This window comes from Xanthomonas sp. NCPPB 1132 (assembly GCF_056629235.1).
Genome location: NZ_CM152819.1, coordinates 1097874 through 1154489, shown reverse-complemented (window position 1 = coordinate 1154489; position 56616 = coordinate 1097874). Strand labels below are relative to the sequence as shown.

Annotated in this window: 45 protein-coding genes and 1 pseudogene (2 of these 46 running past the window's edge); 9 read left to right on the top strand and 37 right to left on the bottom strand. The window is 69.4% G+C overall.

What is annotated here, in order from left to right; translation table 11 throughout:
• From AC1G9L_RS04995 to AC1G9L_RS04955, 9 genes are all read right to left on the bottom strand, one after another.
• On the bottom strand, window positions 1–424 hold the 5' end (the start) of the coding sequence (locus AC1G9L_RS04995) for an SIS domain-containing protein (RefSeq protein ID WP_209246297.1). The gene continues 605 nt to the left of window position 1, outside the view; the window shows 424 of its 1029 coding nt (coding positions 1–424); it begins with the start codon at window positions 422–424; its stop codon lies beyond the left edge, outside the window.
• Between the two features lie 8 nt (window positions 425–432).
• A complete protein-coding gene (locus AC1G9L_RS04990; protein ID WP_010343153.1) occupies window positions 433–1500 on the bottom strand; it encodes a LacI family DNA-binding transcriptional regulator in 1068 nt (355 codons plus the stop codon).
• A 38-nt stretch (window positions 1501–1538) separates the two neighbouring features.
• A complete protein-coding gene (locus tag AC1G9L_RS04985; RefSeq protein WP_019802149.1) occupies window positions 1539–2804 on the bottom strand; it encodes a glucose/galactose MFS transporter in 1266 nt (421 codons plus the stop codon).
• A 36-nt stretch (window positions 2805–2840) separates the two neighbouring features.
• The gene (locus AC1G9L_RS04980; RefSeq protein ID WP_010343151.1) at window positions 2841–3596 is read right to left on the bottom strand and encodes a GntR family transcriptional regulator; all 756 of its coding nucleotides are present in this window, start codon (window positions 3594–3596) and stop codon (window positions 2841–2843) included.
• A 71-nt stretch (window positions 3597–3667) separates the two neighbouring features.
• The gene (locus AC1G9L_RS04975) at window positions 3668–4822 is read right to left on the bottom strand and encodes a heparan-alpha-glucosaminide N-acetyltransferase domain-containing protein (RefSeq protein WP_019802150.1); all 1155 of its coding nucleotides are present in this window, start codon (window positions 4820–4822) and stop codon (window positions 3668–3670) included.
• Window positions 4819–7176 carry an alpha-N-acetylglucosaminidase gene (locus AC1G9L_RS04970; protein WP_481070399.1) on the bottom strand — a complete coding sequence of 786 codons (2358 nt, stop codon included), beginning with the start codon at window positions 7174–7176 and terminating at the stop codon, window positions 4819–4821. Before AC1G9L_RS04970 ends, AC1G9L_RS04975 begins: the two co-directional genes overlap by 4 nt.
• A 4-nt stretch (window positions 7177–7180) precedes the next feature.
• Window positions 7181–10063 (bottom strand): beta-galactosidase GalA, encoded by a 2883-nt coding sequence (galA, locus tag AC1G9L_RS04965; protein ID WP_481070398.1) that lies wholly within the window; start codon window positions 10061–10063, stop codon window positions 7181–7183.
• An 85-nt stretch (window positions 10064–10148) separates the two neighbouring features.
• Window positions 10149–12848 (bottom strand): TonB-dependent receptor, encoded by a 2700-nt coding sequence (locus AC1G9L_RS04960; RefSeq protein ID WP_481070397.1) that lies wholly within the window; start codon window positions 12846–12848, stop codon window positions 10149–10151.
• 425 nt (window positions 12849–13273) lie between these two features.
• Complete coding sequence (locus tag AC1G9L_RS04955) at window positions 13274–13543, bottom strand: hypothetical protein (protein WP_481070396.1); 270 nt, start codon at window positions 13541–13543, stop codon at window positions 13274–13276.
• A 444-nt stretch (window positions 13544–13987) separates the two neighbouring features.
• Between AC1G9L_RS04955 and AC1G9L_RS04950 the strand changes: the two genes are divergently transcribed.
• Window positions 13988–16621 (top strand): TonB-dependent receptor, encoded by a 2634-nt coding sequence (locus tag AC1G9L_RS04950; RefSeq protein ID WP_481070395.1) that lies wholly within the window; start codon window positions 13988–13990, stop codon window positions 16619–16621.
• A gap of 106 nt (window positions 16622–16727) precedes the next feature.
• Here the strand turns inward: AC1G9L_RS04950 and AC1G9L_RS04945 are convergent.
• The 3 genes and pseudogenes from AC1G9L_RS04945 to AC1G9L_RS04935 all read right to left on the bottom strand — a co-directional run.
• Window positions 16728–17330: pseudogene (locus tag AC1G9L_RS04945) on the bottom strand (expansin EXLX1 family cellulose-binding protein); the annotation flags it as partial.
• A 268-nt stretch (window positions 17331–17598) separates the two neighbouring features.
• The gene (locus AC1G9L_RS04940) at window positions 17599–18000 is read right to left on the bottom strand and encodes a VanZ family protein (RefSeq protein WP_481070394.1); all 402 of its coding nucleotides are present in this window, start codon (window positions 17998–18000) and stop codon (window positions 17599–17601) included.
• On the bottom strand, window positions 18000–19184 hold the full coding sequence (locus tag AC1G9L_RS04935) for a class I SAM-dependent methyltransferase (protein WP_481070393.1): 1185 nt from the start codon (window positions 19182–19184) through the stop codon (window positions 18000–18002). The genes AC1G9L_RS04940 and AC1G9L_RS04935 overlap by 1 nt, the downstream gene beginning before the upstream one ends.
• A gap of 54 nt (window positions 19185–19238) precedes the next feature.
• On the opposite strand from AC1G9L_RS04935, the gene AC1G9L_RS04930 reads away from it, so the two are divergent.
• Window positions 19239–19973, top strand: a complete 735-nt coding sequence (locus tag AC1G9L_RS04930) for a pteridine reductase (protein ID WP_019800337.1) — start codon at window positions 19239–19241, stop codon at window positions 19971–19973.
• Window positions 19974–20141: 168 nt separating this feature from the next.
• Here AC1G9L_RS04930 and folK read toward each other — a convergent pair whose 3' ends face one another.
• Window positions 20142–20630, bottom strand: a complete 489-nt coding sequence (folK, locus tag AC1G9L_RS04925; protein ID WP_019800338.1) for a 2-amino-4-hydroxy-6-hydroxymethyldihydropteridine diphosphokinase — start codon at window positions 20628–20630, stop codon at window positions 20142–20144.
• 95 nt (window positions 20631–20725) lie between these two features.
• Between folK and AC1G9L_RS04920 the strand changes: the two genes are divergently transcribed.
• Entirely contained in the window at window positions 20726–21565 is an 840-nt protein-coding gene (locus tag AC1G9L_RS04920) for a proteasome-type protease (RefSeq protein WP_010343139.1), read from the top strand.
• A gap of 178 nt (window positions 21566–21743) precedes the next feature.
• Here AC1G9L_RS04920 and AC1G9L_RS04915 read toward each other — a convergent pair whose 3' ends face one another.
• The 5 genes from AC1G9L_RS04915 to AC1G9L_RS04895 form a co-directional block, all read right to left on the bottom strand.
• On the bottom strand, window positions 21744–23258 hold the full coding sequence (locus tag AC1G9L_RS04915; protein WP_481070392.1) for a response regulator: 1515 nt from the start codon (window positions 23256–23258) through the stop codon (window positions 21744–21746).
• Window positions 23259–23264: 6 nt separating this feature from the next.
• Window positions 23265–23705: a response regulator gene (locus AC1G9L_RS04910; protein ID WP_010343137.1), complete on the bottom strand. Its 441-nt coding sequence runs from the start codon at window positions 23703–23705 to the stop codon at window positions 23265–23267.
• Complete coding sequence (locus tag AC1G9L_RS04905) at window positions 23702–25513, bottom strand: ATP-binding protein (protein ID WP_019800340.1); 1812 nt, start codon at window positions 25511–25513, stop codon at window positions 23702–23704. Before AC1G9L_RS04905 ends, AC1G9L_RS04910 begins: the two co-directional genes overlap by 4 nt.
• 200 nt (window positions 25514–25713) lie before the next feature.
• Entirely contained in the window at window positions 25714–26082 is a 369-nt protein-coding gene (locus tag AC1G9L_RS04900) for a hypothetical protein (protein WP_209246250.1), read from the bottom strand.
• A 164-nt stretch (window positions 26083–26246) separates the two neighbouring features.
• Complete coding sequence (locus AC1G9L_RS04895; protein WP_019801294.1) at window positions 26247–26663, bottom strand: BON domain-containing protein; 417 nt, start codon at window positions 26661–26663, stop codon at window positions 26247–26249.
• Window positions 26664–26807: 144 nt separating this feature from the next.
• On the opposite strand from AC1G9L_RS04895, the gene AC1G9L_RS04890 reads away from it, so the two are divergent.
• On the top strand, window positions 26808–27848 hold the full coding sequence (locus AC1G9L_RS04890; protein ID WP_481070391.1) for an oxidoreductase: 1041 nt from the start codon (window positions 26808–26810) through the stop codon (window positions 27846–27848).
• A 10-nt stretch (window positions 27849–27858) separates the two neighbouring features.
• Here AC1G9L_RS04890 and gnd read toward each other — a convergent pair whose 3' ends face one another.
• Together gnd and AC1G9L_RS04880 are read right to left on the bottom strand one after the other, a co-directional pair.
• Complete coding sequence (gnd, locus tag AC1G9L_RS04885; RefSeq protein ID WP_019800530.1) at window positions 27859–28803, bottom strand: phosphogluconate dehydrogenase (NAD(+)-dependent, decarboxylating); 945 nt, start codon at window positions 28801–28803, stop codon at window positions 27859–27861.
• 70 nt (window positions 28804–28873) lie between these two features.
• Window positions 28874–30184: a hypothetical protein gene (locus AC1G9L_RS04880; protein ID WP_481070390.1), complete on the bottom strand. Its 1311-nt coding sequence runs from the start codon at window positions 30182–30184 to the stop codon at window positions 28874–28876.
• Window positions 30185–30367: 183 nt separating this feature from the next.
• Here AC1G9L_RS04880 and AC1G9L_RS04875 point away from each other — a divergent pair, with 183 nt between their 5' ends.
• Entirely contained in the window at window positions 30368–31258 is an 891-nt protein-coding gene (locus AC1G9L_RS04875; RefSeq protein WP_019801153.1) for a TIGR01777 family oxidoreductase, read from the top strand.
• Between the two features lie 145 nt (window positions 31259–31403).
• Here AC1G9L_RS04875 and AC1G9L_RS04870 read toward each other — a convergent pair whose 3' ends face one another.
• The 6 genes from AC1G9L_RS04870 to AC1G9L_RS04845 form a co-directional block, all read right to left on the bottom strand.
• Window positions 31404–31772, bottom strand: a complete 369-nt coding sequence (locus AC1G9L_RS04870; protein ID WP_048492391.1) for a glycine zipper 2TM domain-containing protein — start codon at window positions 31770–31772, stop codon at window positions 31404–31406.
• Window positions 31773–31903: 131 nt separating this feature from the next.
• On the bottom strand, window positions 31904–32644 hold the full coding sequence (locus tag AC1G9L_RS04865; protein ID WP_481070389.1) for a DUF2242 domain-containing protein: 741 nt from the start codon (window positions 32642–32644) through the stop codon (window positions 31904–31906).
• 124 nt (window positions 32645–32768) lie between these two features.
• Window positions 32769–33818, bottom strand: a complete 1050-nt coding sequence (locus tag AC1G9L_RS04860) for a DNA methyltransferase (protein WP_481070388.1) — start codon at window positions 33816–33818, stop codon at window positions 32769–32771.
• Window positions 33811–34917, bottom strand: coding sequence for a hypothetical protein (locus AC1G9L_RS04855; protein ID WP_481070387.1), 1107 nt, complete (start codon window positions 34915–34917; stop codon window positions 33811–33813). The genes AC1G9L_RS04860 and AC1G9L_RS04855 overlap by 8 nt, the downstream gene beginning before the upstream one ends.
• 9 nt (window positions 34918–34926) lie before the next feature.
• Window positions 34927–36351: a nicotinate phosphoribosyltransferase gene (locus tag AC1G9L_RS04850; RefSeq protein ID WP_019800461.1), complete on the bottom strand. Its 1425-nt coding sequence runs from the start codon at window positions 36349–36351 to the stop codon at window positions 34927–34929.
• A 61-nt stretch (window positions 36352–36412) separates the two neighbouring features.
• The gene (locus AC1G9L_RS04845) at window positions 36413–37468 is read right to left on the bottom strand and encodes a bifunctional nicotinamide-nucleotide adenylyltransferase/Nudix hydroxylase (RefSeq protein ID WP_481070386.1); all 1056 of its coding nucleotides are present in this window, start codon (window positions 37466–37468) and stop codon (window positions 36413–36415) included.
• A 283-nt stretch (window positions 37469–37751) separates the two neighbouring features.
• Between AC1G9L_RS04845 and AC1G9L_RS04840 the strand changes: the two genes are divergently transcribed.
• Both AC1G9L_RS04840 and AC1G9L_RS04835 read left to right on the top strand, forming a co-directional pair.
• Window positions 37752–38750 carry a glycosyl hydrolase 53 family protein gene (locus tag AC1G9L_RS04840; protein ID WP_019800459.1) on the top strand — a complete coding sequence of 333 codons (999 nt, stop codon included), beginning with the start codon at window positions 37752–37754 and terminating at the stop codon, window positions 38748–38750.
• Between the two features lie 86 nt (window positions 38751–38836).
• Window positions 38837–39712, top strand: a complete 876-nt coding sequence (locus tag AC1G9L_RS04835) for an endonuclease/exonuclease/phosphatase family protein (protein WP_019800458.1) — start codon at window positions 38837–38839, stop codon at window positions 39710–39712.
• A gap of 573 nt (window positions 39713–40285) precedes the next feature.
• Here the strand turns inward: AC1G9L_RS04835 and AC1G9L_RS04830 are convergent.
• The gene (locus AC1G9L_RS04830; RefSeq protein ID WP_481070385.1) at window positions 40286–41185 is read right to left on the bottom strand and encodes a LysR substrate-binding domain-containing protein; all 900 of its coding nucleotides are present in this window, start codon (window positions 41183–41185) and stop codon (window positions 40286–40288) included.
• A gap of 86 nt (window positions 41186–41271) precedes the next feature.
• Here AC1G9L_RS04830 and AC1G9L_RS04825 point away from each other — a divergent pair, with 86 nt between their 5' ends.
• Window positions 41272–42015: a sulfite exporter TauE/SafE family protein gene (locus tag AC1G9L_RS04825; protein WP_481071018.1), complete on the top strand. Its 744-nt coding sequence runs from the start codon at window positions 41272–41274 to the stop codon at window positions 42013–42015.
• Window positions 42016–42351: 336 nt separating this feature from the next.
• Here the strand turns inward: AC1G9L_RS04825 and AC1G9L_RS04820 are convergent, their stop codons facing one another.
• The 4 genes from AC1G9L_RS04820 to AC1G9L_RS04805 all read right to left on the bottom strand — a co-directional run bounded on the left by AC1G9L_RS04820 (window position 42352) and on the right by AC1G9L_RS04805 (window position 46768).
• Entirely contained in the window at window positions 42352–44529 is a 2178-nt protein-coding gene (locus AC1G9L_RS04820) for a carboxy terminal-processing peptidase (RefSeq protein WP_019800105.1), read from the bottom strand.
• A 232-nt stretch (window positions 44530–44761) separates the two neighbouring features.
• On the bottom strand, window positions 44762–45772 hold the full coding sequence (gene lipA, locus AC1G9L_RS04815; protein ID WP_010343118.1) for a lipoyl synthase: 1011 nt from the start codon (window positions 45770–45772) through the stop codon (window positions 44762–44764).
• Window positions 45773–45794: 22 nt separating this feature from the next.
• Window positions 45795–46502, bottom strand: coding sequence for a lipoyl(octanoyl) transferase LipB (gene lipB / locus AC1G9L_RS04810; protein WP_481070384.1), 708 nt, complete (start codon window positions 46500–46502; stop codon window positions 45795–45797).
• Complete coding sequence (locus AC1G9L_RS04805; RefSeq protein WP_019800102.1) at window positions 46490–46768, bottom strand: DUF493 family protein; 279 nt, start codon at window positions 46766–46768, stop codon at window positions 46490–46492. Before AC1G9L_RS04805 ends, lipB begins: the two co-directional genes overlap by 13 nt.
• A gap of 355 nt (window positions 46769–47123) precedes the next feature.
• Here AC1G9L_RS04805 and AC1G9L_RS04800 point away from each other — a divergent pair, with 355 nt between their 5' ends.
• Complete coding sequence (locus AC1G9L_RS04800; RefSeq protein ID WP_019800101.1) at window positions 47124–48179, top strand: lipid A-modifier LpxR family protein; 1056 nt, start codon at window positions 47124–47126, stop codon at window positions 48177–48179.
• 220 nt (window positions 48180–48399) lie between these two features.
• Here AC1G9L_RS04800 and AC1G9L_RS04795 read toward each other — a convergent pair whose 3' ends face one another.
• From AC1G9L_RS04795 to rodA, 6 genes are all read right to left on the bottom strand, one after another.
• Complete coding sequence (locus AC1G9L_RS04795) at window positions 48400–49611, bottom strand: D-alanyl-D-alanine carboxypeptidase family protein (RefSeq protein WP_010343114.1); 1212 nt, start codon at window positions 49609–49611, stop codon at window positions 48400–48402.
• A 149-nt stretch (window positions 49612–49760) separates the two neighbouring features.
• Complete coding sequence (locus AC1G9L_RS04790) at window positions 49761–51242, bottom strand: septal ring lytic transglycosylase RlpA family protein (RefSeq protein ID WP_481070383.1); 1482 nt, start codon at window positions 51240–51242, stop codon at window positions 49761–49763.
• The gene (gene mltB / locus AC1G9L_RS04785; protein WP_481070382.1) at window positions 51239–52375 is read right to left on the bottom strand and encodes a lytic murein transglycosylase B; all 1137 of its coding nucleotides are present in this window, start codon (window positions 52373–52375) and stop codon (window positions 51239–51241) included. The genes AC1G9L_RS04790 and mltB overlap by 4 nt, the downstream gene beginning before the upstream one ends.
• Before the next feature lie 348 nt (window positions 52376–52723).
• A complete protein-coding gene (locus AC1G9L_RS04780) occupies window positions 52724–54154 on the bottom strand; it encodes a glycoside hydrolase family 28 protein (protein WP_481070381.1) in 1431 nt (476 codons plus the stop codon).
• Window positions 54151–55491: a virulence factor family protein gene (locus AC1G9L_RS04775; RefSeq protein ID WP_481070380.1), complete on the bottom strand. Its 1341-nt coding sequence runs from the start codon at window positions 55489–55491 to the stop codon at window positions 54151–54153. Before AC1G9L_RS04775 ends, AC1G9L_RS04780 begins: the two co-directional genes overlap by 4 nt.
• Before the next feature lie 333 nt (window positions 55492–55824).
• Window positions 55825–56616, bottom strand: the 3' portion of a protein-coding gene (gene rodA, locus AC1G9L_RS04770) for a rod shape-determining protein RodA (RefSeq protein WP_010343696.1). The gene runs 315 nt beyond the window's last position; 792 of the gene's 1107 nt are visible here — the last part of the coding sequence; its start codon lies off the right edge, out of view; the stop codon is at window positions 55825–55827.

Sequence of the window (56616 nt, the reverse complement as noted above, 5' to 3'; positions counted from 1 at the left end):
TCACCGTGTCGGCCAGCTGCGCCAGCGGCGAATCCTCGACGTTGACCAGCGCCACCACGCGCGCGCCGGCGTCCTTGGCCGCCTGCGCGTTGCGCAGCAGGTCCGGGCTCTTGCCCGACTGCGAGATCACCAGGTACAGCGCCCCGCGCAACTGCAGCGGCGCTTCGTACACCGAGCCCACCGACGGCGAGGCCGAGGCGGTGACCACGCCGAGCTGGGTCTCGAACAGGTACTTGGCATAGGTGGCGGCGTGATCGGAACTGCCGCGCGCGCAGGTCACCACGAACGGCGGCGGCGCGGCGCGCAACGACGCGGCGAGCGCGCTCACGGTGGCGTGGTTGCGTTCGAACTGCGCGGCGATGACCGCGGCGGCTTCCGCGGCTTCGCGGAACATCAGGGTGTCGGTTTCGGAGGGCAGCGCCATGGGCAGGGTCATGTGGGGTCAGGGGAGGAGGAACGGCGGGAATGCGGCTGCATGGGCGCGGTCGAGCCACGCACCACCAGTTGCGGCACGAAGCCCTGGTTGTGCACCGGCGCCGGATGGTCTTCGTAGGCATCGCTGCGCAGCTGGCTGATCAGCAGCCGCGCGGCGTGGCGGGCGATGTCTTCGGTGGCCTGCTTGGCGGTGGTCAGCGGCGGCCACGACTGGCGCGAGAACGGGCTGTCCTCGAAGCCGGCGATGGACAGGTCGTAGGGCACGTTCATGCCTGCCGACTTGGCCGCGGCCAGCACGCCGGCGGCGATCTCGTCGTTGGAGCCGAAGATCGCGGTCGGCGGCTCGCGCAGCGCCAGCAGGCGCCGCGCGCCGCGGAAGCCATCGTCGAAGGTGTAGTCGCCGGGGATCACCAGGTGCTTGTCCAGGGTGATGCCGTAGTCCTTCAGCGCCGCCTCGTAACCGGCGTAGCGCTCGCCGCTGGACCGGTGCGAGGTGCCGCCCCACAGGAAGCCGATGCGCTGGTGGCCGAGCTGGATCAGGTGCTCGGTGATCTCGTAGGCGGCATCGCGGTCGTCGACGTAGACGCAGGGGCCGTCCTGCGGATCCTCGGTGGCGGCGATGATGCGCACGGTCTTGATCCCGCGCGCGGCCAGCGCCGCGACCAGGTCGGCGCGCTCGGACATCGGCGCGGTCAGCACCAGACCGGCCAGGCGCGAGCGCTGGGTCCACTCGGCCAGTTCCTCGGCCAGCATCGGCGCGGTGGAATCGCAGGGATGGATCTGCAGGCCGAAGCCGGTCTCGCGGCAGGCGGCGAGCACGCCGTTCTGCACGCCGATGATGTGGTACGGGTTGGGGTTGTCGTACACCAGCCCGATCACGAACGGCGTGCCGCTGCGCAGGTTGCGCGCCGACGGATCCGGCTCGTAGTCCAGCTCGGCGATGGCATGCAGCACGCGCGAGCGCGTGGCCTGCATCACCGACGGTTCGTTGTTGATGACCCGCGAGACGGTCTTCAGCGACACCCGCGCCCGTTCGGCGACGTCTTTGATGGTGGGTCTGCGCATTGGAATGAGTTTGCCGGGTTGGAGAAAAGCGCGTCAGCTCACCGCGCGCCCTGGCCGACGCGGTGACCGCGCAGCGCGAAGAACAAGATGTACAGGTAGCAGGCGATCATCAAGCCGGCGAAGACCACCTGGAAATCGAACGACTCCTTCAGATGGGCGAACAGCTGCGGCACCGCGGCGCCGCCCACGATGCCCATGATCAGCAGCGCCGCGCCCTTCTCGGTGAACTTTCCCAGCCCCTTGATGGCCAGCGGGAAGATGGCCGGCCACATGATGGCATTGGCGAATCCGAGCGCCGCCACGAACGCCACCGAGACATAACCGCCGGTCAACATCGCGCACAGCGAAAAGACGATGCCGAGGCATGCCGAAATGGACAGGTACTTCTCCTGCGAGATGTACTTCGGAATCAGCACCAGGCCGACCAGGTAGCCCGCCAGCATGCAGGCCAGCGTGCCGATGGTGAAATACTTCGCGTAGTCCAGCGAGAGACCGAGGCTGTTGCCGTAGATGCCGATCGCATCGCCCGCCATCACCTCGGCGCCGACGTACACGAAGATGCACAACGCGCCCAGCCACACGTGCGGGAACGCGAAGATGCTGTCGCGGCTGCGTTCGTCGGCGGCCGACGCGTTGGCCTTCTCGGCGCTGATCTCGGGCAGGGGCGAAAACAGGATGGCCACCGAAAGCACGGCAAGCACGCCGGCGATCGCCATGTAGGGGCCGTGGATGCGGCCGGCGAACTCCTGCAGCAGCAGTTCCTTCTGCGCCGGCATCACCTGTTCGATCTGGGTCGAAAAATCCTCCATGCCGTGCAGGACCACCTTCGCCAGTCCATACGTGGCCAGCGCGCCCGCCACCTTGTTGCAGATGCCCATGAGCGCGATGCGGCGCGCGGCGCCGTCGATCGGCCCGAGGATGCTGATGTACGGATTGACCGCGGTCTGCAGCAGGGCCAGGCCGCCGCCGATGATGAAGATGCCGCTCACCGCGCCCACGTACGAACGGGCATTGGTGAACTGGCCGAAGATGGCCGCGCCGATCGCCAGGATCAGCAGGCTCAGCGCCAGGCCCTTCTTCATCCCGGTCAGCTTCAGGATGAACGACGAAGGCAATGCCAGGCAGAAGTAGGAAATGTAGAACGCGCTCGGGATGAGGAACGCGAACGTGTCGCTGACATTGAAGGCGACCTTGGCGAACAGGATCAGCGGCCCGTTGATCCAGGTAAAGAAGCCCATGATGAAGAACAACAGGCCGACGATGGCGATGGAAGCGTAGGGACTGGCGGGCCGTGCGGTGGTCATGGGCGGCGTGCTCCGGGAGGGCGCGGGGATCGGCGATCAGCGTCGCAGTTCGGCGACGAAGTCGTAGTAGTCGTTGTGGCAATAGGTGTCGGTCAGTTCGATCGCGCTGCCGTCGCGGGTGTAGCCGACCCGCACCACGTGCAGGATCGCCTCGCCTTCCTTCATGCCGAGATGGCCGGCCAGCCGCGCCGGCAGGTTGATCGCGCGAAAGTACTGCAGCGCCCGCACCACCGGGGTGCCGCGCTCGTCCAGGTAGCTGTAGAGCGAATCGGCGATGGCGTGCGGATCGGGCACCACGTGCTGCGGCAGCACCGCCTTCTCGTAGGCCATCACCCGGCCGTCGGCGCTGCGCAGGCGGGTCAGCGCCGCGACCACCGTGTCCGGCGACAGGCCCAGGCGCAGGATCTCCTCGCCATGCGCCGGACGCGTGCGCCGCTCCAGCCAGCGCGTGCCCGGCTCCAGCCCCTTCATGCGCAGGGTTTCGCTGAAGCTGGCCAGGCCGCTGAGCTGGTGCTGGATGTGCGAGGTGACGAAGGTACCGGCGCCCTGGCGGCGCGACACCAGGCCCTGCTCGACCAGCGCGTCCACGGCCTGGCGCAGGGTCACCCGCGACACCTGCAGGTATTCGCACAGTTGCCGTTCGGCCGGCAGCGCCTCGCCCGGCTTCCACTGCCCGCCCTTGATCGCCTCCACCAGCTTGCTGGCCAGTTGCAGGTACAGCGGGGTCGGCGCGTCCGGATCCACGGCCAGCGCATGCAGGCGTGGATCGGCCTGCGGCTTGGGCTTGGTCATGGCGCGCTCTCCAGTCCGCATGAATTCGTTATGTCCAATATAGTACCAATTCGCGGTCCGTGCACGCCGGGTCACAGCCGCAGGTACAGCCTCCTGCGATCCATCCACCAGCCCACCAGCCAGCACAGCAACGTATAGGCCAACGCGCAGGCCAGGCTGCCCCAGGGGCCGGGCAGCAGCCGCTGGAACACATCCACGCCCAGCCACTGGTACAGGTCCATGCCGCTGGCGCCGGCCGGGACCAGCCGCAGGCAGACCACGAACAGTTCGGAGAACAGGTAGATCGCCAGCGGATTGCGCCCGAGCACGGTGAAGAAGCCGCTGCCGGCCTGCCAGCCGCGCACCTCGATCGCCCACAGCAGCGCGCCCAGCAGCCACAGGTCCAGGCCCACCGTCAGCAGCACGAACGAGCCGGTCCACAGTTTCTTGGCCAGCGGGAACCACGGCTGCCAGGCCAGCGCCAGCAGGACCAGCGCGCCGCCGGCCAGCCACAGCCAGCGCACCGTGCGCGCCTGCTTGCCGACGCGGCGCACGTACAACCCGGTCAGGTAGCCGGCGATGACGTTGACCGTGGCCGGCAAGGTGCCGAGCAGGCCCTCCGGATCGAACCCGCCGTCCTTGCGATACAGCTGCGCCGGATCCAGCAGCCACAGGTCCAGGCGCGTGCCGGCATTGCCGAGCTTGCTCAGCTCCGCGCCCGGCTGGCCCCACAGGTACAGCGCGCCCCAATAGCCGAGCAGCAGCGCGACGCACATACCCAGCAGGCCACGCGGCGACAGCCAGCGGCACAGCAGCGCCGCAAGCGCATAGCACAGCGCGATGCGCTGCAGCACGCCCGGCACCCGGGTCTGGTCGATCGCGGTGAGGCTCCAGTGGCCGTCCGCGCCCTGGTGCACGAACGGGAACCAGTACATCAGGAAGCCGAGCAGGAAGATCAGCGCGCTGCGCTTGCCGACCCGACGCAGGAACGCGCCGAGCGGCTGGCCGCGATCCAGCGCGAAGCTCATCGCGTTGCCGACCGCGAACAGGAACGACGGAAACACCAGGTCGGCGGCGGTGAAGCCGAACCACGGCGTATGCCGCAGTTGCACGAACGCATCGGCGCCGGCGCCCGGCGTGTTGACCAGGATCATCAGGAAGATGGTCAGGCCGCGGAACACGTCGAGCGACAGGAAGCGTTCGCGCGGCGGCGCCGCGGCGGGAAGGCGGACGGACGCGGCGCTCATGGCGCATCCACCTGGTGCAGCAGCGTGCGCACCGCCGCGACCGGATCGGCCGGCGCGTGCCGCACGTAGGCGGTGTCGCGCGCCACCCAGTCCCGTTCCCAGGCGCGCAGCCGTTGCTGCAGTTGCGCCTCGTCCACGCTGCCGCCGGCGACCGCCGCCTCGCGCAGCATCTGCAGCGCCAGCGTCCAGCGCGGCAGGTAATAGTCCGCATACATGCCCTGCCAGGCCTTGGACGCGTAATCGCCCAGATTGCCCTCGCCGCCCCACACGCTGACCTGCGCTTTGGCGTCGCGCCGGTAGTAGGCCGCGTCCTGCGGGGTCTTCGCATAGCCGGCGGCGGCGTCGAGCCAGCTCGACAGGGTGTCCTGCTGGCCGCCGACCAGGCTGTCGAGTTGCGTCACCGCCTCGCGCACGCGCGCGGTCGCCGCGTCGCCGGCTGCGACATCGCCGCGCCGGTAGGCGGCCACCGCCTGCTGCAACTGCACGTCCACGCGGCCGGTGGCGTAATGGCGGGCGAAATCGACCAGGTCGTAGCGATACAACGGCGCATCGGCGTACTCCGGCGCCAGCGCCAGCAGTTGCTGCAGCGCGCGGCGCAATCGCCGCGGATCGCCGGGCGCACCTTCGAACTCGCCGATGTCCAGCGTCGGCCGCTTGAACAACAGATAGGCGCCGGCGCGGCTGCGCCACCAGCGCGGCGTCCAGTAGCGGGTAGACAGCACCGACGCCTGCAGGTCGTCCCAGGCCGCGCGCAAGGCCGGCGAGGTGTGTCCGTAGCGGGCGCGGGTGTAGTCGTCGAGCCAGTCCTGCAACGGGCGCTGCTGCGCGCCCCAGGCCAACGCATACATGTATTCGTAGACCACCGAGGTGGTGTGCAGCCCTTCCGGGAAGGCGCCGAAGCCGACCAGTTGCTGCTTGTCCTTGTCGGCGAGCAGCGCACGCAGGTCCTCGTGGTAGAACGCCAGGTCGCCGTACACCGGATTGCTGCCACCGTAGTTGTGCACGTAGCCGTAGATCCACTGCTTGCCGTCGAACGCGTCGGACAGTTTCCAGGTGCCGGGGTAGCGGTCGTTGCCGATATCCAGCACCAGCAACTTGTCGTTGGGCACCTCGCGCAGGAACGCGGCGATCGCCTGCGGCGTCCAGAAATGGCGATCGGCGCCGAACAGCCAGCCCTGCATCACCCACACCGCATCCGGGTTGGCGCGGTGGATCGAGGCGTACAGCGCGCGGCCGTACGCGGCCAGGCGCTTGTCGCGCTGCGCCGGCGGCACCTCGGGCGGCTTGGTCCTGGCGGTGTTGGCGGTGCTGTCGCCGTAGCTGGCCAGGCGCGCGTCGCTGCCGTCGGCGGCGATCGGCGGCAACATCTCGTTGAACGCATCGGCCAGGTAGTAGGTGCCCTTGCCATAGGTGCGGTCGTAGAGCTGGATGAAGCGCTGCGCGATCTGCGCGAACAGCGGATCGGCCGGATCCAGCCAGTAGGTCTCGTGGAAGCCCTCCCAGGCGCGCATGCGGTAGATGCGCGCCTGCGGGTGCGCCTGCGCAAACGCCTTCGGCACGTAGCCGGCGAAGGCCGGCAGCACCGGCTTCATGCCCAGCGCGCGCATGCGCTGCAGGATGCGCAACTGCAGCGCATGCTTGTCCTCGATCCACTGCTGCGGCAGCGGCGCGTCGTAGCCTTCGATGTTGCCCATGCGCTGCCACGGCGCGAAGGCCGGGCCGGAGAAGTACTGCGCCAGTTCCGCATCGGCGACGCCAAACTCGCGCCACAGCGCCTGCCACACGTACTCCTGGCCCTCCATCGCCAGCGGCATGTCGATGCCGTGCAGCGCCATCCAGTCGATCTCGCGCTCCCAGCGCGCCCAGTCCCACCACGGCGTGGTGTAGCCGTAGGTGCAGACGTTGAGGTAGGCGCGGTGCGCGAACGGGGTGACCACACGCGGCCCCTGGACGTCCGCATAGGCTGGCGGCAGCGCCACGCGGCTGCCCTCCCAGCTCACCGACGCCGCACCGATCGACTGCAGGTAGCTGTACGCGCCATGCGCCAGCGCCACCTCCGAGGACCCGGACACGCGCAGCGTGCCGGCCTCGGCGGCGATCTGATACCAGTCGTTGCCGCGGCCGCGCGGCTGCCGTTGCAGGCGCAACTCGGCGGCGCGCGGGCCGAGCGTGCGCAGCAGCACCGCGCGTGCGGTGCCTCCCTGCATGTCCTGCGCGGGCGACGCGGACGCACCCGGCGCCAACAGCGCACAGGCCAGCAGCACCAGCACGGCATGCGCGCGCAGCGATATCGCCCGGACACGGCGCAGTCCGGCATGGCCGCGCGGGAAGATCTGGCGGAAAGCATGGTTCATTGGCTCAATACTCCACTGTCGCGACATCGTCGAAGCCGAATGGCGCTCCGGCCTTCACTTCCATCACCACCGCCAGCACCCGTTCGCCGGCCGCCGGCGACAGCCGCAGGGACACCGGCTGCCCCGCCGCCACACTGGCGACCCGCTGCCGGTCCAGATACACCTGCACCGCGCCGGTCGCGCGGCCGAGCCGCAAGCGGCCGCCGCGCTGCTGGATTCCGGCCCAGGGCGTGAACGCGGTCCGGTACAGCACGTAGCCGTCGCGCTCGGCGCGCATCTCCAGGTTGCCCGGCTGGCAGAAACTCCAGCTGTTGTTGTCGTTGGCCGCACGCGGCAGCGCCGGATCCGGCGGCGCGGCGAACGGCAGGGTGCGCCGCCAGCCGCCCACCACCATCGCCGTGGCGGCCGGCGGCAACGACAGCGGCGGCGGCGCCGCGTCCAGCGTGATATCTGCCTGCGCCGCACGCAGGCCAGGCGCGCTTGCCACGATGCGTAGCCGGCGGCGATCGCTGCCGGCCTCGACGATGGCCTGCGCCAGGCCGTTGAACAGCTGCACCTGCGGCACGTTGTCGGGCGCATGCCGGTTCGGGTCGCCGTTGCCGACGCCGAGCAGGCGCCCGCCTTCGACCTGCAGCGCGATCTGCGCATCGGCGAACGGCACATGGCGGCCCTGCGCATCCACCGCCTCCAGGGTGATCGGTTGCGCGTCGCGGCCGTCGCAGCGCATGCGCGTGCGGTCCGGGGTCAGCCGCAGCGCGACCGGCGCGCCGACCGTCTGCACCCGCTGCCGCGCGACCTCGCGCCCATCGCGGTAGGCCACCGCTTCCAGCACACCAGGCGCATACGCGACCTGCCAGGTGTTCATCGCGATCCGGTCCACCGCCTGCCGCCCCTGCGAGCGGCCGTTGAGCCACAGCTCCACCTGCTGCGCGTTGCAGAACGCCATCACCTTGATCGGGGTGCCCTCGCGGCCCGGCCAGTTCCAGTGCGGCAGCAACTGCAGCACCGGCGCGTCGTCGATCCACTGCGCCTGGCGCAGCCAGTAGGCGCCCTTGGGGAAGCCGCACAGGTCCATGATGCCGAAGAACGAGGACACCGATGGCCATTCGAACGGCGTCGGCTCGCCACGATAGTCGAAGCCGGTCCAGACGAAGCCGCCGGCCAGGTACGGCCGCTCGTCGATCAGCTTCCAGGACGCGCGATGGGTGTTGCCCCAGGGCGCGGCCACCGAATCGTCCTCGGCGATGACATGCGCGTCCATGTCGGTGAACCAGGCGCCGCGGGTCTGGAAGGCGCTGGTGTCCTCGCTGGACAGCAGCGGTGTGTGCGGCATCGCCGCATGCACGCGGTCGTAGTTGAACTGGCGGTAGTTGAAGCCGACCACGTCCACCGCATGGGACGCGTTGCGTTCGGTCAGCATGCCGTCGTTCATCGCCGCGGTCACCGGACGGCTGTCGTCGAGCGTGCGCACCAGCGCCACCGCGCGGCGCACCATTTCGTAGCCGGCGACGGTGCCCTGCATCGGCTCCTCGTTGAACACCGACCACAGGAACACGCAGGCGCGGTTGCGGTCGCGGCGCACCAGCCAGCGCAGTTGCGCGGCGTAGTCGGGCGCCGGATTGAACACGCGGTTCTCGGCCATCACCAGCATGCCCAGGCGATCGCAGACGTCGAGCAGCTCGCTCGCCACCGCGTGGTGCAGGCGGATCGCGTTGCAGCCCAGCGCCTTGAGCCGGCGGATGCGGAAGTCCAGCAAACTGTCCGGCACCGCCACGCCGACCCCGGCATGGTCCTGGTGCAGGCAGGCGCCCTTGATCTTGAGCGGCCGCTCGTTGAGGAAGAAGCCCTGTTGCGCATCGAAGCGCAACGTGCGGAAGCCGATCGCGCACTCGCGGCGGTCGCGCTCGCGCCCCGCGCTGCGCAGCACCGCCGCGAGTCGGTACAAATGCGGCGCGGCCACGTCCCAACGCTGCGGCTGGTGTACCTGCAACACGACCTGGGCCTGCACCTGCGCCAGCGCGCCGGCCTGCAGCGCGGCACTGCCCTGCGCCACCACCGTGCCCTGCGCGTCGTACAGCGTCGCCTCCAGCAGCGCCGCATCGGCCTGTTCGCCGACATTGGCCACGGTGACCGTCACCGGCAGCGTCCAGCGATCGTCGGCCTCGGCGCGCGGCACCGCGTGCACGCCGTCGCCGACGATGTGCAGCGCATCGCGCACCGCCAGCCAGGTATGCCGGTAGATCCCGGCGCCTTCGTACCACCAGCCGTCCATCGCTTCGGCGTCCACGCGCACTGCGATGGTGTTCAGATCCTGGCCATAGCGGGCGATCGCGGTCATGTCGATGGCGATGCCGTCGTAGCCGCTCCAACTGCGCGCCATCAGCAAGCCGTTGACCCAGACCGTGGCGCGGCTGGCGATGCCGTCCAGACGCAGTTCCAGCGCCTTGCCGCGCTGCGCCTCGTCCAGCCGCAGGCTGCGCCGGTACCAGGCGATGCCGCGGCGGCGATAGCCCTGCGCCACGTTGGCGCTGGCCTCGATCGGCTGCTCGATGGCGAAATCGTGCGGCAGCCGCAGTTGCCGCCACTGGCTGTCGTCGAAATCGCCGGCGGCCGCGCCCCAGGCCTTGCCGGCCTTGGCGTTGTCGTAGCTGGCGTCCTGCCCGGTGATCGGCGGAAACGGGATGTCGCCCTCGTGGAAACGCCACCCCTCGTCCAGGCAGAACAGGCCGGGATCGGCCGCCAGGGTCACCGCGGGCACGGCCGCCACCGCGGCCTCGCCCGCGCTGGCGAGGCCGGCGGATGCCGCCGTGCCGGCCCGGCTCCCGCGCGGCAGCGCCAGCAGCAGGCCGGCGCCGGCACTGCCGGCCAGGAAGGTTCTTCGTTGCATGCGCTTGTCCTCATCGGATCGACCGCCCGGCGCCACCACGGCGCCGGGTCGGGGTCGCGCTAGCCCGCAGGCGCCTGCGCCGCCCTCACAGGATGTCCCACTGCATCGACACGTAGAAGCTGCGACCGGTGACCCCGGTCATCTGCCAGCGGCTGCTGATGTCCTTGTACGCCTCTTCCTTCTTGTTGGTCAGGTTGAGCGCGCCGAGCTGGAAGCTGAGTTTGTCGGTGGCCTGGTAGCCGAGCACCGCATCGACCTGGGTGCGCGCCTTCATGGTGTGGCCTTCGCGGGCGAAGAAGCTGTCGCTGCTGTCCTGCTCGTACTCGCTGCGATGGTTCAGCGACAGGCGCGCGGAGAACATCGCGTTCTCCCAGTAGCCGGTGGCGTTCCAGGTCTTCTCCGACAGGTTGCGGATCTTGAAGTCGGTGTCGCGCTGCGGGATCACCCGGGTGAAGTTGGCGGTCAGGCCGAAGCCCTGGATCGGCAGCCAGGCATCGAAGGATTGGGTCCAGCCCAGTTCGTAGCCCTTGATCTTGACCTTGCTCGGATCGTTGCGTGTGGCGGTGATCTCGTAGATGTTGCCGCTGCCGTCCACGCAGTCGCCGGCGCCATTGGTGGACAGCGCCGTGCCGTTGAACGTGGCCGGGCAGACGATGCTGTTGAAGGTGCCGTTCTTGACGTTCTTCCAGAAGCCGGCCAGCGTCAGCCCGCCGCCCTGGCCGTAGTACCACTCCAGGCTGAGGTCGGCCTGGTCGGCGGTCAGCGCCTTCAGGTCGGTCTGTCCCAGCGCCACGTCGTAGGTGGTGGTGCCGCCGGTGTTGCTGCCGGAGGAGATGGTGGTGGCGATGGCGGTGTTGCTGTCCAGGATCGGCCGCACCAGCACCTTGCCGGCGGCGAAGCGCAGCAGCAGGTCCTCGCGCATGTCCAGCACCAGGTTCAGGCTCGGCAGCCAGTTGTGGTAGTCGTACGGGGCGCGCGCGGTGCCGATCACCTCGTTGGCGTCCTCGCTGTATTGCGAGGCGGTGGTCAGGTAGGTGTCGGTGGTGCGCTTGGTGCCCTCGTAGCGCACGCCGACGTTGCCGCGCAGGCGCATGCTGCCGACGTCGGTGTCGATCTTGGCCAGCGCGTAGGCGGAGAAGATGTCGTTGCGGATGTGGTAGCTGGCCTGCGGCGCGAACAGCACCGGCACGGTGATGCCGGAGGCCGCCAGGGCCCTGGCGTAGGCGTACACGTCCGGCGCCACCCAGTCGCTCTGCGAGGCCAGGTCGCCGTCCAGGAAGTTGCTGACGTTGGAACTGGCCGCCGACAATTCCGGGAACATGCCGTAGCCGGACACCGCGCCGGAGTTGATCAGGTACAGGAAGTCGCGGCGCCAGACGTTGCGGTCGAAGGTCTCGCGGCGGAACTTGGTGCCGACCTTGACCGCGTCCAGGAAGCCGTTGCCGACGTAGCGCTCGGCATCGAGCTGCAGCGACCATTCCTTGTTGCGCAGCGCGTTGATCGCACCGTTGGGGTATTCGTCGCGGACCAGGTTGGCCTTGTTCCAGGCGCTGGCGTCGGTGGCGTCGGCATCGGTGGTCAGCGAGATCGCGCCGGGATTGGACATGTCGAACAGGGTCGCGCTCGGCTTGCGGCCGAGGATCACCGCACGCTCGTCCTCGTCGGTCTTGCCTTCGGTGTAGTTGGCCACGCCGCTGAAGGTCCACGCGTCGCCCTTCCAGCGCGCGTCCCAGGTCAGCAGTTGCGAGCTCAGGTCGTGGCGCTCGAGCTGGCGGTTGTTCTCCAGCCAGTAGTTGGACGCCGACACCTTGGTCGCGGTCAGGCCTTCGGTCTGCAGCACGGTCAGGTAGTTGCGGTCGAAGGAGTAGACCAACTGATTCATGTCGTTGTCGGTCTTGTCCTGCGAATACAGCGCGGTCAGGTTCATCTCCAGGCGGTCGTTGGGTTTCCACTGCAGCCCGGCGGTGAACATCTTGCGGTCGGTCTCGCGCTCGATCGAGCGATAGCGCGGACGGCGCGGAATGTAGAGGGTGCCGTCGCCGGTGTCCTGGGTGTACCAGCGGTCGATCCACAGGTAGTCAGCACGGTCGCGGAGCTTCTGGTAGCCGGCGTTGACGAACACGCCCAGTTCGCCGCCGTCGGCCAGATGGAACTGGTCGATGTAGGTCAGCACGCCCTTGGGCGTCGGCGCGCCGCCGGCGAATTCGGCGTACTGCTCCTTCGCCGAGAAGATCAGCTTGCGCTCCTTGTAGTCCAGCGGCTTGGTGGTCTCGATGTTGACCGTGCCGGACAGGCCGCCGGCATCCATGTCCGCCGACGGCGACTTGATCACCTCGATCGCCGCAGCCACCTCCGGCTGGATGATGTCGTAGCGGAAGCCGTCGGTGAAATCGGCGCTCTTGATGGTCTGGCCGTTGATCGTGGTGGCCGAGTATTGCGGGCCCAGGCCGCGGATGCTGATGGTCGAGCCGCGGCCGTTGATGGTGGAGATCTGCACGCCGGGAATGCGCTGGATCGCCTCGGCGATGTTTTCGGCCGGGAACTTGCCGATGTCCTCCGACGAGATGCCGTCGGTCATGCGCGCATCCTCGCGCTTGTTGTCCAGCGCGGTGATCAGGCTCTTCTGGTAGGAACTGGTGACGGTCACCGTGTCGAGCTGGGAAATCGAATCGGACGCGGGCGCTTCCTGCGCCTGCACAGCGGCACTGAACAGGCCCAACGCGATGGCGCTGGCGAGGACGGACAGGGGACAACAATGCGAACGGGAGCGGGCGACATGTGGCATTGGGCTATCCTGGTTGATGGCGATCGGCACGACGACGTCTGACATCCAGGGCGGCGATCGGCAGGCAGCACCCTCCCTCGCGCCCGACGCGACGCGCAGGGCGATGCCGTCCGTGCGGACGGAGTCGATGGAACGTTCTGGCTGTTTCCTGCGCCCTGTGTTGCGGGAGGCGCGTCCCCGTCCCTTCCCCGGAACGGGCGACTGCATGGTGCGGCTTGACGGATCTGACCCGAATTGGCAAGGACCAATTCCAGGCGCTTCGATTCTTATGGTCTTAGAAAGATTGTGTCAACGCCACACCGCACGAAATCGAAGAATGACCCCTGGACTTGTGCGTTGAAGCGATTAAATTTCTTATAGATCAATCGCTTTCATGAGAAAAATATTTCTCGCGCGGCATTGTTCACGCATCGTTGTCACGATACCTATGCCGCACCAATTGTGACAACGAGACCAATTTTGTGCATCGCCGCATAAGCGCATTGCATTCTCATTTGCGCAAGGTGGCGCGCTGCGCGGAGCTCTTGCACAAATAATTGAAAAATAATGACTTTTATGCCGACGGCGCATCCTTTCCGGGATCCACTGCCGATATTGAGCGAAAAGACCAGAACCAGACAAATTTTCGCGGCAAGGCTTGACATCGTTGTCATGGGCTCGTAAGAATCGGCGCACACGGGGGTGTAGCCGCGCATTGCGGCGCGAAAGCGGGGCCAAGGGAGGCATGTGATCGCAATGATCCGTTCGCACGCGTCGCGTGTCGCACGCGGCACTTCATGGCATGACCAAGCACAGCCGTTGCCGAGCGCGCATGCCGCGCCCAGTCCACTGCGGCTGTTGCTGCGCCGCGCCGCTCTCGCAGCACGGTCCGATCGACCGCGATGGGCGGCCTCGCTGATCGCCGTCTCCGGTGACCGCCCTACCACCCTGCACGCGCCAAGGCCGGCCACGCATGCACGTGCGCACCGCACCGGCAGCCCCTGCCCTTCCGCGCAACACGGGACGGCCTCCACGTTTCGCAACACCCGGCACTCCAGCCCGCATCCGCACCACAGGCAATAAGGCAACAGGCCACTCCGGCGCGCGGCGCACCGTCCGCGCAATCGCGTTGATCCATTGAATGATGAGGGAGAGACATCATGCAATATCGCCGTTCCGTCTTGTCCGCGGCCATCGCCGCCAGCGTCCTCGCCTTCGCCGCGCAGGCGCAGCAGGCCGACTCCGCCGCCACCGATCTGGACGCGGTCCAGGTGGTCGGCATCCGCGCCAGCCTGGAAAAGTCGCTGGACACCAAGCGCAACAACGTCACCGTGTCCGAGGCGATCACCGCCGAGGACATCGGCAAGTTTCCCAGCACCAACGTCGCCGAAGCGTTCGCGCAGATTCCCGGCGTCACCATCGACCGCCGCTTCGGCCAGGGCGAGCGGGTCAGCATCGACGGCACCGATCCCAGCCTCAACCTGTCGTTCCTGGACGGCCACCCGGTGGCGCAGGCGATCTGGCTGTACGGCGAGCAGCCCAACCGCGGCTTCGACTACACCCTGCTGTCGCCGCAGATCCTGGGCCGCGCGGAGATCGTCAAGTCCACCGAAGCGCGGCTGACCGAAGGCAGCCTCGGCGGCACCGTGCTGATGCATAGCCGCCAGCCGCTGGACCTGAAGGCCAACGAGATCGCCGGCTCGGTGGGCTACAGCTACAGCCAGCAGGCCAGCGAGGGCAAGCCCAACGCGTCGCTGCTGTACAGCTGGAAGAATCCGCAGGAGACCTTCGGCGTGGCGGTCTCCGCGCAGCACTACGAGGAACGCGTGGACCGCCAGGGCCTGGAGGTGTTCGGCTACGCCAAGGCCGGCAGCTTCGCCAACGCCAGCGGCGTGCCTGCCGATGCCGACGTGCCCAACTCGATCAACGCCGCCTGGTTCCAGCAGGACCGCAAGCGCGACAGCGCAGTGGTGAACCTGCAGCTCAAGCCCAGCGACGCGCTGGAGTTCAACCTCAGCGGCCTGTACATCAAGGAAGACTTCGACAACTACAACCAGTCGATGTACAGCTTCCTGACCTGGAATCCGGGCACCGTCGCCGCGGTCGACGCGCTGGGCGACGTGCGCAACGGCGTGGTCCGCAGCGGCCATTCCAGCGCCAACGCCAACGCGGGCGGCGGCACGGTGATCTACGACAACAACGTGCGCCAGTCGCAGGTGACCACCAAGGGCCTGGACCTGCGCGGCGCCTATCGCGGCGAACGCTGGACCCTGCGCGGCCAGCTCGGCCAGAGCAAGTCCGACAACGACGACCTGGCGCAATACTTCATCGAACCGTTCTACAACGGCGGCTTCCGCTGGGATCTGGACCGCGGCATCCGCTTCGACGATCCCACCGCCGCGCGCAACCCGGCCAACTGGGGCTCGGCCGGCGGCTGGATCGGCAACAACGGCGTGTTCTCCACCCAGAGCAAGGACCGCTACGGCCAGCTCGACCTGGAGCTGCAGTTCGACGGCGTGTTCAACCAGTTGCTGGTCGGCGTGCGCCAGGGCAAGCACGACGAGGACTTCGCGCTCAACGTCTACGGCGGCGTCACCCCCGGCACGCTGGCCGACATCGGCACCATCGGCCTGACCGACATCCGCGGGTTCTATCCCGACCACGGCCAGCACGTGCAGGCCGGGCGCGGCAACGTGATCGACTGGATCCGCAACAGCCCGGTCGACTACGCCAACCCGGATCCGTCCAGCTACCTCAACAACACCTGGGCGCTGCAGCAGACCAACAACGCCGCCTACGTGCAGCTGAACTTCTCCAATGCCGGCCTGCGCGGCAACCTCGGCCTGCGCTACGTGGATTCCAAGACCGAAGGCAGTGGCTTCGTCTACAGCGGCACGCCGACGCTGCAGGACCTGGACAGCAAGTGGCAGACCCGCACCAAGACCGAACACTTCCTGCTGCCGTCGCTGAACCTGGCCTACGACGCCGAGAACGACTGGGTGTTCCGCTTCGGCGCCGGCAAGGTGATCGCCTGGGCGCCGTACAACCAGATGGTCAACAACACCTTCCTCAACGACACCACGCTCACCGGCAGCGGCGGCAATGCCGAGCTGTCGCCGTACGAATCGTGGAACTTCAACCTCTCGGCCGAGTACTACTTCGCCCCGCAGGCAGTGGTGGCGTGGTCGGTCTTCTACAAGAAGATCGACAACTACATCGACACCTCGGCCACCATCGAGCGCCAGTACAACGCGATCCGCGACACCTCGCCGCAGACCTGGGCGCAGATGCTCGGCAGCAACGGCTGTACCGCCGACGGCTACTGCGACTACAGCATCCAGCGCCCGCGCAACGCCGGCACCGGCAAGGTCAAGGGCTTCACCCTGGCCTACCAGCAGCCGTTCGGCGACAGCGGCTTCGGCCTGTCGGCCAACTACACCTACGCCAGCGGCGAGAACAACAGCGGCAACCCGCTGCCCTACCAGTCGCGCAACAGCGTCGCCTTCAGCCCGTACTACGAGAAGGGCCCGTGGAACGCGCGGATCAGCCTGAACTGGCGCGACAGCTACCTGGCCGGCGGCTACGTCGCCGGCGCCGCGCCGGCCAGCGTCGACGACTACACCGACCTGGGCGCGAGCGTGGGCTATGCGATCAACGCGCAGTGGTCGCTGCAGCTGGACGCGCAGAACCTGCTGGACGAGGAGTACCTGCAGTACCTGGGCGACAAGGACCACCCGGTTGGGCGCTACCACAACGGCCGCCGCTACATGGCGACGGTGCACTTCAAGTTCTGAGCGCGAGGCTTCGCCTGCGCTGCGGCGCCATCGCCGCGACGCAGGCGCGCGCATACCAGTGCAAGCAGCGCCGGCGCGCGACCGCCGGCGCATGCCCGGACGCGCTTCACTTCGGGAACTGCACGTGCCCGTCGGCGAAGTACACGCCCTTGTCGCCCTGGCTGGGCAGCGCGCCGAGGGTGTCGGTGACCACCTGGCCACGAATGTCGGTCAGGCGGATCTCCAGCAGTTGCGCGCCCATCTGCTCGCCGACGAAATGGTTGTACGCGGTCTTCGGCAGGCTGACCCAGTCGCCGTTCTTCTTGTATTCGAACTTCACCACCGGATAGCGGTGGTTGCGTATCTGGATCGCCGCCCAGTATTGCGAGCTGCCTTCCTTGATCCGGTACACCACGTTGCCGGTGACCGGCGCGGCCACCACCTGCCAGCGGATCGGGATGCGCCCGGCGCTGGTGTCGCCGATCGCGGCGAAGGCATTGGGCGACAGGTCCAGCCCGCAGTCGGCGCCGTCCGGATACAGGTCGGTGACGTACACGGTGACCGTGCCGCGCGGCCCCTGCACCTGCAGATAGGCACCGGCCAGGGCCGCCTGAATTCCGCCATAGTTGAGCTGATTGGGGTTCAGCGCGGTGATCGTGGCGGTCGGGTCGATGGGATCCAGCAGCAAGGCGCCACCGGAATAGCCGGAGCTGGTGTAGGTGGCGGTGCCACTGCACAGATCGTTCCAGGCGGCGCTGGCGGGCGCGGCGCTGAGCGCCAGGCACAGCGCGGCGCACAGGCCGGCGCCGCGCGCCGCACGGGTGGACTGTCGTGCTTGCATGCGTGTTCTCTCCTGCACGGACGCGCGGAGTCGCCGCGCGGCGACCGGGCGGGGTGCCCGGCGCCGGCACTCTAGGACGCGGCGCGCCTGTCGCGCCTTGCGCGCGGCCGGGAAATCCGGCGTTTGGCCGACGGCGTAGACCGCGCCGCCGCCGCGCTCACCGACGGCGCAGGCTGCCGCGCTCCAGCCGCCACAGCAGATCGCGCCACGGCGTGGCCGCGGTGGCCATGCCGGCCGCTACCCCCAAGGCGTCGGCCAGGGCATCCAGCGGATCGGCCGAGCGCGTGGTGGTCCAGGCGCCCTGCGCGAATTCGATGCCCACGCCCAGCGCCAGCAGGCCCAGCGCCGCCCAGGTCCAGGCGCGCGGCCCGGCATAGACCTGCACGGCCGCGGCGGCCAGCAGCAGGTAGGCGATGAAGTGCTCGGCCTTGTCGCTGTCGGGCAGGTCCGACAACTGCGGCGGGTGCGGCATCATGCACACGGAGATCAGCACCACGATGCCCAGCCACCACAGCCCCAGCCACAGCCAGGGCCAACGAAAGTCGCGCACTGCCGTCATCACAGCCGCCAGGTCAGGTCGCCGGACAGGAACGCCGGCGCCAGCGACACCTCGCGCTCGAAGCCCATCACCTGGAAACGCTCGCCCATCTCGCTGGGCAGGGTCAACCGCTTCACCTGCTGGCGCAGGCGCAGCCGCGCGGCCTCGTCGCTGCGTGCCTCGGCCTCGGCCAGCAGCGCGTCCAGGCCGTTGCCGAGCAGGAAGCTGGCCTGGTTGCAGTAACCGGCCAGGTCGAACCCCGCCCCGGTGCCGGCCTCGGCCAGCGCGGTGAAGTCCACCGACGCGGTCAGGTCCTGCAGGCCCGGCCAGCGATACGGATCGGCATGCGTGCGATGCCGGTAGAACGCGCGCAGGGTGCCGTCGTCGCGCTCGGGCAGATAGAACTCGCGGCGCGGATAACCGTAATCCACGAACAGCATCGCGCCGCTGCGCAGGCCGCCGGCCACCGCCTGGATCCAGTACGGCAACTGCGGCAGCAGTTCTGAGCGGTAGCCGTCGGCGAACGGCGCCTGCAGATAACGCTCGAGGTGCCGCACCGCCGCCGCCAGCAGCGGATCGGCCGGCTGCTCGCCGCGGCGGAAGCGGCCCTCGCCGTCCAAGGTCACGGTCTCTTCGAACACCTCGCCGTCGCGCAGCGCGAAGCGCGGCGTCGGCAGGGCGTCGATCACCTCGTTGGCGAACAGCACGCCGTTCCAGTCGTCGTCGAACGGCCGGTCCAGCCATTCCACCAGGTCGAACACCGGCGGAATCAACGTGCGCGCCAGGCGCTCGCGCTGGCGTTCGCGCAAATCGGCGCTGGGCTCCAGGATCGCGTAGCGCTCGGGCAGCGCATCCATCGCAAGCAGGCGCTTGAGCATGACCTCGGCGAAGGCGCCGCTGCCGCCGCCCACTTCCAGCATGCGCGCCTGCGGCCCGAGTTGCTGCAGCACCGGCGCGAACGCATTGGACACGGTGGCGGCGAACAAGGGCCCCAGCTCCGGCGCGGTGACGAAATCTCCCTCTTCGCCGAACTTGCTGCTGCCGGCGCTGTAGTAGCCCAGACCGGGCGCGTACAGCGCCAGCTCCATGAAGCGCGAGAACGGAATGGCTCCGCCAGCGGCGGCGATCTCGGCGCGCATGTGCGCGGCCAGGCGATCGCTGTGGGCCAGCGCGGTGGCATCGGGCAAAGGAAGGTCAGTGGGCATGCGCTGCGCGATTGCGTGGACAATGCACAGCATAGCCGAGCATGGAACCCGTACATGACCCAGACCAAAGTCGCCCTGATCACCGGCAGCGCGCGGCGCATCGGCGCCGGCATCGCCCGGCGCCTGCACGCGGCCGGCTATGACCTCGCCTTGCATGCGCACACCTCGCAGGCCGAACTGCAGGCGCTGGCACAGGAACTGGAATCCCAGCGCGCCGGCAGCACGCTGACGCTGCAGGCCGACCTGCGCGACACCGCGCGGCTACCCGACCTGGTGGCGCAGTGCGTGGCCCGCTTCGGCCGGCTCGACGCGCTGGTCAACAACGCCTCCAACTTCTATCCCACGCCGCTGCACGAGGCCACACCAGCGCAATGGGACGACCTGTTCGCGGTCAACGCGCGCGCGCCGCTGTTCCTGGCGCAGGCCGCGGCCGCGCAGCTGCGTCAGCACGGCGGCGCGATCGTCAACATGACCGACGTGCACGCGGAAACGCCGCTGCGCGCGCATCCGCTGTACAGCGCAGCCAAGGCCGCCCTGGCGATGCTGACCCGCTCGCTGGCGCTGGAACTGGCACCGCAGGTGCGCGTCAACGCCATCGCCCCCGGCGCGATCCTGTGGCCCGACGCCGGCAAGGACGTCGCCGCACAACAAGCCCTGCTGGCACGCACCCCGCTGGCGCGTACCGGCCAGGTCGAGGAAATCGCCGACACCGTGCGCTGGCTGCTCGACGACGCCAGCTTCGTCACCGGGCAGACCGTGCGGGTGGATGGCGGGCGTGGGTTGATGTGAGGGGCCGGGATTCGGGATTCGGGATTGGGGATTCGCAAAAGCGGGTTGACGCGACCTGAGCGCGCCCGCTTGAACGTCGTTGCGCTTACCGCACTGGCGAATCCCGAATCCCTACATCCCGAATCCCTGCTTCACAGCGAATCCCCAATCCCCAATCCCTAATCCCGGCTACTCATCCAACTCCACCACCTCGAACACCTTCCCATGCTCCGCATGCGCCTGCCATAGCGCGCCCAGGGTTTGGCCGCTGACCGGATCGACGAAATCGGCAGCGATGTCGGCCAGCGGCTTGAGCACGAAGGCGTGGCGCAGCTCGGGCCGCGGGATGCGCAGGTGGCCGGGGCCTTCGACGATGCGGTCGCCATAGAACACCACGTCGATGTCCAGGGTGCGGTCGCTGAAGCGCGGGCCGCTGCGGTCGCGGCCATGCGCGTCCTCCAGCGCATGCAGCCAGTCGTCCAGCGGCGCCAGCTCCCAGTCGGTCTGCAGCGCCACCGCATTGTTCAGGAACGCCGGCCCGTCGAAACCGACCGCCGCGGTGCGATAGGTCGGCGACACCGCGATCGCGCCGAACTGCCGGCGCAGCGCCGCGATCGCCGCGGCCAGGTGGTGATGCGGGCGCAGATTGCTGCCCAGGCTCAGAAGCACGGTGGTCATGCACTATTCGCGCATGCCGCGGCGCCGAGCGTCAACGGCTAGCCAGCCCGCGCCAGCCCGCATAGAATCCAGATGCACCCGGTTTCGGCATCGCCATGACATATTGCGTCGGCATCGAAGTGGACGAAGGCCTGGTCTTCGCCGCTGACACCCGCACCAACGCCTCGCTGGACGACGTCCGCGTGCACCGCAAGCTGCACGTGTTCGAGTACCCGGGCCAGGCGGTGTTCGCACTGATGTCGGCCGGCAACCTGGCGACCACCCAGCTGACCATTTCGCGCCTGCAGCGCGACGCCGAGGATCCGGAGGCGCCGCGCAGCCTGCGCAGCTTCCGCCACCTGTTCGAGGTGGCCGAGTACGTCGGCGAGGTGCTGGCCTCCAGCCAGATCAAGCTCTCCGAGCAGTCCCAGCACAGCGGCGTCAACGTGCAGTCGACGCTGATCCTGGGCGGGCAGATCGCCGGCGAACGCCCCGGCCTGTACATGATCTACCCGCTCGGCAACGCCATCGCCACCTCGCCGGAGACGCCCTACCTGCAGATCGGCGAATCCAAGTACGGCAAGCCGATCCTGGACCGCATCATCCGTTCTGAGATGCAACTGGAAGATGCCGCGCGCACCGCCCTGGTGTCGCTGGACTCGACCATCCGCTCCAACCTGTCGGTGGGCATGCCGATCGACCTGGCGCTGATCCGCCGCAACGACCTGCGCGTGACCGAGCGCATGCGCCTGGAAGCCGACACCCCGCTGTACGCCGAGATCCACGACACCTGGTCGCGCAAGCTGGAGAACGCCGTGCGCACCCTGCCGCGCTTCCCCTGGGAACCGGCCCTGGCCGCCGGCCACGACACCGAAGCCCGCGACGCCCTGCCGCCCCTGCCTCCCCGCCGCTCCCCCGCCCGCCGCGACCCGGAAGACCAGTCGGCGCAGCAGTGAAAGGCTGGGATTGGGGAATCGGGATTCGGGATTCGCAAAAGCGGGTTTCTGGGTAGCTGACACAACGCGCTTAGAGCGCCGCTGCGCTTCGCGCGCGAAGGGGCCACGGCTGTTGCTGTTGCCCTAAGCGAATCCCGAATCCCAAATCCCCAATCCCGACTTCCCGATTCCCAGCGCCTCAACCACTTTCGAGGGCATGCGCCACAGCCCGGAACACGCGCTGCATTTCCAGCGGCTTGCGCAGGACGTGCACGGCGATGTCGGCGGGGAAGTGGTCGCGCTCCAGGGTGGTGCCGGTGTCCTCGAGCACGATCGCCGGGCCCTGGTAGCCCAGGTCCTGCAGCACCAGCAACAGGCGCAACGCCGACAGCAGGATGATGTCGCTGTCCACGATCACCAGGTCCGGCAGGCCGTGCTCCTCGACGTCGCGCAACGCGGCAGCGCCATCGGACGCCAGCTGTGGGAGGTAGCCCTGGCTGGACAGCGCATTGCCGAGCAGCGACAGCCGCGTGGCCTCGCCGTCGACCAGCAGCACGCGCTGGCCCTTGCCCATCGGCAGCGACAGCTCCGGCTCGGTCGACGGCGCCGGCGCGCGCAGCGGCAGCAGCAGTTCGAAGCAGGTGCCCTCGCCCGGCGTGCTGTCCACGCCGATCCGGCCGCCATAGCTCTCGACGATGCGCTTGCACGAGATCAGGCCCAGGCCGGTGCCGTCCGGCTTGGTGGTGAAGAACGGGCTGAACAGCCGCGCCTGGGTCTCCGCGTCCATACCGATGCCGCTGTCGCGGACCAGGATGCGCACCTGCTCGCTGCCGTTGGCGCCGATCGCCGGCGCCGCCGAGAAGCTCAGCTGGCCGCCGTCGGGCATGGCCTGGATCGCGTTGAGGCCGAGGTTGAGCAGGCACTGCTGCAGTTCGGTGTAGTTGGCCTCGATCGACAGCGCCGCATCGGCCACGTCCACCTGCAGCGTCACCCGCTCCGGCAGGCTGCTCTTGAGCAGCATCTGTACCGCCTGGAACAGCTCGGCGATGCGTACCCGCTCGCTCGGCGTGCGCGAGCCGCGCACGAACGAGAGCATCGACTCGGCCATTTCGTGGCCGCGCCGGCCGCACTCGGCGATGACGTCGGCGAGGTGACGCAGTTGCGCATCGTCGCTCCGACCGACGATCAGTTCCGGCACGATCAGCAGCGGCTGCAGGATGTTGCGCAGGTCGTGGCTGAGGCCGGCGGCGAGCAGCGCCAGGCTCTCCAGCCGCTGCGCGCGCATCAGCTCGCGCTCCACCCGCTGCCGCTCGCGTTCGGTGCGGGCCTCGCGGATCGCCCGCGCCACCGCCGACGGCAGGCGGGTCGGGTTGTGCTTGATGATGTAGTCGTTGGCGCCGTCGCGCAGCGCCTCCACCGCGGTCTCCTCGCCGATGGTGCCGGAGACGAAGATGAAGGGCACCGCGTTGCCGTCCTCGCGCACCACCCGCAACGCCTCGTGCCCGGAGAACCCGGGCATGCTCAGGTCCGACAGCACGATGTCCGGGGCGAACTCGCCCAGCGCCTCGCGCAGGGTCGGCTCGCTTTCCACGCGGCGGAAGGTCGCCTCCAGGCCGGCGTCCAGCAACTGGTCGGACAGCAGCTCGGCATCCTCCGGCGAATCCTCGACCATGAGGATCCGGATCGGGCCAAGCCTGGGGCCGGTGGTGGGCATGCGCGCTTACTCTTTGTCCGGCGCCTGATTGATCAGCGCCCAGAAGGTGCCCAGGGTCTTCACCGCGGTGAAGAACTGGTCCACGTCCACCGGCTTGACCACATACGCGTTCACGCCCAGGTCCCAGCTGCGGGCCAGGTCGCTTTCCTCGCGCGAGGACGACAGGATCACCACCGGCAGGCGCTTGAGCGATTCCTCGCTGCGCACCAGCTTGAGCACTTCCAGGCCGTCCATGCGCGGCATCTTGATGTCCAGCAGCAGCACCGCCGGCAGGCCTTCCTCGCGGTCGGCATAGGCGCCGCGGCGCAGCAGGTAGTCCATCGCCTCCACGCCGTCCTCGACGTGCACGATGGGATTGGCCAGACGCGCGTCGCGCAACGCATCCACCGCCATTTCGGCATCGGCGGGGCTGTCTTCGGCAAGCAGGATGGTGCGGATGGCGGTCATGCAATGAACTCGGTAGAGGACGCTTCGGGCGCCGGGGGCAAAACGAAATGGAAGGTGGCGCCCTGGTCGGGGGCGGACTCGGCCCAGATATGGCCGCCATGGCGGGCCAGCACGCGGCGCACGCTGGCCAGGCCGATGCCGGTACCGGAATACTCGCTGGCCTTGTGCAGGCGCTGGAACACGCCGAACAGCTTGGCCGCGTAGGTCATGTCGAAGCCTGCGCCATTATCGCGCACGCTGAAGTGATGGCTGCCGTCCGGCTGCACCTGGTAGCCGACCTCGATCTGCGCGACCTCGCGCTTGGCGCTGTACTTGACCGCATTGCCGAGCAGGTTCAGCCACAGCTGGCGCATCATGTTTTCGTCGGCGACCAGGATCGGCAACGGCGCGATGCTCCATTCGATGCGATGCCCGCTGTCGCCATGGTCGGACTGGTAGTTGGCGTCGAGCACCGAACGCGTCTCCGCCACCAGCGACTGCATGTCCACCGCCTGCAGGCGCAGCGCACTGCGGCCCAGGCGCGAGTACACCAGCAGGTCGTCGATCAGCGAGGCCATGCGCCGCGCCGAGGTGCCGATCACCTCCAGGTAGTGCCGGCTCTTCTCGTCGGCGCCATCGCCCAGGTGGCGCACCAGCTTGTCGGCGAAGCCGGCCACGTGGCGCAGCGGCGCGCGCAGATCGTGCGAGACCGAGTAGCTGAACGCCTCCAGTTCGCGGTTGACCTCCGACACCTGCTCGACCTTGCCTTCCAGTTGCCGGTTCAGCTCCTGGATGCGCTGTTGGGCGCTCTTCTGCAGGGTGATGTCGCTGACCGTCATCAAGACCACTTCATCCTCGCTGTCCGGCAGCGGCATGCGCCGCGCATTCAGCAGCATGGTTCTTGGTACGCCGTCCGCGCCGAGTTGTTCGTGCTCGAAATCCCATAATTCGCGACCGCGCAGCAGCACGTCGGCCAGGCGCTGGGCGATGATCGGATCCTGCCAGACGCCGTCGCCGACCTCGGTCAGCATCCTCGGCGGATCGGCCAGGTCCATGCCGTACAGCTCGGCGAAGGCGGTGTTGTGCATCAGCATGCGCTGCCCGTTGTCGAGCAGCACGATCGGCTCGCGCACGGTCTGCAGCACGGCCGCGGCGCGGCCGTTGGCGCGCAACATGTCGCGCTCGGCGTCCAGGCGCCGGCCGATCTGCCGTTGCAGCAGCCAGATCACCAGGCCCAACAGCAGCAGCTGCACCACCAGCGAGGCCCAACTGACAGCGGAAGCCAGCATGCGCCGCTGATCGGCGTCGGCGGTGCGCTCGACCAGCAGGTCGTCCTCGCGCCGCTGCAGTTCGTTGATCAGGCCGCGCACCGGGTTGTCGGCGGTCATGTCCTGGATCAGGGCGCGGATCCGCTCCGGATCGCGGGTCTGCGCGATCCGCTCGGCGATCAGGCCGCGCCGTTCCAGCGTGCTCTGCAGGCGACCGACGCGGACCTGCTGGTCCGGATTGTCGCGGGTCAGCTCGGCCAGGTGCGCAAGGGTCGGCTGCAGCGACTTGCGCGACTGCTCCATGCGCGCGGTCAGGATCGGCGACTGCACGCCATGCGACATCGCCATCGCCGCCGACTCCATGTCGCGCAGATCCGCCTCCATCCCGTTCAGGGTGGCGGTCACTTCCTGGCTGTGCACCACCCAGTCGGCCGCGCGCAGGGTGCTGGCATTCATCTGCCGCAGCAGCAGCGAGGGCAGGATGACGATCAGGACGACGGCCAAGGCCAGCAGCGGCAGGCGCCAGCGGTCCCAAGCATCGTGTTTGGCGATGGTCTGCATAGCGGATGCGTGAAAAGAAGGAACGGCTGCGGCCATCGCGGGCGCGCATTGTCGCCCATCTTCCCCGGCAGCAGATGAATTATTCAGCGGAAGCGCGACACCCCGATCGCGGCATCGGCAATGACTCTAACCCAGTGCACGCGCACGACGAAGCGGGCGGCATGTGGCCGCCCGCACGCGCCCCCCCGCACACACCGCGCTCAGGGCCGGCGCGCCGAGGGCGGGGCGGAACCGGCATTGGCGCCGACCAAGGTCCAGGCCGGCATGCCGGCGCGCACCAGCAGGAAATCGGCGTGGCTGTGCAGGCGCCGGCGCTCGGACAGGCTCAGGCCCTGATCCAGCTCCTGCATCAGCACGGAGAACGCGGGCCAGAAGCCGGCGTCGTCATGAAAGGTGGTCAGCAACATGCTCAACTGCGCCTCGAGCCTGCGCACGGCCGGCAGCAACAGCGACGGCTGGGCGCCACGGCTCGACAGCGCGGCGCCGAGCGCTTCGGCCGCCGCCGCCGCAGGGCTCGCGGCTGGGTGGGCTTGGGTCTCCAACATCGCGCGTGATCCGTTGACGAACATGAAGGCATGATGTCTGAGCCGGTGTCAAAGCGACGCGAAATGCGATGCGCGTCTCCAATTTCGAGCTTCCAAAAAAAAACGCACCCCGCAGGGTGCGTCGCGAGCCGGCTGTCGCGGGTGGGGCGCCTCGTCGCATCCCCACCCGCGGCCGCGGAGCGCAATGCTTACTTCTTGGCGGCGGCGCTGACCTTCAGGTCGGTCGCATCGACCTTCTTGACCCCGTCGATCTTCTTGGCGACCGCCACGGCCTTGTCCTTCTCCGCCTTGGTCGCGACCGCGCCCGAGAGCTTGACCGTGCCATTGACGGTATCGACCTTGATCTCGGTGCCCGAAACGTTCTTGGTGGCCAGCAGATCGGCCTTCACCTTGGTGGTGATCCAGGTGTCGGTGACCGGCTCCTTGGAGTCGTGGCGGCTGGCGTCGTGGGCGGTGGTGTCGTGCTGCATGGTGTCCTGCTGGCCCATGGTGCCGTGGTCCTTGGCACCGGTGGCCTGACCGGCGGCGAACGCCTGGCCGGCGCCGAACGCGAAACCGGCCACCAGGGTGGCGCCGAGCAGGGTGCGTGCGTTGATCGTCTTCATGATGTCTTCCTCCGCTGAATGTGCGCGCAGTCTCCACCACGTCGTCGTACAGGCAGCGTGACCACGGAATCGCCGCAGCGTGAATGCGCAACCCGCGGACAGGGGCCGGGCGATACTGAGTGCCCGTCGCTTCCGCCCGCGCCCATGCCCGTCTTCAATCTCGCCCTGCTCGGCTTCGGCTACGTGGGCCGCACCTTCCATGCGCCGCTGATCGCACACACGCCCGGCCTGCATCTGCACACCGTGGTCTCGCGCCAGGCCGAGGCGGTGAACGCGGCCTGGCCACACGCGCACGTGGTCGCCGATGCGGCGCAGGCCTTCGCCGATCCGCGGATCGATGCGGTGGTGATCGCCACGCCCAACCAGACCCACGCGCCGTTGGCGCTGGCCGCCCTGGCCCAGGGCAAGCACGTGCTGGTGGACAAGCCGTTCACCCTGGACCTGGCCGAGGCGCAGCAGGTGCTCGACGAGGCGCAACGCGTCGGCCGCATCGTCAGCGTGTTCCAGAACCGGCGCTGGGACGGCGACTTCCTGGGCGTCCGCGCCCTGCTGGAGGCCGGCACGCTCGGCGAGATCGCCGAATTCCATTCCCACTTCGACCGCCATCGTCTGCAGGTGGTCGACCGCTGGCGCGAGCACGCACTCCCCGGCTCGGGGCTATGGTTCGACCTGGGGCCGCACCTGCTCGACCAGGCGCTGCAACTGTTCGGTCCACCGCAGGCGCTGCAGGCCGACCTGGCGCTGCAGCGCCCCGGCGCGCAGACGGTCGATTACGTGCACGCGGTGCTGCGCTATCCGCGGCTGCGGGTGGTGCTGCATGCCGGTTCGCTGGTCGCCGCGAACGGCCTGCGCTTCGCGCTCCACGGCACCGCCGGCAGCTATCTCAAGCATGGACTGGACACGCAGGAAGCGCAGTTGCGCGCCGGGGTCGCGCCGGGCGCGCCCGGCTGGGGCGAGGATCCCCTGCCCGGCCAGTTGCGCCTGGTCGGCGCCGACGGCACCCATGCCGTGCAGACGCTGCCCGCGCATCGCGGCGATTACCGCGACTGCTATGCGGCGTTTCGCGAGGCGCTGGCCGGGCGCGGGCCTGCGCCGGTGGATGCGGCGCAGGCGCTGGCGGTGATGCGCCTGCTGGAGGCGGGCGTGCACAGCGCCGCCTCCGGTTGCAGCGTGGCGCTGGACTGAGCGTCGCGGCTCAGGCCGGACGCGTGCCGCCCGGCGCGGGTGCGGCGCCGCCCTCGTGCTTGATCGCATGGCCGCCGAACTGGTTGCGCATCGCCGCCAGCAGCTTGTCGGCGAACGAATCGTCGTCGCGCGAGCGCAGCCGCTCCAGCAGCGAGAGGGTGATCACCGGCGCCGGCACGTCCAGGTCGATCGCCTCGGCCACGGTCCAGCGGCCTTCGCCGGAATCCTGGACGAACGGCGCGATGCCGGCCAGGGTCGGATTGTCGCCCAGCGCATCGGCGCAGAGGTCCAGCAGCCACGAACGCACCACGCTGCCCTGGCGCCAGACCTCGGCCACCTGGTGCAGATCCAGTGCGAATTCCTGCTTGCGCCCCATCAGCGCGAAGCCTTCGGCATAGGCCTGCATCATTCCGTACTCGATGCCGTTGTGGACCATCTTGGTGAAGTGGCCGGCGCCGCTGGGGCCGACATGTCCCCAGCCGGCATCGGCCGCCGGCGCCAGGGTCGCGAACACGTCGTGCAGGCGCTGCACCGCGGCGGTGTCGCCGCCGATCATCAGGCTGTAGCCCTCGCGCAGCCCCCACACGCCGCCGCTGGTGCCGCAGTCGACATAGGCGATGCCGTGCGCGGCAAGTTCGCCGGCGCGGCGCATCGAATCCTTGTAGTAGGAATTACCGCCGTCGATCACTACGTCGCCCTTGCCCAGCAGCGGCAGCAGCGCCGCCAGGGTGTCGTCGACGACCTTGCCGGCGGGCACCATCAGCCACACCGCGCGCGGCGCCGGCAGCGCCGCGATCAGCGCGGCCATGCTGTCGACCGCTTCCACCCCGCGCTGCTGCGCCGCACTGCGCGCGGCCTCGCCCAGGTCGAAACCGACCACGCGATGCCCGCCGCGCACCAGCCGCTCGGCCATGTTGGCGCCCATCCGGCCCAAGCCTACAAGTCCCAGTTCCATGCGTCGTTCCCGGTTCGAAAAAAAGGAGGGTTAGGGTCTCACGAAGCGGCGGCGCCGACGTGACGCGCAGCTAAGGCGCCGGCACATCGGCACGCGCCGACCGCGACGCCTGTGCGCAGTCGTGCAGTTGCAGGTCGCGCCAGCGGCGGTACAGCGTGGTGTGCAGGTTGTGCAGGGTCAGCTCGATCGCGAACGGGGTGCGCGGATTGCGATCCAGCAGCCGCACCACGTGATAACCGATCGGCTTGACGCCCTTGGGATGCACGTAGACCTGAAAGCCCCGGTAGAACGGATCGTCGAGCAAGGCGTCGAGTTGCGCGAGTACCGCCTGCTGGGCCGGATCCAGGCGCGCGCGCAGCGCCGGGTCGCGCGCGTACAGCAGGCGCTCGAAGCGCTCCCGCCCCGGACCGCGCAGCGCCTGCGCCAGTTCCCAGATGCGCCGGTTCTGGCCGTCGTAGTGCGCGAAGCCACCATGCGCGCGCAGAGACGCCGCGGCCTCGGCACTGACCGCGGCGACCACGAAGTTTTCCGCCTGGTTGTTGATGTCGTCCAGGTAACGGCGCTCGAACACGTGCACGATGTAGCCGGGCGCGCCGAGGAAGGCGGCACGGCCGCGCTGCGCGGTCCTGGCCGCCTTGCCGTCCGCGAAGAACTCGCCGGCGTGCGCGCCGAGCAGGATGCTGTCGGTGTCGTGCAGGGTCAGGAAGGTGCCGATCGACAGCTCGTCGGCGCTGAACGCACGATCGAACGCGGCATCGCCATACAGTTCGCGCTGCGTGGCCAGTTGCGCGATCTGCCGGCCGACGCCGCATTCCGAACGCACGTGGCCGCTGTAGAACGCCTCGATCGCCTGCGCATTGCCGCCTGCCGGGCGATAGCCGCGGCCGAAGCTGCGGAAGCGCTCCCAGCCCTGCGCGTGCGCGCCGCGCAGGCCGAAGCCGATCCAGCCCAGTTGCAGCGCGGAGAAGCGATAGCCGGGGTTGTCCTGCAGCCGCGCGACCGCACGCGTGGTAGCCGCGCCCAGTTGCAGGAAATAGCCGCACTGCGTCGCCGGCGCGTCCAGCAAGGCGCGCAGCGCCTGCTGCCGCTGCGCGTCGCTCCAGCCGGCGGGCAAGGCCGCCTGCAGATCGCCGTGCGCCTGCGCCTCGGCCAGCGAACCGCGTTCGCAGGGCGCGCCAGCGGCGATGTGTGGCTGCGCGTCGGCGGTCCTGCCGATGCGCCAGCCGAGCCGCTCCAGCAGGACGGTCAGGCAGGCGGCGCTGGCCTGGTCGGCCGGCGCTGGCGCGGCCGTCGCCGCGGTACCGGCCAGCAGCGCGGCCAGCAGCACGCCGACGCCGCGGCGCAGACGCGGCAGGCAAGCGAACCTCGGTGGTCGGATCATGGAGCGGACATCGCGAACAGGAGCTTCCGTTGGCCACGCGGCGGCGGCGCCCGCGCAGCGTGCCGCCGCGCCCGTGCAGGCGTCGCGAAACCCACCGCCACCGCACCGGCGGCCCGGCATTCACTCTTCCGCCATGCCCGGCGCACCTACACTGCGGCTCCCTTGGCGCAAGCGATCCCCTGCATGCACGTGCTCGTTACCGGAGGCACCGGATTCATCGGCCGCGCGTTGTGCCCTGCCCTGCTCGACGCCGGGCACACGGTCAGCGTGCTCACCCGCGACCCGGCGCGCGCGGCACGGCTGTTGCCGGCGGTGCAGGCGCTGGACGACCTGCGGCGTGCCGGACCGGCCGATGCGGTAGTCAACCTCGCCGGCGAACCGCTGGGCGAAGGACGCTGGAGCGCCACCCGCAAGCGCCGCTTCCGCACCTCGCGCATCGGCACCACCCGCGCCCTGCTCGACTGGATGCGCGGACTCGACGCCGCGCGGCGCCCCGGTTGCCTGATCTCCGGCTCGGCGATCGGCTACTACGGCGATCGCGGCGACGAGGTCCTGGACGAAGCCAGCACGCCCGGCGACGACTTTTCCGCCGAGCTGTGCCGCGACTGGGAAGCCGAAGCGTTGCGCGCGCAGGACCTGGGCGTGCGCACCAGCCTGGTCCGCACCGGCGTGGTGCTGGGCCGCGACGGCGGGGCGCTGGCGCGGATCCTGCTGCCGTTCCGCTTCGGCATGGGCGGACGCATGGGCGATGGCCGCCAGTGGATGAGCTGGATCCACCGCGACGATCAGGTCGGGCTGCTGCTGTGGCTGCTGCAGCACGGCGGCGAAGGCGCCTACGACGCCACGGCGCCGGCACCGGCGACCAATGCCACCTTCGCGCAGCAACTCGCCGCGACCCTGCATCGTCCGGCGCTGCTGCCGATGCCGGCGGCGGCGCTGCGCCTGGGCTTCGGCGAGATGGCCGAGCTGTTGCTGGGCAGCCAGCGCGTGCTGCCCGCACGCGCGCAGCGCGAGGGCTATGTGTTCCGCTATCCGCAGCTGGACGCGGCGCTGCGCGACCTGCTCGCCGATTGAGCTGCCGCGACGCCGCATCGCGCGACGTCGCAATTAACCCCGAAATGAAAACGCCCCGGCGGAGGCCTCCGCCGGGGCGTGCTGTATCACGTCGTCAGGTCGTCAGGTCGGCGGCAGACGCCGAACGACACGACGCAGCCGCGACTCAGTAGCGCTTGCAGACGGTCTCGACCACGCGGTTGCCGTTGGCCTGCTGACGCTGGCCCTGGATGTAACGGCCGGTAGCGCCACCGGCGACCGCGCCGCCGACCGTGGCCAGCTTGCGGCCATCGCCCTTGCCGATCTGGTTGCCGAGCAGGCCGCCGATCGCCGCACCCGCCAGGGTGCCGCCGATGCGGTCCGGGTCGGTGCTGTTCTTGCGCACGGCGACCTTCTTGCAGTGCACGCGGGTGCCGTCGCTGAAGCGGCGGCCATTGTCCTCGGGACCGTAATGGCGCTGCGCCTCGGCGAGCGGCGCGGCGGCCGTGGCGATGGCGAGCACGGAAAGACACAAGGCGGATTTGAGAGTGTTCATGCTGATTGCTCCTGGGTGGCGGAGCCGATGCACAAGCACCGCGCTCTCGACGGGCGCCACCTTCTCACCGACTTCGCGAATGGTTCGTGAAGCGAAATCGGCCGCATTCAGCTTCTGCAGCAGCGCCTGAATCAGTCGGCGCCACCGGGTTCGTTGCTTGCCGGTGCCGTCGTGGCCGGCGGCTGCGCTGCCGTGGTCGATGCGGGTGCCGGCGGCGGCGTGGGCACCGCGGCGGGCGTCGGTGACGGCTCGGTCGACGCGGCCGCTGCCGGTGCTGCCGGTGCCGGTGCCGGTGCAGCCATCGCCGCAGGCGCTGGCGGATGCGCGGGCGGCGCCGGTGCCGGCTTGCTCTTGGGCAGGTACTCGCTCATCAACTGGAAGAAGCGCTTGTAGAAGTCGCCGTCCTGCACGGTGCTGCTGGCGACCCGCACCATCGAGTCGTCGCTGCTGCCGATCGGCAGCGACACCGAGCCGAGTACGCCGACACCGACGCTGGCCGAGGTCGGGCTCTTCTTCAGCGCGTAGCGGTCCTGCAAGGCACTGACGAACACCCAGGATTCGTTCTGCCCGTGCGCCACGCAGGACACGCGCAGTTCCAGTTGCTCGTGCAATTCGTCGCTGGGCTGGAAATTCTTGGTGCCTTCCACCGCATCGGCGGTGGCCTTGGACACCACGTAGCCCTGGCTCAGCAGCGCGCGGCGCGCCGATTCGCAGGCCTGCGCCGGCTGCACCGGATAGTTGCGCGAATAGGTGTTGTCGGAGTTGAAGGTCTCTTTCACCAGGCCGTCCTGCTTGCGCGCGAAGCAGCCGCTCAGGCCGATCGCGATCAGCGCGAGCGCGGGAATGGCGAGAACCTTGGAGGGAGCGGACATAGGCCGTTGACCGGAGAGAGGGAACCGCGGCAAAGGATAGCCGCAAGCGCGTCGGCGCGGCCTTGACGCCGCCGCGGCCGCTCATCCCGCGGTTAGCGAGACACGCGGCCCGGCCGCCGCCGGGTCAGGCAGCGGCGGGTTCCAGCGCCAGGTCCACGCGCAGCAGGCCGCCGTCGCCGGCGCGGCGTTCGGCGCGCAGGTAATGATGGGCGTCGAGCAGTTGCAGGGTCGGCGGCGCCGCCAGCGGCTCGCCCCACAGGCTCAGCAGGAAGCCACGCGCGCGCAGCCAGTCGAGCAGCCGCAGCAGGCCGTCCAGGTCGCGCGGCAGCAGCAGATCGACGTCGCCGGGCAGGCGCGGCGCCGCCGCCGGATCGGCCAGCCAGCGCGGATAGCTGCCGTACAACGCGAAGGCGAAACCGTCGGCGCGCAGGGCCGCCAGCAGTTGCGCCGTGCCCGCCAGATCGATGCGCTGGCGCCGGTGCTGGAAGATCAGCGCGTACTCATGGCTGCGATCGTTGCGGGTGTCGCCTGGCGCCAGCGGCTGCGCCGTCTCGCGCGGGTAGCACAGCACCCGCTCGGGACAGGGCACGAACAGGCTGCCCAGGATCCGCGCCAGGTCCCAGGCCTGCGGCACCGTGGCCTCGCCGAGCTGGACGTTCTCCACCATCGCGATGCAGAAGCCGTCCTCGCGCAGGTGGCGGCGCACCCCATGGAACACCGCGCGCAGGCCGTGCAGATAGCCTGCGTAGTCGGCGCTGGCGTAGAGCTGACCGGCCCCTGCCTCAGCCGGCCAGGCGCAGCCGAAGTACGGGACATTGGTCAGGCACAGGTCCACCGGCGCGGATGGCGCGCAGTGCGGCAAGCCGCCGTCCAGCACCTCGGCGTGCAGGCCCAGCCGCTGCAGCCGTTCGCGCGCCAGCCGCGCACGTGCCGCGTCGATCTCCAGGCCGACGCCGTGGCGGCCTTCCAGTTCGGCCGCGAGCAGCGTGCTGCCGAAGCCGCAGAACGGATCCAGCACGCGTGCGCCGGGCGCGCTGAAATGGCGCACGAACGGACGCATCTGCCCGACCCAGCCGCAGTCGCGCGCGCCCAGCGGGTCGCGCTGGCGCAGGTCCTCCGGCAGCCGATGTTCCGGCGGATCCGGCGACGGCGTCCACCAGCTGCGGCTATCCATGCGGCGCCCGCCACAGCAGATCGCGGTCCGGCTGCCAGCCGGCGCACAGCCGTCCATCGGCGAAGAACACCAGCTTGTAGATGTCGCCGCTGTCGTGGCGCGCGTGCATCGCGCCGTAGTCGGAGGTCTCGAACACCACCTCCATGCCGTCGGCGGTGGCCAGGCGCAGGTTCCAGAAGTAGTAGCCCTCGGTGATCTGCAGCGGCTGCAGCGTGCGCCACCACGGCGCAGCCATGCAGGCGCCGAGCACCTGCTCCACCGCGACCCGCGCCTGCGTCAGATAGCGCGCGGTGCCGCCATCGCGGTAGCCATCGCCGAGCCGGGAGAACTCGCGGAAGATCACCGTGCGCGCCCCACAGGCGCGCGCCCAGTCCAGGTAGGCGGCGACGCCGTCGGCATCGGCGATGCCGCCGTGCTGCAGGATGCACACCATGCGCAATGGCAGCGCTTCGGCGATGCGCTGCGCGGTGGCGACGAAGACGCCCGCGTCGGCAATCGCTTCGCCATCGCGGAAGCGCATGATCGCATCGTTGTGCGACTGCTGCGGATGGTGCCGCGACAGTTCGATCCACGACAGGCCGAAGCGCTGCAACGCATGCAGCAGCGCGTCGCCGCGGCCGCGGGCGAAGCCGGCGCCATTGCTGTACAGCACCCGCTGCTCGACCAGCAGTCCCTCGCGCTCGGCCGCGCCCAGGGTCTGCAGCAGTTCCACGAACCAGTCTTCGTCGTCGGTCATTTCCAATCCCGACAGCGAATGCGACAGCGGCAGCCCGCGCAGTCGCGCCAGCGCCTGGCGCAACTGCGCGAAGTAGTCCGGCGGCGGCCGCAGGCTGGCCGCGGCGGTGCCGCCGGCCTGCGGCCGCAGGGTTTCCGAGCAGAAGCGGCAGCGCGCCGAACATGGCCGCACCGACGCGTAAGGAGTGAAGGTGACCGGCTGCGCCACGCGATAGTCGCGCGCGCCGATGCGCTGCTGGCGCCAGCGCGAGGCATCCGCCGCGGCCGGCACCCGCCATTCCAGGTGCGGGGTGCTGGCGCGCAGCGCGGCGAACAGCGGCGAGCCGCCGCTCAATGGCGGCGGACTCGGCAGGGACGCATGCATGAGCGCCTCCTACAGGCGCGCGGCGTTCGCGCGCTCGCGTACCTCGGCGAAGGTCCAGTCGTGCAGCAGGCGGCCGTTCTCCCACACGGTGACCATCGCATCGTCGTAGCCGGCCGGGCCGGCGACCGCTTCGGCCGACACCGCGTCTGGCGCCACCGGCTCGGTGCGGTAGCTGCCGTACTCGCGGTGCCGCAGCAGACGCATGCGCCCGCGCTTGCTGAGCTTGCCCTTGTCGGTGACCGGATCCTTGTAGACATCGATCCAGCGGCCGTCGACGCGCGCGGCCGAGCACTTCAACGCGAACTTCTGGGTGTCGCGGTCGAGCCGCTGCAGCAAGGCGCCGCCCATGCCGAAGGCCAGGTTGTCGGTGGCGTAGCCGGCGCTGGTGATGCGCTCCAGGATCGCGCGGATGCTGGTCGGGTTGACCCCGTCGCCCTGGATCACCCGCACGTGGTTGAGCACCTTGTAGCCCTTGCCGTTGACGCTGTGGCCGAACGCCTCGTCGAGCAGTTCCAGGCACTGGTGCACCACTGCCACCGGATCGCCGGAGTCCGGGCGGATCACCACGGTGGCGCCGGAGGCGATCACCTCCTCGCGCAGCGTGGTGCCCCAGTGCTCGCGGATCGCGTGGAAGATGTCGTAGCTGTCCGACACCACCGCGACCACGCCGCCGGGCTTGCCGAACTGCTTGAGCATGTTGCGGTACGCATCGACCTCGCGCTCGCGGCCCCAACTGGTGATGGTGCTGTGCTCGGCGGCGGGGATCGAATAGCCGGCCATCGGCTCGTGGTAGTGCGCGCGCGCCAGCAACAGCCCGGACACGGTGTCGGTGCCGAGGAAGTTGACCAGATGCGCCGCGCCGCCGATCGCCGCCGATTCCAGGCTGGACACGCCGCGCGGGCCGAAGTCGTGCAGCTTGAACGGCAACTGCCCGTCCGGATCGTCGCTGGTGCGCTCCAGGAACTGGCGCAGGGTCTGCTTGGCGTGCCAGCTCACCGTGGCCACGGTCACCGGGTACCAGATGCGCAGCAGCAGCGTCTCCAGGTACGACGGCACCCAGTAGGCCTGCGCGTCGGTGGACTCGATGGTCATCAGCGCATTGTGGGTCGGCACCACGCTGCCCTCGGGCACGGCGCGGATGCGGATCGGCAACTGGCCGCCGAGGCGGTCGACGATGTCGCGCCAGCCGGCCTCGTTGAACGGCTCGCCATGCGCGGCGAACAGGTCGCGCGCCTCGTCGATGTCGGCATGGGTGACAGGGCGGCCCAGCGCCTCCTTCAGGATCGACTGCAGGCCGAAGAACACGGTGCGGTCGTAGACGCCGCCGCGCGATTCCACATAGAAGAACGTGGCGTCGGTGCCGGGCGGGTACTGCAGCCAGTGGCTGGCCTTGTAGCTGTCGGTGTTGAGCAGCAGGTTGTTCAGGCATTGCATGACGGAAGCTCCTTCGCGTCTGGGAAAGCCGGCGGTCTGTCCGCCGGCCGGGAAGGCCGCGTCAACCGCGGCCCAGGAAGAATTCGAGCAGGTGCAGATGGTCTTCGAACAGTTTCGGACCCATGCCCAGCACTTCGCTGACCGGCACCCAGCGCGCCTTGTCGGCGTCGTCGCCGCCGCGCACCTCGGGCAGTTCGCCGAACACGAACTCGAAGTGGAAGGCATGGGTGATGGTGCGCCCGCGCAGGCTGCGTTCGGGGTGGTCGAAGACGTGGCGGTTCTTCAGCGAGCCCTTGAGCACCGGCACCGGGATCTTCAGCCGGGTCTCCTCGCGCAGCTCGCGCAGGCACGCATCGAGGATGCTCTCGTGCTGGCCGACGAAGCCGCCCGGCAGCGCCCACAACCCCTTGCCCGGCGCCGCGCGGCGGCGCACCAGCAGCACGTGCCCGGAGTGCACCACCACCGCGTCGGCGGTGACGAAGGTCGGCGGATACGGCGCCTCCTTCCAGGTGGCGCGGTACTGCTCGATGAACTGGTATTCGGCGAGCAGTTCGGCGTACGACGGCGAGTTCTTGCGGAACGCCTCGAGCATGTCGAACACCGGCGTCGGCACGTTGCCGCGCAGCATCAGCAGCGCGCCGTGGAAATCGATGCTGCCGGCCTCGAACAGGTAACGGCGCAGCTCGGTCGCCGACAGCGTCTCGGTGTGCTGCACGTCGACCAGCGGCCACTGCGGGAACTCGCGCAGGTAATAGCTGCTGGCGTCCTTGTCCATGCCGATCAGGCCGATCCGCGCCTCGGCGCTGCCGCCGTCGCTGCGCACCGCCTCGGCCACCGTGGACTGCACCGCGGCGATCCACTGGCTTTCGTTGTACAGGTGATCGCGCAGCGGACGCAGGATCAAGCGCTCGCCGGCACCTTCCAGCGCGGCCTGGATCATCACGCTGCGCTCGGCAACGGTCCAGGGATTGCGGATGGTGCGGGGAGTCTCGGCCGAGCCGATCAGGAAGATGAGTTTCTGTCCACGCGCCAGGGCGTGGCGGGCAACGGCAGCGTGGCCGTTGTGGAAGGGCTCGAAGCGCCCGATGAACACCAGATAGTCGAACTCCATGAGCATCCCTCACGGTTGGTTGATCGCCGCGGGTCTGTCCCTTGGCGTGGGCGAAATGCTACGCCGATGCCGCATCGCGTCAAGTGACGCACCGCGCAGATTCATCGGCCATCCAGACAGCGCGCGCGGACGTCGCGCCGGCGACGCTGCAGTGCAGCGCGCGTCGCCACAGCGATCGCGCTAGCCTCGTGCGCGCCGCGGCCATGGGGACCGCCCGGCACGTCGCGCCGGCCACCGTTCGCGGCCGCGCGACGCCCTCCTTCCCTCCTCCCATCACTGCGAGAATCGCATGAACCGATCGAGCAAGCGCGTGTCCGCCTGGCTGCTGGTGTTGTTGCTCGCCTGTCTGTGTGCGCCGGCCATGGCGCAGACCTTCGCCAAAGGTGCCGATGTCAGTTGGATCGACCAGCAGGAGAGCAGCGGGCGCGTGTTCCGCAATGCCTCCGGCGCCACCACCGATTTCTTCTCGCTGCTCAAGGGCACCGGCGTCAACGCGATCCGGCTGCGCGTGTGGGTCAATCCGCAGGGCGGCTGGAACGACGGTGCCGACACGCTGAACATGGCCAAGCGCGCGAAGGCGCAGGGCATGCGCATCATGATCGACTTCCACTACAGCGACAGCTGGGCCGATCCCGGCAAGCAGACCAAGCCGGCGGCCTGGAGCAACCACGACTTCGCCACCCTGGTGAAGGACGTGTATTCGCACACCAACGGCATCCTGTCCTACCTCAAGTCCAACGGCATCGACGTGAGCTGGGTGCAGGTGGGCAACGAGATCAACAGCGGCATGCTGTGGCCGGACGGCAAGACGCCCAACTTCGGCAACCTCGCGCAGCTGATCAACAGCGGCTACAACGCCAGCAAGTCGGTCTACCCCAACGCCAAGGTGATAGTGCACCTGGCCAATGGCTACGACAACGCGACCTTCCGCTGGTTCTTCGACAGCCTCAAGTCGGCCGGCGGCAAGTGGGACGTGGTCGGCATGTCGCATTACCCGTCCACCAATGCCTGGCAGAGCGCCAACACCCAGATCGCCAGCAACATGCAGGACATGGTGACGCGCTACGGGTCGGACGTGATCGTCAGCGAGGTCGGCATGGACTGGCAGCAGGCCGCCACCACCCGCGCGATGCTGGCCGATCTGCTCAGCAAGACCCGCGCGCTCGGCAGCCGTGGGCTGGGCGTGTTCTATTGGGAACCCGACGCGTATCCGGGCTGGCAGGGCTACACGATGGGCGCGGTCGACAACAACGGCAAACTCACCCAGGCGCTGTCGGCGTTCAACTGATCGCCGCTCGGCAGGCGCGCCACGCGGTGGTCACCGACACCACCGCCGTGCCACCATCGCGTGCTCCGCTCCTGTCGAGATCTGCCATGTCGCTGTCGTCCGCGCGCACGCTCGCGCTTCCTCTGCTGCTGGTGCTGGGCGCGTGCATCGCGCCGGCGCAGGCGCGCACGCCCGCAACGCCCGCTGCGCCGGCCCCGCTCAAGGTGATGAGCTTCAATGTGCGCGTGCCGGTCGACACCGACGGCGACAAGCGCTGGGACGTGCGCCGCAGCGCGATGGCCGCGCTGATCCGCGCGCAGCATCCGGACGTGTTCGGCACACAGGAACTGGTCGAGCGCCAGGCCGACTACCTGGCCGCGCAATTGCCGGAGTACCGCTGGTTCGGTCCCAGCCGCGACGGCAAGGACGACGGCGAACGCATGGGCGTGTTCTACGACAGCCGCAGGCTGAAGCTGGTGGACTCGGGTCACTTCTGGCTGTCGGACACGCCGGAGGTGATGGGCAGCATCAGCTGGGGCCATCCGCTGCCGCGCATGGTCAACTGGGGGCTGTTCGAGCGCGTCGGCGATGGCCGCCGCTTCTACCTGTTCGACACCCATCTGCCCTATCGCGACGAGGACGAAGCGGCCCGCGCCAAGGGCGCGGCGCTGATCGTGTCGCGGCTGAAGGCGCTGCCGGCGGACGTGCCGGTGGTGCTGACCGGCGACTTCAACACCGTGCCGGACTCGCCGACCTACCACACCCTCACCGCCAGCCTGGCCGATGCACGCACGCAGGTGGCGCAGCCGCGGGGCCCGGAAGCGACCTTCCACGATTTCACCGGCCACCCGGACCGGCGCATCGACTGGATCCTCTCGCGCGGGCTCAAAGCAACCGACTACGCCACGCTCGACGCGCGGCCGGAGGGCCACTGGCCGTCGGACCACTTCCCGGTGATCGCCACGTTCGCTTGGCCGCAGTGAGGCGCGTGGGCCTGTGGCATGGACCGCAGGCCTGCGAACGGGAGCGGTTCCTATCTGTTCGGTATCAGCCGCGGCGAGGCGCCAGCGGTAAAGCCTTTCGCGGCTGAAGCCGCTCCTACCAGGCGACGTCATGCCTGGTAAGGCAGACGGTCAACTAACGAAGTGCCGCTCGTCGTAGGAGCGGCTTCAGCCGCGACGCGCATGACGTGAAAGGCCTTGGCGTGGCTGGCTGGCCAAGGCCACATCGAGCGCTGCAAGACAGGCAACACCTCCGGCAGAGCCAAAGCAGAGGCGCGTGATCCGCTCAGTTCTTCAGCCTCAATCTTGCACCGGAAAGCATCCGGCTCCGGTAGCAGTCGGGACTGAAGTCCCTCCCACAGGAAGCACCTGCGCTGACAAAGGGCCGTGCGCCCGCAGGAGCGATTCAGCCGCGACACGCGTCACCGGGAACAGCCGTCGCAAGCGATCCCGAACAGCGTAACAAAGCCGGCGCCTGCGAGTTAACGATGCCTCGCTGCACCATTGCGCAAGCGCATCGTCAGAGGCGTCCGTCATGCGCCAGCCGACGGATCCTCAGTCCGCCGGCGCGGCATGCGCGCACAACCAATCGAGGACCTCCTGCACCGGCGACGATGGCGCCGGTGTCGGTCGCCACACGATCGACAACTGGCGCAACGCCCACGGCTCCTGCAGCGGCACCGCGACCAGTTGCGCGCGCACGCTGACCCGCTCCAGCGCCGCCTGCGGCAGGATCGCCACACCGGCGCCGCGCGCCAGCATCCGGCACAGCGGTTCGATGCCGTGCACCTGTGCGCGCAGACGCAACTGGCCACCGGCACGCGCGGCCTGGGTCCGCAGATGCTGCTGCAACGCGCTGTCCTCGGCCAGGCCGAGCAACTGCGCCTGCCACACCTGCGCAAACCGCAGCTGCGACGCCTGTGCCAGCGGGTGCGTGGCCGCGGCCACCAGCACCAGCCGGTCCTGTCGGAACGGGCGGGCCTGCAGGCACTGCAGATCGGCGTGATCGGCGATCACCGCCAGGTCGGCGCGTTGCTCGCGCAGCGCGTCGGCCGCGGCGACGCTGCCCTGCTCGCGCAGCGCCAGATCGATGCGCGGATGCGCCACCAGGAACTCGGCCAGCACCTCCGGCAACCACTCCGACAGCGCCGCAGTATTGGCCAGCAGGCGCACACTCGCCTGATGGCCGCCGGCGTATTCGCCCAGTTCGCTGCGCATCGCCTCGGCCTGGCGCAGCAACTGCCGCGCGTGCCGCAGCAACGCGGTGCCGGCCGCGGTGAGGCCGACGCCGCGCGGGCCGCGCTCGAACACCGCGACGCCGAGCTGCGTCTCCAGCGCGCGGATGCGTGCACTGGCGGCGGCCAGCGACAATGCGGCGCGGTCGGCGCCGGCGGTGATGCTGCCGGCTTCGGCCACCGCCAGGAACAGCCGCAGATCGGTGAAATCCAGGTGCATCGGCGCTCCCGCCTTCGTCGTTGCCGAAGTCTGCCTGAAGCATTCGCGCATTGTCCGGCCGCCGCGGCACGCCGATGCTCGACGTCATGGACACGCTCGCCCCGCACCTGCTGCCGATCGCCCTGGTCTTCCTGCTGGCCGGCGGCGTCAAGGGCGTGGCCGGCATGGGCCTGCCGACGGTGGCGATGGGCCTGCTCGGGCTGTGGCTGACGCCGACCGAGGCGGCGGCGCTGCTGGCATTGCCGTCGCTGCTGATCAATCTGCAACAGGCCTGGGGCGCAGGCACGGGCGCGCTGCTGCGGCGGCTGTGGCCGCTGCTGGCCTGCATCGTCGCCGGCACCTGGTGCAGCGCCGGCATCCTCGCCGGTGCCGACCCGCGGCTGGCGCGCGCCGGGCTGGGCGCATTGCTGGCGCTGTATGCCCTGCTTGGGCTGAGTCAGTGGCAGGGGCGCCTGTCGCCCTCGCAGGCGCGCTGGGCGGGGCCGCCCGTGGGCCTGGCGACCGGATTGCTGACCGGTGCCACCGGCGTGTTCGTGTTGCCGGTGCTGCCCTACCTGGTGGCGCTGGAGCTGCCGCGGGACATGCTGATGCGCGCCCTCGGCAGTTGCTTCGCCGCGGCGACACTGGCGCTGGCCGCGGCATTGATCGCGCACGGCGCCTTTCCCTCGCACGCGCTGGGTCCATCGCTGCTGGCGCTGCTGCCCACCGCCATCGGCATGTGGCTGGGCACGCGGCTGCGCCAGCGCATCTCCGCCAGGACGTTCCGCCGCGTGTTCTTCCTGACCTTGCTGGGATTGGGTGTGCACCAGGTGTGGCAGGCGCTGGGCTGAAGAGGTGGTTTCGCCGCTGTATCGCGCAGCGGTAGGAGCGGCTTCAGCCGCGACGGGGTCCTCTCGAGAATGCTGGGTCGCGGCTGAAGCCGCTCCTACGATGCCACACGGCGAGGACGCGGCGGATCAACGCCGCTTCCCGCGGTGCGTACCGATCCAGGAGATGGACTGCCGGCCCACGCAGCCCGCCAGTTCCTCCGCACCCACCGACACCGTGGATCGACCAGCGCATGACGATGGCGCATATCGGCTACCTGCAAAATCCGACCTGCAACAAAAAACGCGCCACCGCTGGGCGATGGCGCGTTCGTGTTCGGACGAAGGCGGCGAGCGGACTCAGTCGGCCCAGCGCCCCGGGCCGGTGGACTGCGGCAGCACCTGCACCGACAGCGGGCGATCCTTTTCCAGCAGGTTGACCGCATCGCTCAGGATCGAGGCCGATTCGCGCAGCAGCGGGTCCGGACGCTTGTCGACCAGCTTCTCGCGCGCGGCATCCTTGATGATGTCGCGCTCGTTGCCGGTCAGGCCGTCGTCGCTGCTGTCGTCGGCCAGCGGATCCAGCGGCAGGCCGAGTTGCTTGCGGACCTCCTGGCGCTGCTTGCGCTGCGCGTCCTGTTTCTCACGCTCGGCGCGGCGCTCGGCCTCGTTGAGCACCACGTACTTCTTCGCCGCCTCGTCGCGGAACTGGCGCACATCCTCTTCCCACCACTGGAATTCCTTGTCGTTGGCGATGCGCGTGGTGTGCAGCGCCTCCAGCTTGGGCAGCAGCGGCGCGAAATTGCCGTACTGGGTGTGCGGCACCGCGGCGATGCGGCTCCACGGCAGCGCGTTGTCGTAGGTGCTCTCGCCGAACTCGGTGGCATCGACGCTGGCCGGGAAGGCGATGTCCGGCACCACACCCTTGTGCTGGGTGCTGCTGCCGCTGACGCGGAAGAACTGGGCGATGGTCAGCTTGACCTGGCCGAAGCGGTCGGTCTCGTTGGCCGGCCAGCGGTCCAGGTCGACGATGTTCTGCACCGTGCCCTTGCCGAAGCTGGTCTCGCCGATGATCAGGCCGCGGCCGTAATCCTGGATGGCACCGGCGAAGATCTCCGACGCCGAGGCGGAACCACGGTTGATCAGCACCGCCAGCGGGCCGTCCCAGGCCACGGCCGGGTTCTGGTCGCTGTTGACGGTGACGCGGCCGCCGGATTCGCGCACCTGCACCACCGGGCCCTGCTCGATGAACAGGCCGGTCAGCTCGATCGCCTCGTCCAGCGAACCGCCGCCGTTGTTGCGCAGGTCCAGCACCACGCCGTCGACCTTGTCGGTCTTGAACCCGGCCAGCAGCTTGGCCACGTCGCGGGTCGCCGAGGCATAGTCCTTGGCGTTGCGGCGGCGGCCTTCGAAGTCCTGGTAGAACGCCGGCAGCTTGATCACGCCGATGCGCCGCGCCGGCTCGCCGTCCTTCGCCGGCAGTTCGATGGTCTCGCCCTTGGCGGCCTGTTCGGCCAGGCGCACCTTCTGCCGGGTCAGCAGCACCTGGCGATGCTTGCCGTCCACGCCGGCTTCGGCGGGGATGTACTCCAGGCGCACCTGGGTGTCCTTGTCGCCGCGGATCTTGGCGACCACGTCGTCGATGCGCCAGCCGATCACGTCCTCGACCGGACCGCTCTTGCCCTGGCCGACGCCGACGATGCGGTCGCCCGGCTTGAGCGTGCCGTCCAGCGCGGCCGGACCGCCCGGGATCACCTCGCGGATCACCACCAGGTCGTCCTGCTTCTGCAACTGCGCGCCGATGCCTTCCAGCGACAGCGACATCTGCTGGTTGAAGTTCTCGGCGGTGCGCGGGGTGAAGTAGTCGGTGTGCGGATCGACCGTATTGGTGTAGGCATTCATGAAGAACTGGAACACGTCCTCGCTCTTCAGTTCCTTCACCGAGTCGTCGAGGTTGGCGTAGCGCTTATCGAGCGTCTTGCGGATGTCCTCCGGCTTCTTGCCGGCGAGCTTGAGCCGCAGCCAGTCGTTCATCACCGACTTGCGCCACAGCGCATCCAGCTCTTGGTCGTCCTTGGCCCACGGCGCGTTCTTGCGGTCGTACTCGAACTTCTCGTCGCCGTCGAAGTTGAAGTCCTGCTTGAGCAGCTTGCGCGCGTAGGCGATGCGCTCGTCCGCCCGCTGCCGGTACACGGCGAATATCTGGAACGCCGGTTCCAGCTGGCCGGAGGAAATGTTGGCGCCGAGGTTGTTCTGGAAGCTCGCGAACTTGTCGATATCGGCCTGGGTGAAGAACTGCTTGCTGCCGTCCAGGGTCTCCAGGTACTTCTTGAAGACCTCCTTGGAGGTCGCCTCGTCGAGGGCGCGCGGCCGGTAGGCGTAGCGGCTGTCGGAGAGCAGGCCGTACACCAGCTTGGCGGTGGTGGCCTGGTCGGCGGTGGCAGCGGCCGGCAGGGCGGGCGCATCGGTACGGGCGAACAGCGCCAGCGGTGCGGTCAGCGCAAACGCCAGCAGGAAGGCGGAAGCTTTGAATTTCATCTGGGGACTCTCGGCACCAGGCCGTCAGGGGGGCAGCACATCGCGTGAGACAACACGACAGTGACGCAAGTTGCAGGCCGTGTCACCTGTTCATGAAGCAGACTAGCGGCGTGCCTGCGCAGAAGTGTGAACGCTGCCGGTGCGAGCCGCGCGGACGGTCGTCCTGCGGCGACGAACGCGCGTCGCCGCCGCGCACAGGCGCGATCGACGACGCGGCTCAGGAGGACGCGATTCAGGCGGCGACGCCGGCGCCGGCCGCCTGGCGATCGGCGTGATAGGACGAACGCACCATCGGCCCGGAGGCGACGTGGCTGAAGCCCAGCGCGTTGCCGTACTCCTCCAGCGCCTTGTACTCGTCCGGCGTCCAGTAGCGCATCACCGGGTGGTGATGGGCGGTCGGCTGCAGGTACTGGCCGATGGTGACCATGTCCACGTCGTGCGCGCGCAGGTCGCGCAGGGTCGCCTGCACCTGCTCCAGGGTCTCGCCCAGGCCGAGCATGATGCCGGACTTGGTGGCGATCGCCGGATGCTGCGCCTTGAACTTCTTCAGCAGGGTCAGCGACCACTGGTAGTCGGCGCCGGGGCGCACGTTCGGGTACAGGTCCGGCACGGTCTCGATGTTGTGGTTGAACACGTCCGGCGGATTGGTCGCCAGGATCTCCAGCGCGCGGTCCATGCGGCCCTTGCCGCGGAAGTCCGGGGTCAGGATCTCGATGCGGGTGTTCGGCGCGGCGACGCGGATGGCGCCGATGCAGTCGGCGAAATGCTGGGCGCCGCCGTCGCGCAGGTCGTCGCGGTCGACGCTGGTCACCACCACGTACTTCAGGCCCATGTCGGCCACGGTCTGCGCCAGGCTGGCCGGCTCGCCCGCATCCGGCGGCTTGGGCCGGCCGTGTGCGACATCGCAGAACGAGCAGCGGCGGGTGCAGACCTCGCCGAGGATCATGAAGGTGGCGGTGCCGTGGCCGAAGCACTCGTGGATGTTCGGGCAGCTGGCCTCTTCGCAGACGGTGACCAGGCGGTTCTCGCGCAGCTTGGCCTTGAGGTTCTGCACCGCATTGCCGGAGGGAATGCGCACGCGGATCCACGAGGGTTTGCGCAGCACCGGCGCATCGGCGAACTGCACCGGCGAGCGCGCGATCTTGTCGCCGCCCAACTGCTTGACGCCGGTCTGCAGCGGCGCGGGCGCGCTGTCGCCGGAAAGGACCTGCAAGGGAATGGAGCGTGCGCTGGGCTGGGTCATGGCGTGGTCGGCGGGCAGGCGGTCAGGCCGCGTGCGTGAGCGAAAGATCGGGCAAGGCGTCGAGCGGCTGCAGGGTCAGCCCGAACTGGCGCGCCAGTTGGGCCAGCAGGACCGGGGTGACCGCCTGCATGCCGGAGGGACCGCCCAAGTCTAGCACCGCGGTCACCTGCAGGCCCTGGTAGCCGCAGGGATTGATCCGGTGGAACGGCTCCAGGTCCATCGCCACATTGAAAGACAGGCCGTGGAAGGTGCAGCCGCGGCGCACGCGGATGCCGAGCGCGGCGACCTTGGCGCCACCGACGTAGACGCCCGGCGCACCTTCGCGGCGCTCGCCGAGGATGTTCCATTCGTCGAGGGTGTCGATGATCGCCTGCTCGATCCGGCACACGTAGTCGCGCACGCCGATGTGCAGCCGGCGCAGGTCCAGCAGCGGGTACACCACCAACTGGCCGGGGCCGTGGTAGGTGACCTGGCCGCCGCGATCGACCTGCAGCACCGGGATATCGCCGGGCGCCAGCACGTGTTCCGGCTTGCCGGCCTGGCCGAGGGTGAACACCGGCTCGTGTTCGACCACCCACAATTCGTCGGGCGTGGCCTCGTTGCGCGCATCGGTGAAGCGCTGCATCGCCCGCCACACCGGCTCGTAGGGCTGGCGGCCGAGCTGGCGCACCCGGCACGGCGGCAGCGTGGGGGCCTGCGCCAGTGGCGCGTCCCCGGCTACAGCGTCCACTTCACTTCCGGGTGCTCGCGCAGCGCCTGGTGCGCGGCGTCGTACTGGGCACGGTCCAGCGCACGGAAGGCGATGCGCACCGACACGTACTTGCCGTTGGACGAATGCTTCCAGCTGATGCGCTCCTCCATCACCTCCACGCCAGCGGCGGCGAGCAGGCGCGGCAGTTCGGACTCCAGGCCGGTGTTGGCCGTGCCCATGGCGCTGAGCTCGAACACGCCGGGGAACTGAAAACCGTGATCGGGGTTATCGGAAGTGATGTCCATGCCCGCATTATCGGGCCGGCGCCGGGCAAACCCAAGGCCGCGCCGGGGTGGACGGCAGCGGCCCGGGTGCTGCCAGCCGCATGAAGCGCAGGCCCGTGTACGTGCAAGGCACCGGTGTGGCGCGGCCCCGCTGCCTCGACATGGGGCTCCCTGCGCGGGTCATTGCGCACCATCGCCTTCACTCGACAAGAGCGCGAATGGGACAGACAAACCCAAACGGACGAATTTGTCCGCTACGGCACTTTTGCCTATCCTTCACTGCACGGGCTGCGTTCATGGTCCGGGATGTCGCCGGCATCGACTGCCTGCAGGCGGACATCGCCGCTCACGCCTTTTCCGACCAGAGACGCCGCCCATGCCGTCGCCCCGCCCGCTTTTTCCGCTGGCCATCGCCCTGGCCTTCGCCTCGGCCCCAGTCGCCGCCACCACGCAATGCCCACGCGACACCCTGGAAGCGACCGCGCCCACGGTCAACGTCCGCGTCGACAACGACCTGTTCGGTGGCGCCGGCCAGGACCAGGGCTATACCAATGGGTTCGGCCTGATCATCGTCTCGCCGAACCTGCGCGACTATACCGACGACCCCTGCCTCCCGCGGCTGGCGCGGGCGGCGAACCGCGCCCTGACCTGGCTGCAGCCGAACAGCGACTTCACCCAGCGCAACATGACCTTCGCGATCGGCCAGGCGTTGTTTACCCCCACCGACAAGACGCGCCGCGACCTGATCGAGGACGACCGTCCCTACGCCGGCCTGTTGCTGATGAACATCGGCTATAACGCGCGCAACGACGACCGCCTGCGCACCACGCAACTCACCCTGGGCCTGGTCGGCCCGTCGGCGCAGGGCAAGCAGGTGCAGGATGCGGTGCACGACCTGCTGGGCGACGCCAAGTTCCAGGGCTGGGACAACCAGTTGCACGACGAGCCGGTGTTCCGCGTGCTGCACGAACGCCTGCGCCGCTGGTCCGGCGACGGCAGCCGCGACGGCTGGGGGTGGGACGCGATCAGCCACTGGGGCGGCGCGCTGGGCACCCTGGATACCCACGCCAATGCCGGCATGGAACTGCGCCTGGGCTGGAAGCTGCCCGACGATTTCGGCAGTTCGCCGCTGCGCCCCGCCGGCGAGAACGTCGCCCCGCCGGCCGACAGCGTCGGCAGCGGCTGGTCGGCGCACCTGTTCGTGACCACCGATGGACGCTGGGTCTTGCGCGACATCACCCTGGACGGCAACACCTTCCGCGACAGCCACAGCGTGAAGAAGCGCCCCTTCGTCGGCGACGCCGGCATCGGCCTGGCGGTGATGCGCGGCAAATGGAAGTTCGCCCTCGCCCGCTACTGGCGCACCCGCGAGTTCGACCTGCAGCGGCAGACGCCGGTGTTCGGCAGCTTTACAGTGAGCAGGCGGCTTTAGCCGCCGGGATTTGGGAGTCGGGATTCGGGATTCGAAGGTCTTCACGAGCGCGCGGTGCCGTAGGAGCGGCTTCAGCCGCGATGCTTTACCGGGAAAGCCTCGCGGCTGAAGCCGCTCCTACAAGAAGCGAGGGCAGCACGCGCTCTCGCCACCAATCCCGAATCCCCACTCCCGAATCCCCAAGAAAAAAGCCGGCGTCAGCCGGCTTTTTTCAAACAAATCATTCCGATTCCCACCACATCCAGAAGCTGTCCCACAGGCGCTTGAAGAAGCCGGCCTCGTCGACCGCCTTGAGCGCCACCAGCGGAGCCTGCGCCACCACCTTGCCGTCCAGGCTTACCTTGACCGTGCCGATCTGCTGGCCCTGCTTGATCGGCGCCTCCAGGGTCTTGGGCACTTCGATCGCCGGCTTCAATTCGTTGTAGCGGCCGCGCGGCACGCTGACCAGCAGCGGCTGCGCCACGCCCAGCAGCACCTGCTTCTCGGTGCCCTTCCACACGCGCTGCTGCGCGACCTGCTTGCCCGGCTCGTACAGGCTGTGCGTCTCGAAGAAGCGGAAGCCCCAGTTCAGCAGCGCCAGGCTGTCCTCGGCGCGCTGCTTCTCGGAACTGTCGCCCATCACCACCGCGATCAGGCGCTGGTCGCCGCGCTTGGCCGAGCTGAGCAGGCAGTAGCCGGCTTCGGAGGTGTGGCCGGTCTTGATGCCGTCCACGCTCGGGTCGCGCCACAGCAGCAGGTTGCGGTTCGGCTGGGTGATGTCGCCGACGCGGAATTCCTTGATCTTGTTGTAGGCGTAGGTTTCCGGATAGTCGCGCACCATCGCCCGGCCCAGCAGCGCCAGATCGTAGGCGGTGGTGTAGTGGCCGTCGGCGGACAGGCCATGGGCGTTGACGAAGTGCGAGCCGGTCATGCCGATCTTCTTCGCATACTCGTTCATCAGCGAGGCGAAGGCTTCCTCGCTGCCGGCGGTATGTTCGGCCAGCGCGATCGCCGCGTCGTTGCCGGACTGGATCGCCATGCCCTTTTCCATGTCTTCCAGGCGCGCGGTCTTGTTGACCGGGAAGCCGCTGTAGCTGCCGTCGGTGCCGGCGCCGCCCTCGCGCCAGGCACGCTCGCTGAGCATGACCTGGTCGTCGCGGGTGATCTTGCCCAGCTTCAGTTCGGCCGCGATCACGTACGAGGTCATGACCTTGGTGATGCTGGCCGGAGCCACGCGCTCGTGCTCGTTCTCGCCGGCAAGCACCTGACCGGTGGCGTAATCCATCAGCACCCAGGACTTGGAGACGGCCGGCTTGGGCGCGGGCGGGATCGCCACGGTGGCCGGAGCGGCGGCAGCGGCGGCCGGCGGCGCGGGAACCGGACCGGGCGTCTGCGCGGAAACCAGGCCGACGGCGAACGTGGCCACGGCAGCGACGGCGAAGCGGAATTTCATCTAAAACGACTCCTGGCGGGCCCGAAGGCCGATGGAAAACGCGACATTGTAGGCCGAGCCGACGCCCGGGCAGGCGCGGCGCGGGCACGCGCGCGAACCTGCGTTAAGCCATCGGCGCGATGCGGGCCCGCCATGGCAGGCCCGTGGCCTCAATCCTTGACGATCTGCGGGCGGCCGAAGCCGAGGCCGGCGATGCGCGTGGCCAGTTCCGCGGCGCGGCCATGATCCTCGGCCGCCACCCGCAGCCGCCACAGGGTGCGGCCGCCGGAGACGATGTCGCTGATGCTGGCGCCGACGATGCCGGCCGAGGCCAGCTGCGACAGCGCGCGGTTGGCGTTCTCGCGGCTGGCGAAGCTGGCCACCTGCAGCAGGATGCCGAGCGGACCGCGCGCGCTGTCGGCGTCGGCCCGCGGCTCGGCGATGGCGACCGCTCTGGCGGGAGTCGCCGGCGTCGACGTGGCCACGGCGACGCTCGGCACAGGCGCGGCAGGGGCGGCCGTGGGCGTGGCGGCTGCGGTACCGCGGGATCCGCGCACCGGGGTGCTCGCCGCGGCCACGCTGGGCGCCGGCGTGGTCGGCTTGCCGGTGGCCACGCGCACGCCACGCGACTTCATCCACGCGTCGAAGCGGTCCGCATCGCCGACCCGGCCCGGCGCGTCCTGGACGCGATAGCGCCAACGCTCACCTTCCGGCAGCGCGGCGGCCGTGGCGGTCGCCGCGGCGGCGGTCGGCGCGGTCACGGCAGCCACCGGCACGGTACGCGCCGGCGCGGCCGCGGCCCCATTGCCGCCGGCCGTTCCGGCCGACGTCGCCGGCAGGGTCTTGACTAGGTTGTCCATGTCCGCCGCGCGCCGCACTGCCGCGGGATCGCGCGTGGCGGTCGCGCTGGACGCGCTGGCCAGCAGCGTCGCCGGGCGCCGGCCGGGAGTGCGCCGTGCCAGCAGGTCGCCGTTGTCGGCCGGGGTCAGGCCGCGCACTTCCACGCGGCCGGTGCCCTTGCCGGTGATGCCGAGCTTGACCGCCGCCGCGTAGCTCAGGTCGATCAGCCGGTCGTCGTGAAACGGGCCGCGATCGTTGATCCGCACCACCACCGATTCGCCGTTGTCCAGGTTGGTGACCAGGGCGAAGCTGGGCAGCGGCAGGGTCTTGTGCGCGGCGGTGAACGCGTACATGTCGTAGACCTCGCGGTTGGAGGTCAGGCGGCCATGGAACTTGCTGCCGTAGTACGAGGCGGTACCGCGCTCGACGTAGCTGTGCGGATCGTCGATGACCACGTACTCGCGACCCAGCACCATGTACGGGGAGCGGTTGCCGATCGCCGAGCGCGGCTCGTCGGTGACCAGCGGCTCGGGAATGCAGGCGACGTTGGGCACGTAGTCCGGAGTGCTGTCGCGCACGCCGGGCGCGTACAGGCCGCCGGCGGTGTAGTTGCCGCGCTTGGACGGGTCTTCCTTGGCCGGCGCGTAGGGCGAGGTCGAAGGGCAGCCGGTGGCGACATGCGCCGGGCCCTTGCCCTCGACCCGGATGCCGGGTCCGGCGCCGCCGGCGGTCTTCTTCGGGGCGCTGCTGCAGGCGGCCAGCGCCAGCACAGCGACGACGGGAGCGATCCGGAGCAGCGCGTTCGGGTTCATGCCGGGGGTAACTCCTTGCCGGCGATGGCCTGGGACAGTTGATAGACAGCCATCGCGTACATCTTGGAATTGTTGTAGCGGGTGATCGCGTAGTAGTTCTGGAAGCCCAGCCAGTACTGCTTGCCGGCGCTGCCGTCGAGGGTGATCGGCGTGGCGGTGCCCGCCGTCGCCGGCACCGGCGCGGTCGGCGTGTAGCCGCGCGCGGCGAGGTCGGCCAGGGTGTAGGTCGGCGTCCAGTCGGTCGGATTGAATTCCTCCGCCCCCGGACGCAGCGTCGCCGGCACCGCGACCAGTCCGTCGCGCACCCAGCCGCCCTTCTTCACGAAGTAGTTGGCGATCGACGAGAACGCGTCGTCGTAGTCGGTGAACAGGTTGCGCTTGCCGTCGCCATCGCCGTCGACCGCGAACTGGCGGTAGCTGGAGGGCATGAACTGGCCCAGGCCCATCGCGCCGGCGTAGCTGCCGATCAGGCCGGTGATGTCCAGGTTCTCCTCGCGGGCCAGCGCGAACAGCTGGCCGAGCTCATCGCGGAAGAACAGCTCGCGGCGCACCTCGCGCTCGAGCTTGGCCGGGTCGCCGCTGCGCGGGTAGCGGAACGCCAGCGTGTACAGCGCATCCAGCACGCGGTAGGAGCCGGCGTTCTTGCCGTAGCTGGTCTCCACGCCAATGATCGCCACGATGGTCTCGGCCGGCACGCCGGTGCGCGCCTGCACCCGCTGCAATTCGTCGCGGTGCGTGGCCAGGAACGCGCGACCGCCGTCGATGCGCGCCTGGCTGATGAACATCGGCCGGTACTCGCTCCACGGCTTGACCCGCTCGGCCGGGCGCGACATCGCCGCGACGATCGCATCCTTGAACTGTGCCTGCGCCAGGGTCGCCTCGATCTGTGCCGGCTCGATGCCGTACTTGGTCGCGGTGTCGCGGACGAAGTTGGCGCGGGCGACCTCGAACGGCACCGGGGTCAGGTCCACCGGCGGCGCCTGCACCGCCTCGGGTGCGGCTTCGACCGGCGGTGCCGGGCGTGGGGCCGGCGGCGGCGCGCTGGCCTGCGGCGGCGACGGCGGCGCCTTGGGCTGGGTCGCGCATGCGACCAGGCCAAGCGTGAGCAGGCAAATCAGCGAGCGTCGGATCATGCCGGCAGACTAACAGATTCAAGATGAATTTCTACCAATAACGCCATGAAACAAAAGAACTTTGCCGCAGGTCAAGTGCACCTGCAGCATTCTCCTCCAGCGTGCTACCGCACGTCCCGCGGCGCTTGCCGCCGCAGGCGCGTGAAATGGCGCCAGACGTGCCTCCGCGGGCAGCGCAAGGCCTTGGATCTGATGCCTCGCTCGGAACGCCGGGCCGCACCCGGCGCAGCGAGCCGCACGCAACATCGGCACGCACCGCCCTGCCCGCGCATCGCCCCTGCCAGCGCATCGCACAAAACAACCTGGACTGCCGAGGGATGAAGGGCGACGGGTTTGCCGCGCAACGGGCTACAGCGCCGGAAACCCCGGCGCGCTGGCGCAGGCGGGGACCGACCCGGCCAGCGTGATCGCATAGGTGGAGGCGGCGCTGCTGTCCTGGCTCAACTGCAGGTTGGAATCGTCCACGCCGATGCGCGCGTTGCTGGCATGCAAGGCGGTGACGTCAGCGGCCACGTGCGCGAGCACCAGGTCGAGCGGCGTCGCGGCGCTGTCGCCCTGCACGGTGCTGCCCTTGCCGGCAGGCGTGTCCTGCGCGCGCAGTCCGTCGACCACGATGCCGGCGAAGGTCGGCACGCTGCCGCTGCGGCTGCCGCCGTGGTCGTGGCCGTAGCGCGGCGTGATCACCAGCGGCCTGGCCACGCCGAACAGGCAGGTGTTGCGGTAGAGCACGTCGCGCACCGGGCCGCCCTTGGCCGGGCCGGTCTTGATGCGCAGGCCATTGTTGTCGGTGGCGACGATGCCGTCGGCGTCGTGGCCGACCAGGCGGTTGCCGTCCACCAGCACGTTGTCGACGCCGTACATCACCTCGCTGCCGATGGAGATGCCGTGGGTGCCGTAGAAGCGCGAATCGCGCACGGTGATGGCGGCCGAACGCGCCGCGCTGGTCTTGATCGCGATGCCGTCGTCGCCGGCCATCACGTCGTTGTCGGCCAGGGTCGCGTTGCGCACGCTGTCCAGATCCAGGCCGTCGGTGTTGGGGCTGTTGGCCGGCGCCCTGACCCGCACGCCCCACACGGTGACGCCGTCGCCGCCGTGCACGAAGAAGTGGAAGTACGGCGCATTGATCAGGTTGACGTGGTACAGCTGCAGATCGGCGACGTCCTGCGCACGGATCAGGTCGGGCGCGTTCTGGGTCAGGCCGGCGGCCTTGGCGCTGCGCGCGAACTGCCACCAGCTGTCGCTGCCGCCGAGCATCGGCAGGTCGCCGCGGCCGTCGATGCTGCCCTGGTGGCCGGCGGCATCGCGCACGCCCATCACCCCCAGGGCGCGCCCGTGCAGGGTGATCAACGCGCGGCAACTGCCGCTGCGGTCCGCGGCCTGGCCGCAGGCGCTGCGGCCAGGCGCCTGGTAGTCGGCGGGCTGGCGCGAGGCGAACAGGGTCACGCCGCTGTCGATGACCAGCGTGGTGTTGCTGCGGATCGTCAACGGCCCGCTGAGAAACGCGGTGCCGCTGCCGGCGCGCAGCAGCACCGCGCCGTGCGCGCCGTCGGCGCAGCGGTCGAGCGCGGCCTGGATGCGTGCAGTGTCCGGCGGTCGGCGCTCCTGCGCGTCTGCGAAGCGGCGTTGCTGCGCCTGCAGGGTCGCATCCAGGGTCGTGCACACCGGCGGCAGCTGCGGTTCGACGGCGCGGCGGGCATCGCCGGTCGCGGCGGCGCTGGCGAACGCCACGGCAGCGAGCAGGCCGCCGCACACCAGCGCAACGCGCAGGCGCAGGCTCATTGCCGCAGCGCGGCGTGCGACGGCAGCAGCGCGGCGGCGGGCGATGCCGTGGCCGCGGCAGGACGCGGCGCGCGCAGTTCGGCCACGGGCAGGCGCGCGTCGGCGGACAGTTGCTGCCAGCGGTCGTCGACGATCGTCGCCAGCCCCGCCGGGTGTTGGTCGAAATGGTGACCGCCGTGCAACACCACCACCTCCGCGCCGCGCGCACGCAATTGCGGGCAGAGCGTATCGGTTTCCTTGTCGCCGTACACGCACAGCAACTGCGCCGGGGCGATGCGCGCCACTTCCGGCTGTACCGGCAAGGCATCGTCGGCGTCGCCGAGATTGAACCAGCCGCGCACCCGGATCTGGAAATCGGCCTTGTGCTCCAGGCCCAGCAAGGCCACCAGGCCGACCTGCTCGCGCTGCGCCGGCGGCAGCCGGTTGACCATGAACGGCAACGTGGTGGCGCCGAAGGAATAGCCGACCAGCAGGATCTTCTGCGGATGCCAGCGCTGCTGGTAATAGGCGATGACCCGGCTCAGGTCGGCGCTGGCCCGCGCCGGCGGCTTGGCCCGCCAGAAGTAGCGCAGACTGTCCCAGCCGACCACGGCGATGCCGCGGCGCTGCAGGGCCTCGGCCATGCCCTTGTCGATGTCGCGCCAGCCGCCGTCGCCGGACAGCACGATGGCCAGCGGCGCGCCCGGGATGTTCGACGGCAGTTCGGTCAGCGGCAGGTCGTCCAGCGCACCGCCGCGGCCGCGCGCATGCAGGTGTGCGGCGACACGCGACGCCAGCGCGGCATCCACGCCGCCATCGGCCTGCGCCGCCACGGTATCGACAAAACCCTGCGCCGGGGTGGCGGCGGCGGTGCCGGCGCAGACCTCGGTGGGTGCCGGCGCCACACCGATGGCGCCGCCCAGGGTCGCGGTCGGCGCGGCCCCGACGATGCGCTCGGCGAGGGTCGCGGCGGTGCCGGTGCCGGCCAGCACCGGCAGGTAATAGCTGTCGCCGTGCAACTGCCGCTGCAGCCGCCGGCTCAACTGCTCGGCGTCGTGCCAGGCCTTGTCGCAGCCGTGGCCGCCACGCCGCAGGTGCTTGAGATAGCGTTGGCCGTCGACCACCGCGACCAGCGCGCCGCTGGCGGCGATGCGCTGCGCGGCGGCCTGCCGCTGCGCCGGGCTGCCGCTGGCCAGCAGGATCACCAGGCCCTGCGGCGTGCCCTGCGGATGCACGAGGGTCGCGCGGCCGTAGCCGCGGGCATGCAGCGCCCCCGGCGGAAAGTAATAGCGCAGCAGTGCGTAGCCGCTCAGGCCCAGCACCACGCTCGTCAACAGCAACACACGCAGGAATTTCATCAAGACGCATCCAGCCCGGCAGTGCCGGGCATCGGGACAACCACGGGACGCGAGGAAACGGCGTTGCGGCGAACGCACGCGGACGCGCAGGCCTGGGCCCGGGTCGGCGGACGTGCTGCGCGTGGCTCCTCGACGACGGTGGGCTGGGATGGATGCGCGGGGTCGCACCTGCCTACCCGGAACGTCCCTGCGCGCGTGTGGGCCGGGGGGAGCGGCGCGCGTCACGTGGCATCGACGCGAATTGTGGCACGCGTGACACGCGCTGCCATCCTGCAGTCATCTGCCTGCAAGGGAGCGGTTAAGCCAGCGCGCAGTAGCGGCCGTGCGGCTCGCTCAGTACCCGTGCACCGGACGGTGCGCCTTCACCGCCATCACCAGGCCCAGCCCGGCCAGCAGCGACACCGCCGAGGTGCCGCCGTAGCTCATCAGCGGCATCGGTACGCCGACCACCGGCAGCAGCCCGGAGATCATGCCGCCGTTGACCAGCACGTAGACGAAGAACGCCAGACCGGTGGCGCCGGCCAGCAGCCGCGAGAAGGTGTCGCGCGCCTGCGAGGCGATCCACAGGCAACGCCCGATCACGATCAGGTACAGGGTCAGCACGGTGGCCACGCCGATCCAGCCGAACTCCTCGCTGAGCACCGAGAAGGCGAAGTCGGTGGTCTGCTCGGGGATGAAGTTCAGGTGCGACTGCGAGCCCAGGCCCCAGCCCTTGCCGTGCAGGCCGCCGGAGCCGATCGCGATCTTGGACTGGATGATGTTCCAGCCGGCGCCGAGCGCGTCGTTCTCCGGGTTGAGGAACATCATGATGCGGTCCTTCTGGTAGGGCCGCAGCAGCCACAGCCAGGCCACCGGCGCAGCCGCGGCGACGCCGCCGACGGCGATGCCCACCCACCACCACGGCAGGCCGGCCAGCAGCAGCACGAAGCCGCCGCTGGCGGCGATCAGCACGCCGGTGCCGAAGTCCGGCTGCAGCATGATCAAGGCGGTGGGAATGCCGATGATCACCGCGCTGACCAGCACCGTGGGGATGCGCGGCGGCAACGGCATGCGGTGCAGGTACCAGGCCACCATCATCGGCATGCTGATCTTCAGCAGCTCGGCCGGCTGCAGGTAGAACACCTT

Excerpts from the sequence above, each read along its gene's own strand:
- AC1G9L_RS04870 (WP_048492391.1), bottom strand. The coding sequence starts at position 31,772 with ATGAACACTCTCAAATCCGCCTTGTGTCTTTCCGTGCTCGCCATCGCC.
- AC1G9L_RS04830 (WP_481070385.1), bottom strand. The coding sequence starts at position 41,185 with ATGCACCTGGATTTCACCGATCTGCGGCTGTTCCTGGCGGTGGCCGAA.
- AC1G9L_RS04975 (WP_019802150.1), bottom strand. The coding sequence starts at position 4,822 with ATGAGCGCCGCGTCCGTCCGCCTTCCCGCCGCGGCGCCGCCGCGCGAA.
- AC1G9L_RS04805 (WP_019800102.1), bottom strand. The coding sequence starts at position 46,768 with ATGGACATCACTTCCGATAACCCCGATCACGGTTTTCAGTTCCCCGGC.
- AC1G9L_RS04820 (WP_019800105.1), bottom strand. The coding sequence starts at position 44,529 with ATGAAATTCAAAGCTTCCGCCTTCCTGCTGGCGTTTGCGCTGACCGCA.
- AC1G9L_RS04855 (WP_481070387.1), bottom strand. The coding sequence starts at position 34,917 with ATGCATGCGTCCCTGCCGAGTCCGCCGCCATTGAGCGGCGGCTCGCCG.
- AC1G9L_RS04890 (WP_481070391.1), top strand. The coding sequence starts at position 26,808 with ATGCCCGTCTTCAATCTCGCCCTGCTCGGCTTCGGCTACGTGGGCCGC.
- AC1G9L_RS04920 (WP_010343139.1), top strand. The coding sequence starts at position 20,726 with ATGACATATTGCGTCGGCATCGAAGTGGACGAAGGCCTGGTCTTCGCC.
- AC1G9L_RS04825 (WP_481071018.1), top strand. The coding sequence starts at position 41,272 with ATGGACACGCTCGCCCCGCACCTGCTGCCGATCGCCCTGGTCTTCCTG.
- AC1G9L_RS04970 (WP_481070399.1), bottom strand. The coding sequence starts at position 7,176 with ATGAACCATGCTTTCCGCCAGATCTTCCCGCGCGGCCATGCCGGACTG.
- AC1G9L_RS04860 (WP_481070388.1), bottom strand. The coding sequence starts at position 33,818 with ATGGATAGCCGCAGCTGGTGGACGCCGTCGCCGGATCCGCCGGAACAT.
- AC1G9L_RS04845 (WP_481070386.1), bottom strand. The coding sequence starts at position 37,468 with ATGCTCATGGAGTTCGACTATCTGGTGTTCATCGGGCGCTTCGAGCCC.
- AC1G9L_RS04775 (WP_481070380.1), bottom strand. The coding sequence starts at position 55,491 with ATGAAATTCCTGCGTGTGTTGCTGTTGACGAGCGTGGTGCTGGGCCTG.
- AC1G9L_RS04905 (WP_019800340.1), bottom strand. The coding sequence starts at position 25,513 with ATGCAGACCATCGCCAAACACGATGCTTGGGACCGCTGGCGCCTGCCG.
- AC1G9L_RS04935 (WP_481070393.1), bottom strand. The coding sequence starts at position 19,184 with ATGCCCACTGACCTTCCTTTGCCCGATGCCACCGCGCTGGCCCACAGC.
- AC1G9L_RS04900 (WP_209246250.1), bottom strand. The coding sequence starts at position 26,082 with ATGTTCGTCAACGGATCACGCGCGATGTTGGAGACCCAAGCCCACCCA.
- AC1G9L_RS04790 (WP_481070383.1), bottom strand. The coding sequence starts at position 51,242 with ATGAACCCGAACGCGCTGCTCCGGATCGCTCCCGTCGTCGCTGTGCTG.
- AC1G9L_RS04835 (WP_019800458.1), top strand. The coding sequence starts at position 38,837 with ATGTCGCTGTCGTCCGCGCGCACGCTCGCGCTTCCTCTGCTGCTGGTG.
- AC1G9L_RS04915 (WP_481070392.1), bottom strand. The coding sequence starts at position 23,258 with ATGCCCACCACCGGCCCCAGGCTTGGCCCGATCCGGATCCTCATGGTC.
- galA (WP_481070398.1), bottom strand. The coding sequence starts at position 10,063 with ATGCAACGAAGAACCTTCCTGGCCGGCAGTGCCGGCGCCGGCCTGCTG.
- AC1G9L_RS04985 (WP_019802149.1), bottom strand. The coding sequence starts at position 2,804 with ATGACCACCGCACGGCCCGCCAGTCCCTACGCTTCCATCGCCATCGTC.
- folK (WP_019800338.1), bottom strand. The coding sequence starts at position 20,630 with ATGACCACCGTGCTTCTGAGCCTGGGCAGCAATCTGCGCCCGCATCAC.
- AC1G9L_RS04910 (WP_010343137.1), bottom strand. The coding sequence starts at position 23,705 with ATGACCGCCATCCGCACCATCCTGCTTGCCGAAGACAGCCCCGCCGAT.
- AC1G9L_RS04880 (WP_481070390.1), bottom strand. The coding sequence starts at position 30,184 with ATGATCCGACCACCGAGGTTCGCTTGCCTGCCGCGTCTGCGCCGCGGC.
- AC1G9L_RS04980 (WP_010343151.1), bottom strand. The coding sequence starts at position 3,596 with ATGACCAAGCCCAAGCCGCAGGCCGATCCACGCCTGCATGCGCTGGCC.
- AC1G9L_RS04895 (WP_019801294.1), bottom strand. The coding sequence starts at position 26,663 with ATGAAGACGATCAACGCACGCACCCTGCTCGGCGCCACCCTGGTGGCC.
- AC1G9L_RS04930 (WP_019800337.1), top strand. The coding sequence starts at position 19,239 with ATGACCCAGACCAAAGTCGCCCTGATCACCGGCAGCGCGCGGCGCATC.
- AC1G9L_RS04800 (WP_019800101.1), top strand. The coding sequence starts at position 47,124 with ATGCCGTCGCCCCGCCCGCTTTTTCCGCTGGCCATCGCCCTGGCCTTC.
- AC1G9L_RS04795 (WP_010343114.1), bottom strand. The coding sequence starts at position 49,611 with ATGAAATTCCGCTTCGCCGTCGCTGCCGTGGCCACGTTCGCCGTCGGC.
- AC1G9L_RS04840 (WP_019800459.1), top strand. The coding sequence starts at position 37,752 with ATGAACCGATCGAGCAAGCGCGTGTCCGCCTGGCTGCTGGTGTTGTTG.
- AC1G9L_RS04780 (WP_481070381.1), bottom strand. The coding sequence starts at position 54,154 with ATGAGCCTGCGCCTGCGCGTTGCGCTGGTGTGCGGCGGCCTGCTCGCT.
- AC1G9L_RS04875 (WP_019801153.1), top strand. The coding sequence starts at position 30,368 with ATGCACGTGCTCGTTACCGGAGGCACCGGATTCATCGGCCGCGCGTTG.
- AC1G9L_RS04955 (WP_481070396.1), bottom strand. The coding sequence starts at position 13,543 with ATGCGCGGCTACACCCCCGTGTGCGCCGATTCTTACGAGCCCATGACA.
- AC1G9L_RS04865 (WP_481070389.1), bottom strand. The coding sequence starts at position 32,644 with ATGTCCGCTCCCTCCAAGGTTCTCGCCATTCCCGCGCTCGCGCTGATC.
- mltB (WP_481070382.1), bottom strand. The coding sequence starts at position 52,375 with ATGATCCGACGCTCGCTGATTTGCCTGCTCACGCTTGGCCTGGTCGCA.
- AC1G9L_RS04960 (WP_481070397.1), bottom strand. The coding sequence starts at position 12,848 with ATGCCACATGTCGCCCGCTCCCGTTCGCATTGTTGTCCCCTGTCCGTC.
- AC1G9L_RS04950 (WP_481070395.1), top strand. The coding sequence starts at position 13,988 with ATGCAATATCGCCGTTCCGTCTTGTCCGCGGCCATCGCCGCCAGCGTC.
- AC1G9L_RS04990 (WP_010343153.1), bottom strand. The coding sequence starts at position 1,500 with ATGCGCAGACCCACCATCAAAGACGTCGCCGAACGGGCGCGGGTGTCG.
- gnd (WP_019800530.1), bottom strand. The coding sequence starts at position 28,803 with ATGGAACTGGGACTTGTAGGCTTGGGCCGGATGGGCGCCAACATGGCC.
- AC1G9L_RS04850 (WP_019800461.1), bottom strand. The coding sequence starts at position 36,351 with ATGCAATGCCTGAACAACCTGCTGCTCAACACCGACAGCTACAAGGCC.
- lipA (WP_010343118.1), bottom strand. The coding sequence starts at position 45,772 with ATGACCCAGCCCAGCGCACGCTCCATTCCCTTGCAGGTCCTTTCCGGC.
- AC1G9L_RS04940 (WP_481070394.1), bottom strand. The coding sequence starts at position 18,000 with ATGACGGCAGTGCGCGACTTTCGTTGGCCCTGGCTGTGGCTGGGGCTG.